The organism is Arcicella sp. GW458-12-2-14-TSB2 (assembly GCF_059423785.1).
The window spans coordinates 1-50,862 of record NZ_JBWKYN010000016.1 but is presented as its reverse complement, the minus strand read 5'-3'; the positions used below and the strand labels follow the sequence as shown (position 1 = coordinate 50,862).

The 50,862-nt window shown below is 34.3% G+C and carries 48 protein-coding genes, 3 tRNA genes and 1 pseudogene; 16 read left to right on the top strand and 36 right to left on the bottom strand.

The annotated features are described in order from the left end of the window. The 6 genes from trmB to AC07XN_RS04165 all read right to left on the bottom strand — a co-directional run. Positions 1-590 (bottom strand): tRNA (guanosine(46)-N7)-methyltransferase TrmB (trmB, locus tag AC07XN_RS04190; RefSeq protein WP_494742127.1); only part of this gene is annotated, 590 nt, incomplete at its 3' end. 48 nt (positions 591-638) lie between these two features. Then, positions 639-1,931 (bottom strand): bifunctional folylpolyglutamate synthase/dihydrofolate synthase, encoded by a 1,293-nt coding sequence (locus AC07XN_RS04185; protein ID WP_494742126.1) that lies wholly within the window; start codon positions 1,929-1,931, stop codon positions 639-641. 137 nt (positions 1,932-2,068) lie between these two features. Next, complete coding sequence (locus tag AC07XN_RS04180) at positions 2,069-3,043, bottom strand: energy transducer TonB (RefSeq protein ID WP_323247643.1); 975 nt, start codon at positions 3,041-3,043, stop codon at positions 2,069-2,071. 36 nt (positions 3,044-3,079) lie between these two features. After that, positions 3,080-4,147, bottom strand: a complete 1,068-nt coding sequence (locus AC07XN_RS04175) for an HU domain-containing protein (RefSeq protein ID WP_494742125.1) — start codon at positions 4,145-4,147, stop codon at positions 3,080-3,082. 48 nt (positions 4,148-4,195) lie between these two features. After that, on the bottom strand, positions 4,196-5,887 hold the full coding sequence (locus tag AC07XN_RS04170) for a TonB-dependent receptor (RefSeq protein WP_494742124.1): 1,692 nt from the start codon (positions 5,885-5,887) through the stop codon (positions 4,196-4,198). Positions 5,888-5,950: 63 nt separating this feature from the next. Beyond that, positions 5,951-8,974, bottom strand: a complete 3,024-nt coding sequence (locus tag AC07XN_RS04165) for a tetratricopeptide repeat protein (protein ID WP_494742123.1) — start codon at positions 8,972-8,974, stop codon at positions 5,951-5,953. Between the two features lie 224 nt (positions 8,975-9,198). Here AC07XN_RS04165 and AC07XN_RS04160 point away from each other — a divergent pair, with 224 nt between their 5' ends. Next, the gene (locus AC07XN_RS04160) at positions 9,199-11,010 is read left to right on the top strand and encodes a M61 family metallopeptidase (RefSeq protein WP_494742122.1); all 1,812 of its coding nucleotides are present in this window, start codon (positions 9,199-9,201) and stop codon (positions 11,008-11,010) included. An 83-nt stretch (positions 11,011-11,093) separates the two neighbouring features. On the opposite strand, the gene AC07XN_RS04155 is transcribed toward AC07XN_RS04160, so the two are convergent. The 4 genes from AC07XN_RS04155 to AC07XN_RS04140 all read right to left on the bottom strand — a co-directional run bounded on the left by AC07XN_RS04155 (position 11,094) and on the right by AC07XN_RS04140 (position 12,613). Continuing rightward, a complete protein-coding gene (locus AC07XN_RS04155; RefSeq protein WP_494742121.1) occupies positions 11,094-11,507 on the bottom strand; it encodes a type II toxin-antitoxin system VapC family toxin in 414 nt (137 codons plus the stop codon). Then, complete coding sequence (locus AC07XN_RS04150) at positions 11,489-11,734, bottom strand: hypothetical protein (protein ID WP_309916449.1); 246 nt, start codon at positions 11,732-11,734, stop codon at positions 11,489-11,491. The genes AC07XN_RS04155 and AC07XN_RS04150 overlap by 19 nt, the downstream gene beginning before the upstream one ends. 167 nt (positions 11,735-11,901) lie before the next feature. Beyond that, a complete protein-coding gene (locus AC07XN_RS04145; protein ID WP_309916451.1) occupies positions 11,902-12,144 on the bottom strand; it encodes a hypothetical protein in 243 nt (80 codons plus the stop codon). A 31-nt stretch (positions 12,145-12,175) separates the two neighbouring features. Beyond that, positions 12,176-12,613 carry a peptidylprolyl isomerase gene (locus tag AC07XN_RS04140; protein WP_309916454.1) on the bottom strand — a complete coding sequence of 146 codons (438 nt, stop codon included), beginning with the start codon at positions 12,611-12,613 and terminating at the stop codon, positions 12,176-12,178. A gap of 203 nt (positions 12,614-12,816) precedes the next feature. Between AC07XN_RS04140 and AC07XN_RS04135 the strand changes: the two genes are divergently transcribed. Beyond that, entirely contained in the window at positions 12,817-13,719 is a 903-nt protein-coding gene (locus AC07XN_RS04135; protein WP_494742120.1) for a tetratricopeptide repeat protein, read from the top strand. Positions 13,720-13,964: 245 nt separating this feature from the next. Here AC07XN_RS04135 and menD read toward each other — a convergent pair whose 3' ends face one another. Further along, positions 13,965-15,683, bottom strand: a complete 1,719-nt coding sequence (gene menD, locus AC07XN_RS04130) for a 2-succinyl-5-enolpyruvyl-6-hydroxy-3-cyclohexene-1-carboxylic-acid synthase (protein ID WP_494742119.1) — start codon at positions 15,681-15,683, stop codon at positions 13,965-13,967. Between the two features lie 87 nt (positions 15,684-15,770). Next, positions 15,771-15,844: transfer RNA gene (locus AC07XN_RS04125), tRNA-Met, on the bottom strand. 329 nt (positions 15,845-16,173) lie between these two features. Between AC07XN_RS04125 and AC07XN_RS04120 the strand changes: the two genes are divergently transcribed. The 5 genes from AC07XN_RS04120 (at position 16,174) to AC07XN_RS04100 (ending at position 21,882) form a co-directional block, all read left to right on the top strand. After that, on the top strand, positions 16,174-16,566 hold the full coding sequence (locus AC07XN_RS04120; protein ID WP_309916462.1) for an START-like domain-containing protein: 393 nt from the start codon (positions 16,174-16,176) through the stop codon (positions 16,564-16,566). 112 nt (positions 16,567-16,678) lie between these two features. After that, entirely contained in the window at positions 16,679-18,166 is a 1,488-nt protein-coding gene (locus AC07XN_RS04115; RefSeq protein WP_309916465.1) for an LptF/LptG family permease, read from the top strand. Between the two features lie 73 nt (positions 18,167-18,239). Further along, positions 18,240-18,515 carry a 30S ribosomal protein S15 gene (rpsO, locus tag AC07XN_RS04110; protein ID WP_184135770.1) on the top strand — a complete coding sequence of 92 codons (276 nt, stop codon included), beginning with the start codon at positions 18,240-18,242 and terminating at the stop codon, positions 18,513-18,515. Positions 18,516-18,738: 223 nt separating this feature from the next. After that, positions 18,739-20,868: a polyribonucleotide nucleotidyltransferase gene (pnp, locus tag AC07XN_RS04105; RefSeq protein WP_309916468.1), complete on the top strand. Its 2,130-nt coding sequence runs from the start codon at positions 18,739-18,741 to the stop codon at positions 20,866-20,868. Positions 20,869-21,018: 150 nt separating this feature from the next. Further along, positions 21,019-21,882 carry a sigma-70 family RNA polymerase sigma factor gene (locus AC07XN_RS04100; RefSeq protein WP_109744482.1) on the top strand — a complete coding sequence of 288 codons (864 nt, stop codon included), beginning with the start codon at positions 21,019-21,021 and terminating at the stop codon, positions 21,880-21,882. A gap of 151 nt (positions 21,883-22,033) precedes the next feature. Here AC07XN_RS04100 and AC07XN_RS04095 read toward each other — a convergent pair whose 3' ends face one another. Further along, the gene (locus AC07XN_RS04095) at positions 22,034-22,492 is read right to left on the bottom strand and encodes a deoxycytidylate deaminase (protein WP_309916470.1); all 459 of its coding nucleotides are present in this window, start codon (positions 22,490-22,492) and stop codon (positions 22,034-22,036) included. A 128-nt stretch (positions 22,493-22,620) separates the two neighbouring features. Then, a complete protein-coding gene (locus tag AC07XN_RS04090; RefSeq protein ID WP_309916473.1) occupies positions 22,621-23,133 on the bottom strand; it encodes an FKBP-type peptidyl-prolyl cis-trans isomerase in 513 nt (170 codons plus the stop codon). A gap of 108 nt (positions 23,134-23,241) precedes the next feature. Here AC07XN_RS04090 and AC07XN_RS04085 point away from each other — a divergent pair, with 108 nt between their 5' ends. The 3 genes from AC07XN_RS04085 to AC07XN_RS04075 all read left to right on the top strand — a co-directional run bounded on the left by AC07XN_RS04085 (position 23,242) and on the right by AC07XN_RS04075 (position 27,363). After that, positions 23,242-23,853, top strand: a complete 612-nt coding sequence (locus tag AC07XN_RS04085; RefSeq protein WP_494742118.1) for an acyl carrier protein phosphodiesterase — start codon at positions 23,242-23,244, stop codon at positions 23,851-23,853. Beyond that, complete coding sequence (gene holA / locus AC07XN_RS04080; protein WP_309916478.1) at positions 23,840-24,859, top strand: DNA polymerase III subunit delta; 1,020 nt, start codon at positions 23,840-23,842, stop codon at positions 24,857-24,859. The genes AC07XN_RS04085 and holA overlap by 14 nt, the downstream gene beginning before the upstream one ends. Before the next feature lie 152 nt (positions 24,860-25,011). Further along, positions 25,012-27,363: a M1 family metallopeptidase gene (locus AC07XN_RS04075; protein ID WP_494742117.1), complete on the top strand. Its 2,352-nt coding sequence runs from the start codon at positions 25,012-25,014 to the stop codon at positions 27,361-27,363. A gap of 102 nt (positions 27,364-27,465) precedes the next feature. Here AC07XN_RS04075 and AC07XN_RS04070 read toward each other — a convergent pair whose 3' ends face one another. After that, on the bottom strand, positions 27,466-27,822 hold the full coding sequence (locus AC07XN_RS04070) for a DoxX family protein (protein WP_494742116.1): 357 nt from the start codon (positions 27,820-27,822) through the stop codon (positions 27,466-27,468). Between the two features lie 130 nt (positions 27,823-27,952). Between AC07XN_RS04070 and AC07XN_RS04065 the strand changes: the two genes are divergently transcribed. Then, positions 27,953-28,333, top strand: coding sequence for a winged helix-turn-helix transcriptional regulator (locus AC07XN_RS04065; RefSeq protein WP_309916486.1), 381 nt, complete (start codon positions 27,953-27,955; stop codon positions 28,331-28,333). A gap of 43 nt (positions 28,334-28,376) precedes the next feature. Here the strand turns inward: AC07XN_RS04065 and AC07XN_RS04060 are convergent, their stop codons facing one another. Next, a complete protein-coding gene (locus AC07XN_RS04060) occupies positions 28,377-29,126 on the bottom strand; it encodes an SDR family oxidoreductase (protein ID WP_494742115.1) in 750 nt (249 codons plus the stop codon). Between the two features lie 77 nt (positions 29,127-29,203). Then, complete coding sequence (locus tag AC07XN_RS04055) at positions 29,204-29,806, bottom strand: TetR/AcrR family transcriptional regulator (protein ID WP_494742114.1); 603 nt, start codon at positions 29,804-29,806, stop codon at positions 29,204-29,206. 261 nt (positions 29,807-30,067) lie between these two features. Here AC07XN_RS04055 and AC07XN_RS04050 point away from each other — a divergent pair, with 261 nt between their 5' ends. After that, complete coding sequence (locus tag AC07XN_RS04050) at positions 30,068-30,367, top strand: thioredoxin family protein (RefSeq protein WP_309916497.1); 300 nt, start codon at positions 30,068-30,070, stop codon at positions 30,365-30,367. A 187-nt stretch (positions 30,368-30,554) separates the two neighbouring features. On the opposite strand, the gene AC07XN_RS04045 is transcribed toward AC07XN_RS04050, so the two are convergent. Further along, positions 30,555-31,553, bottom strand: a complete 999-nt coding sequence (locus AC07XN_RS04045) for a phosphotransferase enzyme family protein (protein WP_494742113.1) — start codon at positions 31,551-31,553, stop codon at positions 30,555-30,557. A gap of 171 nt (positions 31,554-31,724) precedes the next feature. On the opposite strand from AC07XN_RS04045, the gene AC07XN_RS04040 reads away from it, so the two are divergent. The 4 genes and pseudogenes from AC07XN_RS04040 (at position 31,725) to AC07XN_RS04025 (ending at position 34,450) form a co-directional block, all read left to right on the top strand. Continuing rightward, a complete protein-coding gene (locus tag AC07XN_RS04040) occupies positions 31,725-32,159 on the top strand; it encodes a MarR family winged helix-turn-helix transcriptional regulator (protein ID WP_309916504.1) in 435 nt (144 codons plus the stop codon). Positions 32,160-32,182: 23 nt separating this feature from the next. After that, the gene (locus AC07XN_RS04035) at positions 32,183-32,608 is read left to right on the top strand and encodes an organic hydroperoxide resistance protein (RefSeq protein WP_309916507.1); all 426 of its coding nucleotides are present in this window, start codon (positions 32,183-32,185) and stop codon (positions 32,606-32,608) included. 145 nt (positions 32,609-32,753) lie between these two features. Next, positions 32,754-33,081: pseudogene (locus AC07XN_RS04030) on the top strand (DMT family transporter). A 112-nt stretch (positions 33,082-33,193) separates the two neighbouring features. Continuing rightward, entirely contained in the window at positions 33,194-34,450 is a 1,257-nt protein-coding gene (locus AC07XN_RS04025; RefSeq protein WP_494742112.1) for a Na+/H+ antiporter, read from the top strand. Here the strand turns inward: AC07XN_RS04025 and AC07XN_RS04020 are convergent. From AC07XN_RS04020 to AC07XN_RS03935, 18 genes are all read right to left on the bottom strand, one after another. Continuing rightward, a complete protein-coding gene (locus AC07XN_RS04020) occupies positions 34,443-35,507 on the bottom strand; it encodes a serine hydrolase domain-containing protein (protein ID WP_494742111.1) in 1,065 nt (354 codons plus the stop codon). The two genes, AC07XN_RS04025 and AC07XN_RS04020, sit on opposite strands and share 8 nt — an antisense overlap. 18 nt (positions 35,508-35,525) lie before the next feature. Continuing rightward, positions 35,526-36,575 (bottom strand): alpha/beta hydrolase, encoded by a 1,050-nt coding sequence (locus tag AC07XN_RS04015; protein WP_494742110.1) that lies wholly within the window; start codon positions 36,573-36,575, stop codon positions 35,526-35,528. A gap of 45 nt (positions 36,576-36,620) precedes the next feature. Next, entirely contained in the window at positions 36,621-37,013 is a 393-nt protein-coding gene (locus AC07XN_RS04010; RefSeq protein ID WP_494742109.1) for a DUF4890 domain-containing protein, read from the bottom strand. A gap of 162 nt (positions 37,014-37,175) precedes the next feature. Then, complete coding sequence (locus tag AC07XN_RS04005) at positions 37,176-37,955, bottom strand: LytR/AlgR family response regulator transcription factor (RefSeq protein WP_494742108.1); 780 nt, start codon at positions 37,953-37,955, stop codon at positions 37,176-37,178. Continuing rightward, complete coding sequence (locus AC07XN_RS04000; RefSeq protein ID WP_494742107.1) at positions 37,952-38,974, bottom strand: sensor histidine kinase; 1,023 nt, start codon at positions 38,972-38,974, stop codon at positions 37,952-37,954. The genes AC07XN_RS04005 and AC07XN_RS04000 overlap by 4 nt, the downstream gene beginning before the upstream one ends. 253 nt (positions 38,975-39,227) lie before the next feature. After that, complete coding sequence (locus AC07XN_RS03995) at positions 39,228-39,821, bottom strand: short chain dehydrogenase (protein ID WP_494742106.1); 594 nt, start codon at positions 39,819-39,821, stop codon at positions 39,228-39,230. Between the two features lie 14 nt (positions 39,822-39,835). Next, positions 39,836-40,744, bottom strand: coding sequence for an NAD(P)/FAD-dependent oxidoreductase (locus AC07XN_RS03990; RefSeq protein ID WP_494742105.1), 909 nt, complete (start codon positions 40,742-40,744; stop codon positions 39,836-39,838). Between the two features lie 86 nt (positions 40,745-40,830). After that, positions 40,831-41,691, bottom strand: coding sequence for a helix-turn-helix domain-containing protein (locus AC07XN_RS03985; protein WP_494742104.1), 861 nt, complete (start codon positions 41,689-41,691; stop codon positions 40,831-40,833). 116 nt (positions 41,692-41,807) lie between these two features. Then, positions 41,808-42,950, bottom strand: coding sequence for an acyltransferase family protein (locus AC07XN_RS03980; protein ID WP_494742103.1), 1,143 nt, complete (start codon positions 42,948-42,950; stop codon positions 41,808-41,810). A gap of 122 nt (positions 42,951-43,072) precedes the next feature. Then, the gene (locus tag AC07XN_RS03975) at positions 43,073-43,750 is read right to left on the bottom strand and encodes a LytR/AlgR family response regulator transcription factor (RefSeq protein WP_494742102.1); all 678 of its coding nucleotides are present in this window, start codon (positions 43,748-43,750) and stop codon (positions 43,073-43,075) included. Between the two features lie 432 nt (positions 43,751-44,182). Next, positions 44,183-44,488, bottom strand: a complete 306-nt coding sequence (locus tag AC07XN_RS03970) for a putative quinol monooxygenase (RefSeq protein ID WP_494742101.1) — start codon at positions 44,486-44,488, stop codon at positions 44,183-44,185. Positions 44,489-44,881: 393 nt separating this feature from the next. After that, complete coding sequence (locus tag AC07XN_RS03965) at positions 44,882-45,277, bottom strand: response regulator (RefSeq protein WP_494742100.1); 396 nt, start codon at positions 45,275-45,277, stop codon at positions 44,882-44,884. A 48-nt stretch (positions 45,278-45,325) separates the two neighbouring features. Further along, on the bottom strand, positions 45,326-48,562 hold the full coding sequence (locus tag AC07XN_RS03960; RefSeq protein WP_494742099.1) for a PAS domain S-box protein: 3,237 nt from the start codon (positions 48,560-48,562) through the stop codon (positions 45,326-45,328). A 304-nt stretch (positions 48,563-48,866) separates the two neighbouring features. Next, the gene (locus AC07XN_RS03955; RefSeq protein WP_494742098.1) at positions 48,867-49,061 is read right to left on the bottom strand and encodes a DUF2188 domain-containing protein; all 195 of its coding nucleotides are present in this window, start codon (positions 49,059-49,061) and stop codon (positions 48,867-48,869) included. Positions 49,062-49,286: 225 nt separating this feature from the next. Continuing rightward, positions 49,287-49,748: a MarR family winged helix-turn-helix transcriptional regulator gene (locus tag AC07XN_RS03950; protein ID WP_494742097.1), complete on the bottom strand. Its 462-nt coding sequence runs from the start codon at positions 49,746-49,748 to the stop codon at positions 49,287-49,289. 159 nt (positions 49,749-49,907) lie between these two features. Then, positions 49,908-50,267, bottom strand: coding sequence for a VOC family protein (locus tag AC07XN_RS03945; RefSeq protein ID WP_494742096.1), 360 nt, complete (start codon positions 50,265-50,267; stop codon positions 49,908-49,910). A 377-nt stretch (positions 50,268-50,644) separates the two neighbouring features. After that, a tRNA-Lys gene (locus AC07XN_RS03940) sits at positions 50,645-50,717 on the bottom strand. A 69-nt stretch (positions 50,718-50,786) separates the two neighbouring features. Then, positions 50,787-50,859, bottom strand: a tRNA-Lys gene (locus AC07XN_RS03935). Positions 50,860-50,862 lie beyond the last annotated feature (3 nt).

Here is a 50,862-nt window from a genome sequence, read left to right as displayed (position 1 = left end):
GTCTTAATATTATAATGCCTTACATTCAAATCAGAATTATACAGGTCTGTAGTTTCAATTAAGCCCTTCGCTCCAAAATCATTTAAAGCAGTGATTGAGTATTTAAAAAATGATTCTGAATCTGTTTTTAAATGTAAATACCCTCCTGGGGATAAAATTTTAGCATAAATCTCTAAAAAACGTGGATTTGTAAGCCTTCTCCTTACGCCACTCTGTAATACTTGTGGGTCAGGAAAAGTTATCCAAATCTCAGACACTTCATTTTCTTCAAAAAAACTATCTAACCCATGTATTTTAGTTCTCAGAAAGGCAACATTCCTTAAATTACCTTCAATCGCTTTTTGACTCCCCACTGCTATCCTATCCCCTTTTATATCGATGCCTATAAAATTCTTATTAGGAAATAACTTGGCCAGCCCCACAGTATATTCACCCTTTCCACAGCCCAGTTCAAGTACGATGGGATTAGAATTATGAAAAACCTCTTTATTCCATGCCCCTTTTATATTTTCATACAATGGTTTTCCTTCTTGTATAACATTCTCTTGAATAATATTACTCTCAAATCTTTTAGCTTTTTGCCTTCCCATTAATCTACTACTTATTTTTTTCTTAATATTTGAATTACGCTCTTAAAATTACAACTCGTCAATATCTGCTACTACAAAAGTACTTCCACCAACATAAATTAAATCTTTAGCTGAAGCCTGATTTTTAACAAAAGCAATGGCTTTGTTAACATCTTCTATGACAAAACCTTGCAAATTAAAATGTTTTGCTTTTTCACTTAGCAGACTGGCTTCTAACGCCCTAGGAACATTTGCTTGACAAAAGATATAGGTGGCTTCTTTTGGTAACAGAGCTAAAATGCCTTCAATATCTTTATCAGAAACAAAGCCTAATATCATCCATAGCTTATTGTATTTTATCTTTGCCATGCTTGATAGTACTTCTGTAATGCCACTTAAATTATGGGCTGTATCACAAATCATTGTTGGGTTTTCTGATAATATTTGCCAACGACCTTTTAAGCCAGTGATAGAAACTACATTTTCAATTCCATATTTAAGAGCTTCATTGGTGATGTCAAATCCTTGTTGTTTCAATATTTCAACAGCTTGTAATACCCCTAAAATATTTTTTAACTGATAACTCCCTTTTAGTTGAGAAATATAGGTTTCAGATAAATTAGTTTTTTTATTTAAAATTTCTAATGCTAATGATAGTCCGCTGTTATCAAATGATTTTATTGAAAAACTATCTTCTGCAAAAAAGATATCGGCAGATCCTGCTAAGGCTTTCTGAATAAAGACGTCCTTGGTTTCATCTTGATACTCACTTATAACGACGGGCGTATTTCTTTTGATAATTCCAGCTTTTTCTCCAGCAATCTGAGCAAGGGTATCTCCTAAAATATCCGTATGATCAAAACTAATGTTAGTGATAACAGATAGTTCTGGATGAATAATATTAGTAGAATCTAATCGCCCTCCTAAACCTACTTCAATTACAGCAATATCAACCTGTTGACGGGCAAAATAGTCAAAGGCCATACCTACGCTCATTTCAAAAAAAGAAGGCTTTAAATCCTCTAAAAAAGTCTGATTCTCAGCTACGAACGAAACCACCGCTTCTTCCGCTATTGGCTCACCATTAATACGAATGCGTTCTGTATATGATTTTAAATGTGGTGAAGTATACAAGCCTGTTTTATAGCCAGCAGCTTGCAAAATAGCTGCTAAAAAATGTGAAGTACTTCCTTTTCCATTGGTTCCTGCAATATGAATTGTTTTAAATTTTTCATGCGGGTTTCCTAAATGCGCACAAATGGCATTGGTATTATCTAAGTTGGCCTTGAAAGCTTTCTTCCCTATTCTATGGAATACGGGTAATTGTTGGTATAAATAATGAATAGTTTCTTCGTAGGTCATTTTATTAAAATCGGATGCTGACAGAGCAATCCTGATGATTTATCCTGATTATCTAATGAACAAAGATAATTGATGGATGCTCTTAAAAGAAAAAAGTGTAAGCCTTTCGACTTACACTTTTCAATAATTATCTCAAATTATCTCGGACTTAATTTGAAAGTGACTGTTCCAGAGGAATATTCTGGTCTATCTCCATCACTTGTCGGTCTAAATTTCGTCTTCTGAACTGTTCTTTTGTATTTCTGCATGACTGTTGGACTAACTGTGCTTTCGACAAGACTAATATCAACTACATCACCATCAGAATCTACTTTAATTTTGAATCGAATAATACCTGTATCGTTTGAATCATCATCAACAACAGGTTTACTAAACCATGTCCAACCTGTTAAATTTAAGGAACTTCCACCGCTTCCGCTTCCTCCTGTTCCACCGTTACCATCTCCTGCTGGTCGTTTGGTGTAATCCCCTCCTTCTACTACTTTTCCTTCTGGCTGTCCTTGATTTCCCTTCCCTTTTGAATTTCCATCAGATGCTCCTCCTGGTCTTGATTCTGTTCCTGAAGTACCATTAGAAGAACTATTTCCTTTCTTGGTTGGTAACAGTGCTGAATTATCAATTTTCTTCTCAGGGACTTTAACAGGTGCAGGAGTTGGCTTTACTTCAGCTGGTTTTGTTGCAACCTTTTTCTCTACTTTAGTTATTACTTCCTCTTTCACTTTTACAGGGCTCGTAACTTTGCTACTGACTACTGGTGGTTCTTTAGGAGCTTTCTTAACAACTGTTTTTACTTTTTCAACTTCTGGAGGAATCACAGGCTTTGGAACTACTTTTTCTATTTTCTTAGTTTCAGTTGAAGCTTTAGATTCTATTTCTTCTTTTAAATCACTGGCTTTGTTTTTTGTATAAACTTTTCCACTTCCTGATTTATCTGTCCCAAAATTCATGACAAAACCTCCATCACCCACTAATTCTTCTTTTTTGTTCTCCTCACTAGTCCATACCGTAATATACCAAAATAAGTAAAACATTAAAGCATTAATGATAATTGTAATAATAAGCGCTCTCTGCCTATTTTTACTTTCTTCTTCTTCGAGTTGATAGGAGTTCATTGATATAATAGCTAATGATTGATAGAATAACCAAACTTACTTTTTAAATATCCAGGCATTTTGGTTGATAGATTTAGCAACTTTGATAGCTTCTTCTTCATCATTAAAACTACCTGCAGAAACTTTTATTAACTTTCCGCCATTTGATGGTTTTAAAATAGAAGCATGAGAGAAACCTTTACGTTTCAATGTTTCTAATTGATTCTCTGCATTCTCTTTTTGTCCAAAACTTCCTGTTATTACAAAAAAACGATTTTCATCTTCATTTAGTATCGATTTTTCAATTGATTTAACAGCAGGAATAATTTTCACAAATTTAGAAGAATCTACTTTTGGAACCACAGCCATAGGCGTAGCAGTATCTACAGGAACGGGGTCAGCGTAAGCTTCCATCTCTGCAGGTTGTTTCTGCGAAAATTGAAAAGGATTGAAAGAACTTAAACTGTTTTTCTCATTATCATATAAATAAAGAGCTGAGACAAACAATGAAGCAGCTACCATAGCTACTAAAAACTTTAATACAGGAGTTCTTTTTTTATCCTTAGTAGTCGATACTCTATTAGCCATAACTTTAAGCTCTATCGCTGATGTATCACGATCATTACTAGCAAAAACATGTTGGATAGTTTTCTGAGAAACAGTATTATTAACCAGCGTATCCACTTTAATAATTGGCTGAATAATATTACTTCTTTTGATAGATATTTTTTCTAATCCGAAACTTTCTCCTAAAAAATTACTTTGTTCTGAAGCATGAAATTGAATTTTACCTTCTTCATTTTGTGTAAACATACCAACCCCATCAATATGAAAGTGTTGCTCGACACGAATGCCTTTCTTTGCTTCGTCAACAAACAGTCTAATTTTTTGAGTAGCTTCTTCTCTGCTTATTCCTTCATGCTTGGCAATAAAGTTACTCAATAAACCATCATCATTTTTTAGTAAGCCATTGAAAGCCAACCATTTTTGTGCCGGCTGGATATATTGTTCTAATTTATCAACCTTGGCACAATCAAAATTGGTTACGAATCCTCCAAAATCAGGGATTACCACACAATCTTGTTCAAAGAGTAATTCTCTAATATGATTTTGTACTGTTGTCATAAATTTTAAAAGAATTCAAATAGTTGTTTTTAAGTTATATGGACGAATTTAGAAAGAATATGACAGACCACCAAGAAAATTTACCCCTTGTGTAGGATAATATAAGTATCGCTGATAACTTTTATTTAAAATATTGTTCACAGAAATGAATAAATCTAAATGTTCAGAAAGTAAATAGGTAGCTTTTAAGTTAAGGTCGATAATCGAATTAAGTTTTACTTCACGATTTGTCACATAGTTTTTCCCTTTTAGTCCAGTGATAAAGTAAAAATCAGATGCTAACAATAGTTTATCTTTAACAGTAAATGTGTTCGTCCAAGTAGCATTGAAAGCAGGACGATGCCAAGCGTTTTCTAGATTACCTAAGCCGCTATATACATTTACATCAAACTTGAAATTAGACCTCCAAACATCAGGAATTTGATAGCTGGCTTGTCCTGAAAAAGTCGTTACTTTTACGATAGTGGTATCATTTGAATACATCACATCAAAACGAGTACTATCTGTTGAATTGCTATTGAATACATAAAAATCTTTATAACGAGCATAGCTAATTTTAGCTTCTACCGACAGTCCGTTAGATAAGGTAGTTTTTGCTCCTGCAAAATAATCAGCTGTTTTACGTGTATTTCTTAATTGAGTGAATCTTCCTAACCATTGATTTTCGGTTAATAATGATGAAAGATTATTCGCATACACATCTCCTTCATATCCTGCAAATACTTTCACACCTTCAATAGGCTGCACATCAATTTTGACAATTGGAAATAAATAGCTGTTATTAAAAGTATTCTTTTCCCTGTCATTGATAATATTTAAACCCGCCGTGATTGAAAATAAATCATTTTTAAATTGAAAGGTTGGCTTTACTTTATACAGGTTACGGTATAAAGTAAGTGAATCTTGGCGCTGAGCGATAACGATACTTCCTTCAAGTAAGGCTGATAATTGTTCTGTCAGGGGATATACTCCTTTCAAATTCGCATTCCAAACTAATTCATTGGCCTTTAAGTGTGTAAATAAATACGATAAGTTTGAGTTAAGAACATAGTCAACTTTCGCATTTTTGTTATTATTACTTACTGTACCGGTGAAATTAAACTTGTTCCATGAATTGAAAATTTGCGATTCAGGGAAGTTAAAATTGCTTTGGTTATTATAAGCATAATAATCAAAACCTCTTCTTTCCCACCCTAATGCACCCGCTAGTTTTACGGCACTGAACGATGTTCGGCTATGAACCTTTATTAAATTCTGAGATTGTCCAGAATAATTTGCACCAATAGGGCCTAGTCTAAAGCTATTGTGTTTGATGTATACGCCATGATAATTATCCTCGCCAGTTGAAAACCCTCCATGCCCTTCTAAAAAGGTATGTCCATAATTACCAATTCCAGCTCTGATTATATTATTATATCTTTCCGCAAATTCGTTCTCTTTAGTACTTCCTTTATCAGGCATTGTCACAGTCGGACTAAACTCAGGGGTCTCTACTGGCAATCTTCTTTCAATAAATTCATATCGAATAGGTTTCTTGGTATTATCTATTTTAGCGGTAGAAATCTTTTCAAAAATTCTATTCGCTTGAGGCAAATTCACTTTTGCCTCTTTCCAAACCTCAATTTCATCGGTTTTTACTTCTCCTTCTTTCTTCTGGGCTTTCATTTGCAAAGAACAACCAAGCGCAATTAGTAATAAAGGGAGTCGGGTATATATGGTATTGAATGAGCTATTTTGCATTGTAAGAAAGGTTTAAATTACCTAAGTCTATTTTATTAAAAATTATGGTGATAACATGCTGTACTATCGTTTCTCGATAGCTTTTAATTTTACTTTGGCTTCCGCTACAATTGTTTGGTCGGGAAGGTTCTCTATAATAGAGTTTAAAGTAGCACGTGCTTGAACGATATTATCAAGACCTACAAAATCATCTGATAATAATAAATATGCTTTACCAACAATGTTATCGGCAGCATCAGCAAAGTCTGTTCTGAATTTACTAATAATCATTTCAGATGATTCCTTATATTTTCTTTGGGTATAAAGAATTTTAGCAATCAAATACTGCGCTTCTGCACCATAATTATCTTTGGCAATTTGAATCGTTTGATTGAAATATTCTGTTGCCTTTACAAAATCATTTCTGTCCATGTAAATTTTACCTGTATATAACCTTGCTTTGCTTTTTGCACCCAATATTAAATCGGGAGTATTAGCTACTTCATTGGCATAATATAGTGTAGAATCTGGTCTTGACATTTTATAATAAGATTCCATCAACCCTATTAAAGCTGCTTGTTGGTCTTTTTTATCTCCTACGAATCTTAAAATATTTCTGTAATTCGTAATAGCTCTACTGAAATTATTGCCGTTAAATTCTAATTCTGCCGCTTTTACATAAGCTTTGTTGACTGATTTGTATTTATTATCAGCTATTACTTGATAATAAAAATTCAACGCTTGGTATTTGTCATTCAATTTATAATAAGATTCAGCAATCAAGTATTTAGCTTCATACGATTCTACACTGGTTGGATTTTTACGAACGTATTCGCTCAAAGCGATGATAGCTTTATCAAATTTATCTGCATAAAATAGGCGTTTAGCCGTTTCATATTCTAAGCCAACTACAGAATTATCAGTAGGGTTAGTTCGTTGATAATCTGCTAAAATTGCCGAAAATTCTTCTGGACGACCCACTTCGTTTAATTCTTCTTGCACGCCCGTCAAAGCATCTTTGCTTTGTGAAAGTGTCGGGAAGTTTTTCAAAATACTCTTGTAATCCAAAATAGAAGCCTCATGATTGGCCGTGTTGGCAAAAGCAGCTGCACGTTTTAATAAAGCGTTTGGAATTAATCTACTCTGTGGTTTATTATTAATCAACTGAGTGAATCTAGTAATAGCAGGAATGTATCTTCCAGCGACAAACTCCAAATTGGCTTCTTGATACAAGGCATTGTCAAAATAAAGCGACTGTGGATAATCTGTTTGAACTTTTTGGAAAGCTGCCTTTGCTCCTGCTTCATTACCTTTCAAGGCTAATACTAACCCTTTTTGGAAAGTAGCATAGTCGCGGTCTGAACGACTGCCTGCAATGGCTTGATCATAATAATAAATCGCTTGGTCATACTTTTTAGATGCAAAATAAGTATCTCCCAAACGAATCAAGGCATCTTGATAAGATTGTGAATCGCCAGAAGATTTCATTTGGTCGGCATATTCTTTAAAAACTTTATTCGCTTTGTCGTATTCTTTATTATTATAATAGCAATAAGCCAATGAATATTTGCTCTTACTTTGAAGTTCAGCTAAACTACTCACAGAAGGGTCGGAAGTAGCAATCAACGACTGGTATAAAGGAATGGCTTCTGAATATCTTTTTTCTGCCGACAATGCCTCTGCTTTCCAAAAATTAGCAGCATATTTCGTTTCTAGGTTCTCGGGCGTTAATAATGATTTTTCAAAATAAGGAAGTGATTCGGCATAACGTTCGTCATTATAGAATTTTACCGCTTGATTGAATGAAATCCTTTGATAAGCAGCATTGGTTCTTGGCGTTCGTTTCTTCAATCCTTCTATATAGGCGAGTGCTGCCTGATAATTATTGGAATATAAATAGGCTTCACTAACTAATTCATTGGCTTCGTCTTCGTATTTAGAATTTGGATATTTTGCTAGAAAGCTTTCAAAGGCTTTGATAGACTCTGCTCCTCTTTGTAAATCAAGCAATACTTTTGCGTAGTTAAAATCAGCATCTTCCGTAACGGTTTTATTGAAGTTGGTCTTTCTCGCTTGGTCAAAGGCTCCTAATGCATAATTGGGATTATTGGCTTTTAAATAACAAATCCCTAAAATATAGGCGGCATATTGACCGAGGGTATCGCCTTTGGCAGCAACATTTTTTAATTGTTCACTCGCTGGTGCAAATTGGTCGGTTTTATAAAGGCTATAACCATAACGATAAGCAATCGTCAATGGCATTCCTTGCGACTTATAGTTCTTGTAAATAGTATAATAATTGGCAGCTTTAGCATACTCTGCTTGTTGAAAATATACTTCTGCACTTAACAACGCCACATCATCAAGTTTTTTTCCAGAATTTTTCTCTTTTAATAAAGGCTCTGTATAAGCCAACATTTCAGTAAATTTTCCTTGTCGGTAATAACTATGGGCTAACCAACTTGGAATTTCAGAGAAATAAGAAGTAGAAAGTTCGGCTTGTTTAAAATCAAAAATAGCTTCTTCATATTTTTTAGCCCTGAAATTAATAACGCCGGCATAATATGAAGCCGAAGGTGCGTATTGTCCCTGACCGCCTTTGATGCTATCAAAAATAACAAGGGCTTCATTGTAATTTTGAAGGGTAAAATGCGAAATTCCTAAACGAAATTGTGCTTCTTCATTTGATTTAGGGCTTTTAGACAAATAATCTATAGCACGAGTATAATCGCCTTGTTCATAAAAATAATTACCTATTTCAGTAAAAAGTGTTCCTGCAATAGGATGCTCAGGATAATTTCTTACAAATCGATTGGCTAATAATTCAGTATCCGAATAATTTAAATACAAACTACATTTTACTAAATAGTATTCTGCCCACACTTTGTTGGCATCTTCTTTTTCCAAAAAGGTTCTGTCTGCTTCGAGGTATTGGGTTAGTTCTGCTCTACATGCTTCATAATTCTTTGATTCAAAATGTTCTTGTCCATTTCTAAAATGAACAGAAATATCTGAATAACTTAATGTGCTTTGTGCCAAAACAGCGGTATTGAAAGCAAAGAATGAAAAAAGGAGTGTTGAGATTACTAACGAAGTTAATCTTTTCATTAGAGATGATTTTTAGGGTGTTTATTCTATCAAAAAAAGCAAATATGATTATTTTTAGATAGAAAATAATTTGTTAAACAAGCTATGGATTGTTACTTTTGACATTTGTGAAATTTTTCGAAGCTTGTAAGTTTAGTATAATCAAGTAAAATTATCAAGCTACAAAGGTTTTTTCATCGTAAAGTATTATTTAATTTTAAAACGTTCATAGCAAACATTAAATTATGAAAAAAAAATCAATATTAGCCGTATTCCTACTCATTTGCCAATTCCTGAGGGCGCAGACCCCTATAAGTCAGCCTAAAATTGAGTATGCCCTTTCGATGGAACAACCTTCTTCTCATTATTTTGATGTGAATATGAAAGTGTCTAATCTTGATTTAAAAACTAAAGCTCAAGGTTATATCGATTTTAAAATGGCCGTTTGGACACCAGGTTCTTACTTGATTCGTGAATATGCTAAAAATGTAGAAAGTGTTAAGGCTACTAGCAAAACGAGTCTTTTAAAAGCTGATAAAATCAATAAAAATACTTGGCGCGTACTGATTGATAAAAATACCAGTGAAGTAAGCATTTCTTATAAAGTATATGCCTATGAGTTATCGGTTAGAACATCTTTCTTAGACGATTCTCACGGGTATTTAAATCCTGCAAGTGTATTCTTATACGTTAATGCTTGGAAACAAGTTCCATCAACGCTGATAATTAAACCTTATGAGGGCTGGACGAGCGTTTCAACAGGTTTGAAAAATATTGGTACATTTACTTACCAAGCGGATAATCTTGACATTTTGATTGACTCACCTATTGAAATTGGAACGCAGAAAGTACTTTCGTTTGATGTAAGTGGAGTTCCGCACAAAATTGCTATGTATGGAGAAGCAAAATTTGATGATGCTAAAGTTACTGCTGATTTCAAAAAAGTTTGCGAAGCTGCTATGTCTGTTGTTGGTGAGCATCCTTGTAAAGACTATACTTTCTTGATTCATAATTTAGCTGCTGGCGGGGGTGGTTTAGAGCACCTTAATTCAACTACTTGCCAAACATCAAGAAACAGCTATTCAGATCCAAAACGTTATCAAGGTTTATTAAATTTGATAGCACATGAATATTTTCATTTATGGAATGTAAAACGTATTCGTCCAAAAGCACTTGGCCCATTTGACTATGAAAATGAAAACTATACGCATATGCTGTGGTTTTCAGAAGGTTGTACTAGTTTTTATGCTACTTACATTTTGCGTAAGGCTAATTTGAACACGCCAGAGGAATATATGAGTGCCTATGCTTCTGAAATCAATACCATCGAAAACCAGCCGGGTAATAAGGTTCAATCGGTCGCAGAATCAAGTTGGGATGCATGGATAAAATATTATCGCCAGAACGAAAACTCTCGCAACAGTACTATTTCTTATTATGACAAAGGAGCTGTATTAGGTGGTGTTTTGAATCTAGCTATTTTAGAATCTACCAAAGGTGCTAAAAATCTTGATGATGTAATGAAAGCCTTATACAATGAATATTACAAAAAACTAGGCAGAGGTTTTACAGATGAAGAATTTCAAAAAACGGTAGAAGCTGTTGCAGGTAAAAAAATGGATGATTTTTTCCAAAAATATATTTTTGGAACAGACGCTATCTCTTATAATACTTATTTGTCTGCCGTGGGCATGACGCTGGTTGATAAAAATGCTGAAAAAAATGAGCCATATCTAGGGGCTGAATTTAGAGCAGCTAGTGGTTTGAAAATCACTGGAGTGATAAAAGATTCACCTGCATATATCGACGGATTGAATGTTAATGATGAAGTTTTACAGATTGACGGACAGACTATTTCAAAATCTGAAGAGGTTTTAAAAGTTATCAGTAACAAGAAGATTGGTGATCTTATGGCTGTAAAAGTAAGAAGAGATGGTTTGGATAAAACTTATGCGATTAAGATTCAGAGAAACCCTACTAAAAATTTCGTAATCGAAGCACTTCCTACCCAAACAGAGGAACAAAAAGCACTTTATAAAAAATGGTTGTTTTTGTAAACAACAATCTTTAAACTCATTTAATAAAATAGGCTTCTTAAAAAGAAGCCTATTTTATTTTTAAATAATTCTTAATTATGCGCTTAATCTTTATTATCGATTTTAAATAATTTAAGGCCTTTTATAAACTTATAATCTTTTATATTATAGCTAAATAGCTCTAAATCAGTAATAATTGCTGTTGATGCAATCAACCCATCGGGCATTACTAACCCATGACTTAAATAATATTTTTCAATTAATTCAAAAGCCATTATTGAGATATTATCATTTATTAAAGCAATATGAAAACGTTGAAGTTTTTTATTGATTGTTCTTAAATCTATTTTATTGGTAGCACCAACCATCATTTCCATTTTAGTGACAGCTGATATTACGACATTGTCAATACCAATAACTTCTTCAATAATATTTTTTGTAACTAGATGCCGTTTTTTGTTTTCGTCAAAAAAATCAATCATTACATCAGTATCACAAATTATTTTCTTCGTTTCCATGCTTTCTGGCGTAAATCTTTAGCATCTATATCTTTACCTGTGAAAATTTGAGAAATATCAGAAACATCAATCATCTTATCACCTGATATAAGCGAAACGCCATTTAAAGACGTTTTTTGAGGTTTCGATTTGTCAATCTTTTGTATTGAAAAATCAAAGTATTTCGAGAAATCCTTTAAAGCTTCAAGCGTTTTAGGATTTTTATAGTTAATGATAATCTGTGGCATGACTCATCAGTTTAAAACAACATTATTCAAACTATATAATATTTTGAAGTATATAAAATATACGTACAAAATTAAACTTTCTTGTGTAAACTAAACTGTAACGAACAATAATAATAAGGGCGATAAACTATTTTGTTAAAGTTTATCGCCCTATTTAAATTTCAATGTTAATAATCTCCCATTAATTCTCCTAAATCTTGATACATCTCTTTAAAACGGGCGATAATTTTTTCGATAAATGCTTCATTGACCATTGCTCGAACTTCATCTTCAGAAACGTCCATCTCTGATATTTTGTAAACTTGTTCTAAATCTGGTGTTTCGAACTTTACAAAAAACTTTGAATTCCATTTATATAATGAAATTTTCAAATCAGGACTAGAACCTTTTAACTCGCCAATAAAATACATATCAGATTAATTTAAATTGTGTGAGACTGACCTATTCTTCTATAATAGTAATTTTCTGGATGACATCTCCTTGACGAATAGCATCTATTACTTCTAAACCTTCTACTACTTTACCGAAACAAGTATGGTTACGGTCTAGGTGAGCAGTATTTTTACGGCTATGACAAATAAAGAACTGTGAACCTCCAGTATTTCTACCACGGTGAGCCATTGATAAAACACCACGGTCGTGATATTGGTTATTTCCTGTCAATTCGCAAGGAATAGTATAGCCAGGACCACCACCACCTGTTCCAGTTGGGTCTCCACCTTGAATCACAAAATCAGGTAAAACTCTATGAAATGTTACGCCATCGTAAAATCCACTTTTTGATAAATCAACAAAGTTTTTAACATGAATGGGAGCATCTTGCTCATAAAATTCTATCACCATCAAACCTTTGTCGGTTAGCATTTCAGCTTTAATCATTGCAATATTTTTTAAAAGTTTAAATCAAGACAGCGAACTGCCCTTACAAAATTAGAAACAAAAGTCTTAAAGTCATAGTTCAGCATAAGACTCTTGTCCGATTTCCAAGTTCATTTCAACTATTTCTAGTAATTTTACGAGGGACTTCATCACACAAAACTGAACCTGCAAAGACAATTATTTACATAAAACATTTAAAATCAGTGAAAAACAAAGCATTATTATTGATACTCTCGGGCATTTTACTTTTTTCTTGTGGTGCAGATAAAAAAGAAGAGGCTATCAAATTCTTCAAAAGAGGGAATTATAAATTAAAAGATAAGGAATATCAAGAGGCTATTCATTGGTTTGACGAAGCCATTATTAAAAATCCAGATTTTGCTGATGCTTATAATAACAGGGCCTTGGCCTATCAAAAGCTTGATCAACTCGATGAAGCCTTAACGGATTTAGATAAAGCCATTGATATAGACAAAAAATATTGGGAAGCTTATTACAATCGTTCTGAAGTATATTTCCAAAAAGGAGATTTTCAGAATAGCTTAGTAGATTTAGAAAAAATTGCAGTGCCTTTTAAAGATTCATCTTTTTATTTTGTGAGCTTAGGGAATGTAAAAGTACAACTTAATAATAGTGCAGGAGCAACAGCCGATTATGAAAAAGCGATTAGGATTAACCCTAATAATGCAGAGGCCTATTCAAACCACGGTTTTATTTATTTTGAAAACAAACAATATGATTTAGCTAAAAAGGATTTTCAAAAAGCGATTTCGATTAATCCTAAACAAGATTTCGCTTTAAACAACTTGGCATTTATCCTGTCGGAAGAACAAAAATTTCAAGAAGCAAAAGTATTCTCAGAACAAGCCATTGCTTTAAAACCGACTGATGCGATTTATTTAAACAACTATGGCTATATTTTACTGCAAATTGGTAAGCTAGACCAAGCCAAAGAAACGCTGGAGCGTTCGTTAAGAATTAATCCGCAAAATGCCTATACGCTCAGAAATTTAGGTTATTACTTTCAAAAAATTGGTAACCAGAACGAAGCTCAAATGAAATTTCAAGAGGCAAAGAAATTGGATAATAGTATTGATATTAAATAACATGCTTATCCCCAATTTCTAATAAAATAATACGTTTCAGAAGATTTCAAAGACTTTTGAATTTATTCTCGACCTTACTTTTTGCCTTGATGCAAAAAGTAACAAAAAAATCAAGAATTCCTAAACTCGCTTCGCTCAAACAGTAGGAATTCGTTGTTCATCAATCACAAAAAAGCAGTCGAAAAACTAACTTCAACCGCTATTTTATGATTTTAAAATTCGGGATGACTCATGCTTAGTTTAACTTAAAGCGCAAAGCCTGCTTTAAATTTCTTGAATATCTCAGTATTGTATTTACTATCTGTTTCTATTTCGAAGATTTTTGATTTTCCATTTGGTTGAAGAAAAGCTATTGACAATTGATGAAACTCTTCGACGGTCTTTGCATTAAAATACTCTAAATTCGCTTCAGAGGCTGTTTTTTCAGCGGTGTATGATTGAACTGTTTCAAAATAATCATCTAACTCAGCCTGTTTACTTGGGCCGTCAATTATTCTGAAAATTCCACCACCATGATTGTTCATCAAAATAATATTAAGGTTATCAGGCATATAACGATTCCATAGGGCATTTCTATCGTAGAAAAAAGCTAAATCCCCTATTAATAGATACACCCGTTTGGTAGTACTCAGGGCAGCACCAACAGCAGTACTTACACAACCATCAATCCCGCTTGTTCCTCTATTGGCAAATATTTCTATTTTCTTAGTTGGGTCAGTTCCTATATAATTGGCATATCTTACTGACATGGAATTAGCCAAATGTAGTTGACTATCAGCAGGTAAGGCATCTAATAGTTTCTTGATGGCATAAAATTCATTTAACTGATGTTGATGGAAGTTTTCTAAGAAAAAATGCTCAAGATAATTGTTTGCCTTGAAGCTATTTCTTTTCCATGCGTCCAAATAATCACTACTTCTTTCTTCATCATCTCCGTTTTTGAATTGAGAGAAATCTATTTCTTCTAATAGTTTGGAAAAGAAATACAGCGGTTGAACAGGAAGTATTTTGGTCAACGATTGAAAGGTATCAATCAGGTGATTATCTAAACTTAAGTGCCAATGTTCGATAGCCTTATTTTTTCTCAAAAAGGTTTTAAAACTTTTTGAAATAAAGGATTTTCCAAATGTAATTAATAATTCTGGTGCTAAGTTTTCAGCATCTTGTTGCAGAAAAACATCCTGATTAGAAATCACGTTGAATTTCAAATTTGAGATGGAGTCTCCAACTACAGGGAAATTAAATTCGTCTTGTAACTTCTCTAATATATTTGTTAAATCAGGGTCAAATTCATTTTGCCCGCCTGCTATCAATACCTTATCATATTGCTCAATACTTGCTAAAAGATTAGCCCATACCTCGTTTGAGAGAACATTAGATGTTTCAACCCTTTCTATTACTCTCACACTACCATCAGAGACAACTACTTCATTTTCAAGTGGATAAAAAGGCTCTCTGAGGGGAATATTAATATGAACTGGTCCTTTAGGAAAAGTATTGGCGAGATTTACGGCATGATTAACTGTTCGTTCGATATGCCAGATAGCATCTGGATGGCTGTAATCAGCCCCTATTTCAAAGCTTTGCTTTACGTGCTTCCCAAAAATATCTGTTTGATAGATTGTTTGCCCGTCATGTTGATGAATCCACTCTTTGGGTCTATCTGCTGTCAGAATAATCAAAGGAACTTCTTGAAAAAAAGCCTCGGCCACTGCGGGCGCGTAATTATAAGCTGCTGAGCCTGAAGTGCAACAAATAGCCATGGGTTTGCTAAGGTTTTGAGCCATCCCCAACGCAATAAAAGCAGCGGAACGTTCATCAGAAATCGACCATGTTTCAATAGCAGGATGACGCACCAAAGCAATTGTTAATGGAGCATTCCGTGAACCGGGTGAAATAATGGCATGATGAACACCTTTTCTTGAAAGAATTTCTACAAGATTTACAATCGGTTGTAAAAGCATAGATACTTACAGATTAGTAAACACTAAATATTGATAAAAAGAAAAAGCGTAACCAATTGAATTTCAATTAATTACGCTTTTAATAAGTAGCGGGAAGCAGGATCGAACTGCCGACCTTAGGGTTATGAATCCTACGCTCTAACCATCTGAGCTATCCCGCTGTCGTATTGTGGTGCAAAATTAGTGCTTTTGCATTCAAATGCAAAGGTATTTTAGAAATACTTTCATTTTTTATTCAAATTATTTTTTTAACTTCATCATTAATTCCTCAAAATGTCGTATAAATAATTGAGAATCAACAAGGAACCGTAATACATTTTTTATAGGAGAAAAAGTAAATTTTTTGAAATTAAAAAAAAAGCTTGCGTATTTCTCTAACATTTATACCTTTGCCAAAACAGAGTTTCGGTAGTCAATTACTCGACATCTATCTGGATAAATTGTTTCTTCGAGTAATTTAGTGATTTAATTACCTTTAAATGTTAGGATTATGAGCAAACATAAATTTATTGTAGAATTTGAATTGAGAGCCTCTCCTAAGGTACTTTTTCCTTACATTAGCTCAGCGTCTGGCTTACAACAGTGGTTTGCAGAGAAAGTCACCTTGAAAGACAGTTCAACATTTGATTTTTCTTGGGATGGCGATAGTCATATTGCAAAGCTTTCACAATTGAGGTTAAATAAATCGGCCAAATTTGATTTTTTACCCAGTAGCCCTGAAGACAGAGACCATAATTATATTGAGTTCAAAATGGAAGTAAGTGACTTAACAGGCTCTACTTATTTAAAAATTGTTGATTATTCTGATAATACAGATGAAAGCGAATTAAATGAACTGTGGGAAGATTTAATTTATAAGCTCAAAGAAATTGTTGGCAATTAAGCTTATTTAACAAGCGTATCAACTCAAAAATATTTAATTTTGCGTTTCCTTAACAGAGCGCACTCAACGCTCGTGTTTCTTTAATGAAATACGAGCGTTTTAATTATATTATATGATTAAGAAACTTGATAAACTTATCATTAAGTCCTTTTGGCAACCATTTGTATTAACACTAGCCGTAGTAATTTTCATTTTCTTGATGAGACTTATCCTAGTATACTTCGCTGACCTTTTTGGTAAAGATTTAGGGGTTGAAGTATATTTCGAACTTTTCTTTTATTTCAGCTTAATTACCATTCCGATAGCCTTGCCTTTAGCAATGCTTCTTTCTACATTAATGACTTATGGAAAATTAGGCGAGTTTTTTGAATTAACAGCTATCAAAAGTGCAGGGATTTCAATTACTCGAGCCATGCAACCAATGTTTATTGTCACGGTATTAATTACCCTGTTTGCTTTTTGGTTCAATAATGTTGCCTTGCCTTGGGCAAACCTAAAAGGGTATCGTTTACTATATGATATTAAAACAACGAAAACCACTTTAAATATCAAAGAAGGTATTTTCTATAATGATTTGCCTGGCTACAGCATAAAAGTCTCAAAAAAATACCCAGATAACAAGACTTTAAAGAATATTGTCATATTCGACCATACCAAAAACGATGGGAACAAACACCTAACATTGGCCGATTCTGCATTGATGTACACCATCATGGATAAACAATATTTGATTTTTGAGCTTTTTAATGGTAACGATTATGTAGAAGATGCTGACAAAACAAGCAATACAAATCAGACTGATATGGTTACGCATGCTTTTCGGAAAAGTAAGGTAGTGATGAGCTTAGCGGCTTTTGATATGCACAAAACCGAAGAAGAACAGTTTAAGCATTATCAAATGATGAGAAGTTATGAAGAATTAGCCAAAGATGCTGATTCGCTCAAAAGGGACTTTAATCGAATAAGAGGCAATTTTTATGACAATGCACGGTCGTATTATTTGTTTGAGATGAACAAATTTCCACCATTATTAAACGAAGACCAGAAGAAACTCAAAAAAATGAAGATGAGTTCGATAGACTCTCTCATTAAAAAGCGAGATGTCCATACAGCTAACCCTTATCAAAGTCTTGATTTCGCCATTTCGCAGGTTAACAATGCCCTTAGTTTTGCTGAAAGCAATGTTTCGGTATTAACTTCTAAGGACGAGGACTTAAGGAAAACGAATCTTGAATGGCATCATAAATTCACGAATGCTATTGCAGTGTTTGTCATGTTTTTGATTGGTGCGCCCTTGGGTGGTATTATTAAAAAAGGTGGCTTTGGTTTGCCAGTAGTTATTGCTATCGTATTTTTCATATTGATGTATGTAATGACGCAGCAGGGCGACAAAGCAGCCAAAGAAAGTAGGGTAATCGTACAAATAGGTGCATGGATTTCAAACACAGTATTGTTCCTAATTGGGTTGTATTTTTTAAACAAAGCCAAAAACGATTCTCGCCTATTTGAAAGTGATGCTTATATTGTTTACTTTAATCAACTGAAGGAAAAGCTTAAAAAAGCAAAGTTTTCGAAGAGATTTTTCAATAATTACAGTTAAGATTTGTTAATAGCAAGAAAAAACGTTATTTTTGCACGTTTTCATATTTTATAACAATTTAAACTGGTTGAAGATGTATTTAACTTCAGAAGTAAAGCAGGGGATTTTCGAATCTCGTGGACATGAGAAGTCAAAAATTGATACTGGTTCTGCAGAGTCGCAAATCGCTTTGTTTACTTTCAGAATCTCTCATTTGACAGAACACTTAAAGAAAAACAAAAAGGATCACTCTACTCGTATGGGTCTTTTAAAGTTGGTTGGAAAGCGTAGAAGTTTGTTAGATTACTTAATCAAGACAGACATTACTCGTTACCGTGCTATCATTGCTGAACTCGGCATTAGAAAGTAATTTTCTTTCAAAGCAGGGAGTCTTGAAAAAGATTCCCTGCTTACATTTCCTCTCTTTGGGTACTCGTCAATTTTTTGGTGGTTCGTCAGTAAAGTAGTTTCTCTAAACAATTTTAAGGATAAATTAAACATTGACGAACAGAAGAATTTGCGAATCAACATCCAACAAAAACCTTGTTTGGTACGTTAAACTATTAATCAATCAAGGTAATTAATCAAAAAATATGTCTTTTAACGTAATTACGAAGAAAATAATAATGCCCGATGGTAAAGAAGTTACCATCGAAACAGGTAAACTCGCAAAACAGGCAGATGGGTCTGTGGTCGTGAGAAGCGGAAACATGATGCTTTTGGCAACTGTAGTATCTAGCCAAACAGCGAAAGAAGGTACAGATTTTTTACCCCTATCAGTTGATTATCAAGAAAAATTTGCTTCGGCTGGTAAAATCCCTGGAGGATTTTTACGCAGAGAATCAAGACTTTCAGACTATGAAATTCTGGTAAGTCGTTTAGTAGATAGAGCTTTACGCCCTACTTTCCCATCTGACTACCATGCTGATACACAAGTAATGATTACGATGATTTCTGCAGATGCTGAAGTCACACCAGACGCTTTTGCAGGTTTAGCCGCTGCCGCAGCCCTTGCAGTGTCTGATATTCCATTCAACGGACCAATCTCTGAGGTTCGTATTGCCAAAATCAACGGCGAATTTGTTGTCAACCCTCTTACTTCTCAAATTGCTAATGCTGAACTAGAATTACTAGTTGCTGCAAACGTGAACGATATTTTGATGGTTGAAGGTGAAGGAAATGAAATTTCTGAAACTGACATGCTTGCTGCCTTGAAAATTGCACATGATGCTATCAGAATCCAATGTGCTGCCTTGATTGAATTAACAGCTGAAACAGGTAAAACTGCTAAGCGCGAATACAATCACGAAACACATGACGAAGAATTGAGAAAATTCCTTTGGGATACTTATTTTACGAAGTTTTATGACGCCGTAAAATTAGCTAATCCAAGTAAAAGTGGTCGCAAAGATTCTTTCAAAGCTATTGAAGAGGAATACTTTACATCATTACCAGAAGATACTACTGTTAATAAAACGTTAGCAAAATGGTATTTCCATGATATTGAAAAAGAAGCGGCTCGTCAATTAGTATTAAACGAACGCTATCGTTTGGATGGACGTAAATTAGATGAAATTCGTCAAATTACTTGCGAAGTTGATTATTTACCTTCTCCACACGGTTCGGCTGTATTTACTCGTGGTGAAACACAGTCGCTTACTACTGTAACATTAGGAACTAAACTAGATGAACAAATCGTTGACCAAGCAATGACATCTGGTTACAACCGTTTTATGTTGCACTATAACTTCCCTGGTTTCTCTACAGGTGAAGTAAAACCAAACAGAGGTCCAGGTCGTCGTGAAATTGGTCATGGTAACTTAGCGATGCGTGCTATCAAAAAAGTATTACCTGCTGATGCCGACAATCCTTATACTATCCGTGTAGTTTCTGATATTTTAGAATCAAATGGTTCTTCATCAATGGCTACTGTTTGTGCTGGTACTTTAGCATTAATGGATGCTGGTGTAAAAATCAAAGCTCCTGTTTCTGGTATTGCTATGGGCTTGATTTCTGATCCTAAAACTGGTAAATATGCCGTTCTTTCTGATATTTTAGGTGATGAAGATCACTTAGGAGATATGGACTTCAAAGTAACAGGTACAGAAAATGGTATCACTGCTTGTCAGATGGATATCAAAGTAGATGGCCTTTCTTATGAAGTATTAGCGGAAGCTTTGGATCAAGCAAAACGTGGACGTTTACACATTTTGGGTAAAATGAAGGAAGCTATCCAAGCAACTAGGCCTGAAATGAAGCCTCATACGCCAAGAGCGATGGTTATCAAAATTTTGAAAGACCAAATTGGAGCAGTAATCGGACCAGGTGGTAAAATTGTTCAAGATATTCAAAAACAATCTGGCGCAACGGTTACGATTGAAGAAAAACCAGATGGTGGTTATGTTTCTATATTCTCTTCAAACAAAGAGTCGATGGACAAAGCCGTTTCTATGGTTAAAGGAATTGTGATGATTCCTGAAGAAGGCGAAGTTTACGATGGTATTGTAAAGTCAATTATGCCATTTGGTGCATTTGTTGAGTTTTTACCTGGCAAAGATGGTTTATTACATATCTCTGAAATCAAATGGGAACGTTTAGAAACAGTGGAAGGTGTACTACAAATCGGAGAACAAGTAAAAGTAAAATTGATTGAAGTTGATAAGAAAACTGGCAAGTTCCGCTTATCACGTAAAGCTCTTTTACCAAAACCAGAAAAGAATTAGAACAAATCCGCATTTTATTACGTTCTTTTGATAACGAACTAAAAAATATATCTTACCAAACGATTATATTCTGAACATTTTGTCTTTATATAATTGTTTGGTTTTTAACATTTGGATTTGTTAACCATTTAAAAATATAACAAGGATAATATGAGACAGCTAAAAATTAGTAAGCAAATTACTAACAGAGAGAGTCAGTCACTTGATAAATATTTACAAGAGATTGGCAAGGTGGATTTATTGACACCAGAGGAGGAGGTTATTTTAGCTCAGAAAATTCGTGACGGGGATCAACTTTCATTAGAAAGACTAACGAAGGCAAACCTTCGTTTTGTGGTATCCGTAGCAAAACAATATCAAAATCAAGGGCTTAGCTTAGGTGACTTAATTAACGAAGGAAACCTAGGTTTGATTAAGGCTGCTCAACGTTTTGATGAAACTCGTGGTTTTAAATTTATCTCTTATGCTGTTTGGTGGATTCGTCAGTCAATTTTGCAAGCTTTAGCTGAGCAATCTCGTATTGTACGTTTACCGCTTAACCGTGTTGGTTCTCTTAATAAAATTTCTAAAACTTTTTCTGAATTAGAACAGAAGTTTGAGCGCGAGCCTACTCCTGAAGAATTAGCAGAAGTATTAGAAATCTCAACAGGTGAAGTTGTTGATACTTTAAAAATTTCGGGTCGTCACGTTTCGATGGATGCACCATTCGTACAAGGTGAAGAAAATTCACTGTTGGATGTTTTGGAAAATGACGGTGAAGATAAACCAGATTCAGGATTAATTAATGATTCACTTCGTCGCGAAGTTCAAAGAGCTTTGTCTACTTTAACACAACGTGAGGCAGATGTAGTTACTTTATATTTCGGCTTGAATGGCGAACACGCTATGACGTTAGAAGAAATCGGAGAGAAATTCAATTTAACACGTGAACGTGTTAGACAAATCAAAGAAAAAGCTATTCGTAGATTAAGACATACTTCTAGAAGTAAAGCATTAAAAACTTATCTTGGGTAGACTTTTGGATTTAAGACTGGAGGACTTAATGACTTTAAGATTTTATTCTTTGAGTCATTAAGTCCTTCAATCTTTTATAGTCTTTAAATCCTGTAGTCTTTTAAATCCTTCAGTCTTTTCTAATCCTTAAGTCCTTTAGTCTTAAAGTCATCTAGTCTTTTCTATACCGCACCACTTCAACACCAAATTTCTTTAAAAACTCCACTCCTTCATCTTTAGGGATTCCTTTGTATTCGGCATAAGAATTTAGGTAAATTACTCTAGCGACCTTCATCGTAAAAATTATTCTTGCACAGGCAATGCACGGAGACAAGGTCACATAAATTGTTGAACCTTCAATGCTTGAGCCATTTTTTACTGCATACAAAATAGCATTTTGTTCCGCATGCAAGGCTAATGAACAACTTCCTTTTGAATCTCGCTCACAACCGTCTATCGGAAATTCTATATCACAGTTATGTGTTCCAGCAGGAGGACCATTATAGCCTATCGAAATAATACGAGTATCTTTAGTGAGCACCGCTCCTACTTGTGCTTTTACACAATGAGAACGTTTGGCTAAGTTAACTGCCAAATCCATAAAAATATCATCAAAAGCAGGTTTCTGCATACGTTTTAGAAGTTTATGAGTGGTAAGGTATTAAGTTTATGAGTGTAAAGTAAATGAGTCTAAAGTACAAAATTTCATAAAAGCGAAATTCACCAGTATGAACGCTAATACTTTAAACTCATAAACTCTTAATGATGTACTCCGCCATCTCCATGTACATGCCCATGGTCTAGTTCCGACTGAGTAGCTTCTCTTACTGCAACGATAGTTCCTTTAAAAAACATTTCTTTATCAACCAACGGGTGATTAAAATCCATTCTTACTAAAGTATCTTCAACAGCAATAATTTTTCCATTCAAACGATTACCAGCATCATCAGTCATTGGTAAGAAATTACCAACTTCTAACATTTCTTCTACATATTCGCCATCAACTTTGAAAATCTCTTTTGGTAACTCTACAACGGCCGAAGGGTCGTATTCACCATACCCGTCTTCAGCAGGAATTGAAAACTCAAAGCTATCACCCGCAGAAAGTCCCTGAATTTTTTCTTCAAAAGCTTCAGGTAAACCGCTTAAACCTTGAATAAAAACCATTGGGTCTTCTTGCTCTACAGTCTCTATTAAATCTTTTACGCCATCAGCATCTGTAACTGTTAGCTCGTATGTTAAGGTAACAACCTTTTCATTTGAAATTTGCATTGTACTAAGTTTTTTGATAGTGTTTTCGTTGAGGGACCCGTATTTGCCACAAACGTAAGGGTTTTTCCTTAACTTTATGGTCTCAGAACAATAAAAAAAACATAAAAGTTGAATTTTTTAGCACATACTTTTCTATCTGGCGATGATGATGATATAAAAATCGGGAATCTCATGGGCGATTTTATCAAAGGAAACCTTGATAATGAGCACAATTCTTTCATCAATGAAGGGATTAAAAATGGTATTATTTTGCATAGAGCAATAGATTCTTTTACCGATGCACACCCTATTGTTAGAAAAAGTATTCAGAGACTTCAGCCTAAATACCATAAATGTGCTGGAATAGTGGTAGATGTATTTTACGACCACCTTTTAGCGAAAACATTTCAACATTATTCGCCTTTATCCTTACTAGAGTATAGTAAAGCATTTTATGCGTTGATTACTGCTCGAAAAAAAGATATGCCTGCCAAGATGGACAGAATGATTAATTCAATGGTAACGACAGACTGGTTCAGTGGATATGCTACTTATGAAGGTATTGAATGGTCGTTGAAAGGGATTTCCAGAAGGCTACACTTTGAATCAGGCATTGAAAATGCTACTGAAGATTTAAAAAGAGATTATGATTTATATTTAGACGAATTTCAAGTTTTCTTCCCCGAACTCATCGTATATTGTCAAAATATTTTAGCAAAACAAAAGAATGCCAAAATCTAGTACTGAAGTATTAAAAGAATTAAAGAAAAAGACCTACGCACCGTTGTATTTATTGCATGGTGATGAGCCCTATTATATAGATAAAGTTGCTGATTATTTAGAAGAACATGCTTTAGGAAATGGTGATAAAAGTTTTAACCAATTTGTATTATTTGGAAAAGACTTGAATGTACCTTCCTTATTATCGTATGCCAAGCGTTTTCCCATGATGTCTGACAAACAATTGATTCTGGTGAAGGAAGCACAGGGCATTCAAGGATTAGAACAAAAGGACATGCAAGTAGCCTTGGAAGCTTATGCCCAAAAACCGCTTGACTCTACTATCCTTATTTTGATGTTCAAAGATTCAGTAGATGAAAGGAAAGCATGGATAAAGGCCTTTGATAAAAATGGCGTGGTGATGCCTTCTAAAAAGCTGTATGATAATAAAATTCCAGACTGGATATTAGAGTATTGCCATGAACAGGGATTGAAAATCAGCAGGAAAGCGATTGAGATGTTAATTGAAAACGTTGGCAATGATTTAAAACGTTTGGCATCCGAAATCAACAAAATTGTGCTGAACCTTCGTGTAGATGAAGAAATCAATGCGCATGTCGTTGAGAAATTTGTAGGCATTAGCAAAGAATATAACTATTTTGAATTTCAAAAAGCCTTGATTACTCGTGATGTACTAAAAGCCAACCAAATTGTCAACTTTTTTGCTGCCAATCCTAAAGACAATCCGCTAGCTCCTATTGTCATGATGCTTTTTAATTTCTTTTCAAAAGTATTGCTTACCCACGTTACACCTGATAAGTCTGAAAAAGGTTTAGCAAGCGTATTAGGCGTAAATCCATTTTTCACAAAAGATTACTCTTTGGCGATTAGAAATTATAATCTGTCAAAGGTAGTCTATATTATTAGTGAGATTAAGAAATTGGATTTAAAATCAAAAGGAATTGACAGTGGCTCAATGACCGATGGAGAAGCATTGCGAGAAATAACGTTTAAGATTTTACATTAAAATTGAGAATACAAGTATTCTCAATCAGCTCAAAAGTAAGCTGTTTTTTCAAGTTAAAGACGTATTAGCCTATCAAACGTCTAAAAAAATAAGATTCAATTTTCTTTTTCATTAAATTCGTTCAAATTATTCATTCACTCAAACTATCAATCATGACTAAAAGATTCCTATCTCCCTGTTTGATGCTGATTGCTTGTAGCATACAAGCTTTGGCACAGCAAGCAGGTCAGTACAATGGCAATAATCGTTTCGAGCAACTCGGGAATATACTGCCAACTCCCAATTCATACAGAGCAGCCTCTGGTGCTCCGGGTAAAAGTTATTGGCAAAACCGTGCTGATTATGACATCAAAGCCGAATTGAATGACCAGAATCAATCAATGACTGCCTCTGAAGTAATTACCTACAAAAACTTTTCTCCAGACGAACTTGGGTATTTGTGGGTTCAATTGGATCAAAACAATTTCAAAAAAGGTGGTATTGCCCAACTTTCGCAAACATCAACCTTGACTGATAAGGGTACTTCTTTTGCAAGATTAAATAGTGTTGCTGGAGTAGCTCCGAGAGAATATGGTTATAAAATTACCGCGGTAAAAGACAAAGCGGGTAATGCTTTAAAATATACCATCAATGAAACAATGATGAGAATCGACTTGCCAGTACCATTAAAGTCGGGTGCTGCTTTTTCTTTCTCAATTGATTGGAATTTCAACATTACAGATGCCATCGCTACTCGTGCAAGAAGTGGTTATGAATATTTTCCAAAAGATGGAAATTATTTATACGAATTGGCTCAGTGGTTTCCAAGAATGTGCGTTTATGATGATATAAACGGTTGGCAACATAAACAATTCTTAGGACAAGGCGAATTTACTGTTCCTTTTGGAGATTATAAAGTAAGTATCACCGCTCCTAACGATTTCGTTATTTTGGGAACAGGTGAATTACAAAATGCTGCACAAGTAATTAGTGCTACTCAAACCAAAAGATTAGAACAAGCAAAAACTGCTACTCGTCCTGTTTTGATTGTCACACAAGATGAGGCTGTTGCTGCTGAAAAAGGTAAGCCTACAGGAAATAAAACTTGGGTTTTCGCTGCACAAAATGTAAGAGATTTTGCTTTTGCAGGTTCAAGAAAATTCATTTGGGATGCTATGCAGGTAAACATTGAAGGAAAGAAAGTTTGGGCAATGTCGGCTTATCCTAAAGAAGCTAATCCACTTTGGGGACAGTATTCAACGATGTTGGTTGCTCATACGCTTCGTTCTTATTCTAAGAGAACGATTGCTTATCCTTATCCAGTAGCGCAGTCAGTACATGGCCCAGTAGGCGGTATGGAATATCCGATGATTTCTTTCAACGGTGCCAGACCAGAAGCTGACGGGACTTATTCACAAGGAACAAAAGATTTCTTAATTGGCGTAGTAATTCATGAAGTAGGTCATAACTTCTTCCCGATGATTGTGAACTCTGACGAAAGACAATGGTCATGGATGGATGAAGGCTTGAATACTTTCTGTGAACAATTGGCTGAAAAAGAATGGGATAGAAATTTTGATGCATCTGGTGAGCCTCAGGACATTGTAGGTTATATGCGTACCGACAAAAGTCAACAAGTGCCAATTATGTCGAGTTCTGATAATATCATGGGCTTCGGGCCAAACGCTTATACCAAGCCCGCAACGGCATTAAACATCTTGCGTGAGACCGTAATGGGCAGAGAGTTATTCGATGCTGCTTTCAAAGAATATGCACGTCGTTGGGCATTTAAACACCCTACTCCTCAAGATTTCTTCCGTACGATGGAAGATGCTTCGGGTGTGGACTTAGATTGGTTCTGGAAAGGTTGGTTCTATGGTGTTGAGCCAGTAGATTTATCGCTTGAGAATGTAGAATGGTTTGGGATAGATAATGTTTCGCCAGAAAAGAAAGCAGAAAAAGCTAAAGCTGACGACCAAGCTAAACGCCAGACAATGAGCAATATCCGTAACAAAACAGATATTCCTAAAACAGTTGTAGAAGAAAATCCAGACATGAGAGATTTCTACAATAGTTATGACAAATACACGACAACTGAAGCTGAGAAAAAGAGATTTGAACAAGCTACAGCAGGCTTGAGCGATGAAGAGAAAGGTTTGGTACAGGGTAATAAAAACTTTTATGTATTAAATGTTAAAAACGTTGGAGGTTTGCCAATGCCAGTAATCGTAAAAGCAAATTACGAAGATGGCACTAGCGAAGTATTTAGATACCCAGCCGAAATTTGGCGTTTGAATGATAAGGAAATTAAAAAAGTGATTCCTACTGATAAAAAAGTAACAAAATGGACACTTGATCCTTTCTTTGAAATTGCTGATATTGATACAAAAAGCAATGTTTTTCCAAGAGAACCAGAAGAACCAACTCGTTTTCAAGTATTTAAACAAAGCCGTCAAGCTCAGTCAAATCCTATGCAATTGCAAAAACAAGCACAAAGTGGAGCTATTCAAGGGGCTAAAAACTAATAAAATATAGCTTTCAAATGCTTCATAAAAAAATCCCGAGTTGTTAACAACTCGGGATTTTTTATTAAGTAAGTAGCATAGCTCATCACTCAAAGCTCACAACTATACTTTTTCAGTTTTTGTATTAAAAAAGTAAGAAACACCTAATATAGCTAATAGTACCAATGCAGGCATAAACGGTGTACTAGTTGCAATGTGCGACCAAATAGCGCCGATAAAAGTAAAGGCAAAGCCTGCATAAGCCCATTCTCTTAGCTTCGGAAACCAAGGATTCAGCAAACTGATAGCGCCCAACAATTTGGCAGTTCCTAACATTGGGATAAAGTATGCTGGATATCCCAACAATTTAAAATTTGCAAGCAATTCAGGATTTTTACTTAAATACATAAAACTGCTCATAAGCATGGCTGCTGAAATTAAACCTGTGCTTATCCAATAAATTATTTTTTCTTTTTTCATCTATTTAATATTTTGTTTTGACAAAATTCAAATATTTTTTTGCGTTATTTACTATTAGTTTCCTAAAGGAAAGTAGTTTCTTTGAGGAAACTAACATTCATTATGAAATCATAAGCCATAACTTTGTATTATGAAACTAAAGAGCCAAGAAGAAATAAAAGAAGCTATCGAAAAAAGCTGTGCTCAAGACCATACACAGGGTATTTTAGCTGCCCGTGATGTAATGGAATTGCTAGCAGGTAAATGGAAAATTCAAATTATTGCTACACTTAGTTTTGATGGCAAAAAAAGATTTATGGATTTATTAAGGCATGTGGATGGTATTGGGTCTAAAATGCTATCCAAGGAACTTCAAAATCTGGAAAGTCATCAGTTAATTACCCGAACAGTTTGTAACACAAAACCTATCACAGTGATGTATGAAATAACTGAATACGGACAAAGCCTTAATGGCTTAATTATTGAAATGATAAATTGGGGAATTGACCATCGTAAAAAAATAATGTCCTAGCAATCGGTGTTTGGTCAATACAGCGATTGCTAGGATATTACTTTTAAGCATTTTGCGAGTTTAATGCTTCTAAGGCTTTTTCAGGTGATGATAGATACAATTGGTAAAAATCTGCTGTGAAGCCTACATGAATTTCGTATTCATCATTTTTCAAACCTTCAAACAATCTTTCTGCTACTACATTAGGTTTGATACCATTACTTCCACCAATCTCAGTTGAAAAATCAGTGTCAACCAAAGGAGGCATCAATTCAAATACTTTAACATTGGTAGATTTAGCCAGCGTATAACGTAAGATTTTGCTATATGAATGCAAAGCTGCTTTAGAAACAGAATAACTAGGGATAGAAAAAGCAGGTGCAAAGGCTACGATAGAAGATACATTGACGATTGCTGAATCTCCATTTTGTGTTAAGAGTGGCAATAACTTTTCATTTAATCTGACAATCGATAAATAATTGGTAATTATTTCTTCTTGTGATTTTTCAAACACATTGACGCTGGTATCAATTAGATTATAGACATGTGCAAAGCCAGCATTGTTAATAACAATATTCAGGCTAGGGAAATCTTTTTTCAGTATTGCTACCAATTGCTCAGTATCTTCTGCATTCGTAACATCAGACACAAAAGAAGTAACATTTTCTAATTGTGCAGTTGCTTTGTTTAAACGTTCAGCATTTCTACCTGTAATTATCACTTTATTTCCATGTTGAGAAAATAATTTAGCCATTTCAAAGCCAATACCAGCACTACCGCCAGTAATTAAAATTGTGTTGTTTTGAGTTTTCATTATTGTATTTAATTATTTGTTATTTTTAAAATCATCATATACCAATTGGTATATTTATTGTCAAAAAAAATACCTCCCTACAAGGTTATTTTTTGAATCATTTCTCTAATTGTTTCTAATGATTGATTTAATAATACTGGATTTTTAGTGGTTTTTGTCAAAAAAACACCCCCTTGTATTAAAGCAATGATGGATGTAGCAGTTTTACTGATTTCAGTATTAGCGCTAAACTCTTGGGCTTCGATACCAGCCGTAATAATATTTTCTAATGATTGCTTCCAACGCGTTACACCTTCAGCTACTTTGATTCTGAAAAGTTCATTTGCATCGTCAGCTTCTACACCCGTATTTAACAAAGGACATCCACCATCTTCCAGAAAACAACTCATCTCTGCACTACTATAGATAATAGGGAATGCCATCAACTTATCATAATTACTGTTTGACGCTTCTAATTGTCGAGCAATGAGTTGATTTCTTTGTGATAAATTATATTCAAAGGCTGCTAAAGCTACTTCTTCCTTGTTTTCGAAATTACCATAAATACTTCCCTTGGTGAGTTTTGTCGCCTCTGTTAAATCAGACATTGAAGTTCCCGCATACCCTTTTTTATTAAAAATACCTGCGGTAGTTTCAATAATAAAAGCCCTAGTTTTTTCAGATCTTGGAATAAAAGCCATCTCTATATACTGTTTGGTATTTCATTTTAGAAAAAAATATTCGATTGTTAAATCGACGACACAAATATACCAATCGGTATATTAAAAACAAAATTTTACTGATAAATTTTATAAATTATTTTTCTTGAACTAGTTCAATGACAACAATGCTGAGAATACACTAATTTTGTAAAACAGTTTCTCTTGATAAATTAAACAGATAATGAACTCTATGTATAGATAAAGCTGTTTATTAATTTCAGTATAAAATATTAAAATAAAATGACAGGTACATTCGAAGAACTAATAGCCTCCTCAACGCCAGTTATTATTGACTTTTCAGCAGAATGGTGTGTTCCATGTAAAAAAATAACACCCATTTTAAGTCAGTTAGTAGATGAACTAGATGAGGAAGTTTCAATTATAAAAATTGATATTGATAAAAATCCAGTTTTAAGGAAGAAGTATAATATAACAGCAGTGCCTACGCTGATTGCCTTTAAAAATGGCAAACAAAAGTGGCGTCACACTGGAATGATTACTTTGGCGAAAGCTAAACAAGCTGTTAGAAGTATTTGGTAAATCAGTATTACCTTTCATTAGGGTACTACTTAAGTACTAACGATTACTCACAATTATATAAATAATGGATAATCTGTTTATTTATCACTAACGAGAGACTTAAGTCCCTCGTTAGTGATAAGGATGGAAATATCACAGATGTAATCGCACTCCAATAAAATAAAGATTTGTACAATCATTATTTTATTTAAAATTTACAAAAAGTGTCTACCCATTTCTTGATAAGTCCTACCCTTTCCTTGATGAATTTATGGGTAAAAAAGAAATTTGACCAATCTTCAAAGTGTTCGAAATGATATTTGAAAAAATACATCCAGAACATATAGCCTAAATACGGAATCATCGCTATCTCCTCCTCTGATAATACTCTGTTTTCTCGGTATCCTTTAATAAAAATCTTGAAATCAGCATCTGCCTGTTCCTGAGTAATGGCTTTATAATGTACATGGAAGAAAAAATGCACAAAAAAAGTCATAACATCATTTACTAGAAAACCTTTTGCGAAAAAGTCAAAATCAAAAAAAGTGATGTTATCCTTTTCGTCAAAATGAAAGTTTTTCGGTAAATAATCGTAATGACAATAGCCATAACCGAAATCTTTGGTATCAAACTGATTTAGTTTATCAATTACTTTAAGGCTCGTTTCTCTTAGGTATTCATATTCTTCTGGCAAATCTTTAAAAGCTGGTTTAATCACCTCTAAAGGAGTAAGTAGTGTAGCATTAATGTCTAAAGTCTCTCGTTCATAATTTAATGTTACTTTCGAGCTAATATTATGGTTCACCGCCATTTCTCTGCCAATAGTAAGCAATTGCTCCGTACTTAAATCAAATATAGGTTTTCCTGGTGCAAAGTAGAACAACACACCATACCTTATTCCCTCCGCTACATTAAATGCTTGAATATCTTTCCCTTCCTGATCTGGGATTGGATAGGCTACTTTTGCCCCATTGTTTTTTAAATGGTGAAGCAACTCTACTTCTGCTTTAATTTCTTCCAAACTCCTATGTGTATTTCGATAAATCTTGAAGATATACTTCTTCGTATCATCTTCTAACAGATAGGTATCGCTGACATTCCTAATCAATAAGCGACAAAACATATTAAAGCCATATTTTTCATTAAGGAATGCATTCAAGGCTTTTGTTGAAACTGCTGAGTACTGGGTTGGGAAAAGAGCGTTCATAGTAAGTTTTTTTGAAGGGGTGCAAAGGTAAGCAAAACATGATATTTTATGTATAAAAACATCAAATACCTCCTTAAAATTAAAAACTTTTCATTTGTTGTAAAAATATTTGCAAAATCACTTGTTATTTAATTGTGTACAATTTAATTTTACACAATAATCAATACAGCGATGGATATTTTAAAGCTCGAAAATCAAGTATGCTTTCCAGTGTATGCTTTATCAAGGCATATTACCTCTCTTTATCGTCCACATCTTGAAAAAATGGGGTTGACTTACCCACAGTACTTAGTGATGCTAGTTTTGTGGGAACACCATCAAGTAACGGTAAAAGAATTAGGGAAAAAACTATGGCTAGATAGTGGCACACTAACACCTTTGCTTAAACGATTGATTGAAAATGGCTTAGTCACTAAAAACCGCTCTGAGGTAGATGAAAGATTAGTTGACATTACCATCACTGAAAAAGGAAAAGCCCTTAAAGAACAAGCATTATCATTACCCTACACATTAATAAAGGAATTGGAGACTGATGAAGAACAATTTTTAATGTTGAAAGCCCAAATCGATAAGCTATTAGAAGTAAAAGAATCAAAGAATATTTAATATAAATCAACAAAACGATAACAATGGAAAAATTGTATACAGCCGTAGCTACTGCTACTGGCGGAAGAAATGGCAACGTAAAAAGTTCTGACGGAATTTTGGATTTAGAAGTTCGTATGCCTAAAGCATTAGGAGGTGCTAATGATAACTATACTAACCCTGAACAGCTTTTTGCGGCTGGATACTCAGCATGTTTTGATAGTGCCCTTAAATTGGTTATTAAGATGTCTAAAGCCGTTACTGGAGAAACATCAGTTAAAGCTGCTGTAAGTATTGGCAAAATTGAAAATGGAGGTTTTGGCTTATCAGTAGAGCTTTTTGTAAATGTGCCAGGTGTGGAACAAGCACAGGCTGAGGAATTGGTTAAACAAGCTCATCAGGTATGTCCATATTCGAATGCTACGAGAGGAAATATCGAAGTGACATTAACTGTAACGACAGAAGGGTAATTGCCCTCTTCAATTACATCTAAATATAGCCTGCTAAATTGATATTTGGCAGGCTATATTGTTTTTAAAAGAATATAAACAATCAGCTACTAATTGACCAAAGGTATCTTATTATTTATGAATTTTGTAAAAAAAAACAAAAATCATGAACTGGATTATTTTAATTATTGCGGGGTTGTTTGAAGTAGCATTTGCTTTTTGCTTAGGAAAAGCTAAATTGGTAACAGGTAATGAGGTTTATTTATGGTATGCTGGATTTTTAGTAGCGTTAACCTCTAGTATGTTATTATTAATCAAAGCAACACAAACATTACCAATCGGAACGGCCTATGGCTGTATGGACAGGCATTGGTGCAGTAGGTACTGTATTAATAGGAATATTAGTTTTCAAAGAACCAATCAATTTTTGGAGAGTTTTCTTTATTATCACCCTTATTGGTTCAATAGTTGGTTTAAAATCAATATCTCATTAAATTATCATCAAATTGGTAATGAATCGCAATATTAAAGTCCTATAATCATTACCTTTTATAAACCCTCTTTATACAAAGTGGTTTATCCTTACTTCAATAAGCAAACCTAACCATGGAGAATTATAGCATCGTTATTTTTATATTAGCCCTCATGATTGTCTTTACTGCCATCGCAGAGAAGATAAAATTGCCAAACCCTATCGTACTTATTACTGTGGGCATGGCCATAGGATTCATTCCTTCTATTCCTAATATAGAGATTAACCCTGAAATTATTATGCTAATATTTCTTCCTCCACTCCTATACGATGCTGCTTTCAACATTTCTTTCAAAGAATTCAAAACGCATGCACAAACAATCAGTGCTTTAGCCATAGGATTGGTATTTCTTACAACTTTGGGCATTGCTGTTATCGGACGTTACTGCATTCCAGGCATGAGTTGGTCGGTAGCTTTTGTATTAGGTGCTATTCTTTCGGCTACTGATGCAGTAGCTGCTATAGGCATTACAAAGGGATTGGGACTTTCACACAAAACGACGACTATCTTAGAAGGAGAAAGCTTGGTGAATGATGCATCAGCACTAGTAGCTTATCGTTTTGCGGTAGCATCGGTTACAGGTGTTGCTTTTGTCTGGTGGAAAGCTACCTTAGAGTTTATCATATTGCTATTAGGCGGCCTAGCCATAGGCTTAGTGATGGGTGTAATCTTAGCTTATACACTCCGTTGGTTTCGACAAAATCACTTAGCCATTATCAGTCTTATGGTGTTGATGCCTTTTGTTACTTACCTTTTAGCAGAAGAAATTCATGTTTCTGGTGTAATTGCAGTCGTAATTTTAGGTTTAAGCATGGCGAGACTGAGCAGAGCAAAATTCCCTAAAGAATTAAAACAACAATCATTAAACTTTTGGGAGATAAATATCTTCTTATTGAATGGATTAATATTTATCCTGATAGGCATACAGTTTCCTATTGTTTTAACGAGTATCGATAAAACACAGATTCTTCCTAATATTGGTTATGCATTTTTGATTACAATAGTAGCCTTATTAATCAGAATGGCACGTGTATTCTTACAGAAGATTAACTTACAACGAGGTTTCCGAGACAAACGTGGCAAAGTCACTTTTGATGCACTACTAGATTTGAATAATAGTATCATTATCAGTTGGTCTGGCATGCGTGGTATCGTATCCCTTGCAATTGCCTTAGCATTACCCGTAACCCTTGAAAATGGTCAACCTTTTCCGATGCGGAATACCATTATTTTCATTTCCGTCGCCATGGTTTTATTCACCATTCTTGGTCAGGGGCTTACTTTGCCGTGGATTGTAAAACGCTTAAATAAAAAGGAGGAGGTTAGTTAAGCTCCTCCTCCACTACTTTTTTCAGTGTTGCATATTTCTTTTGTCTGCCGTCTGGTTTAAGGTAAAAAGCCATTAAAAATGCACAATATTTTTTATCATTATTCACCCATGGAAAACTTCCAAATAACCCTGGGCTACTAACAATGTTATTTCCCATCAGCCATTCGCCATAACCGTAACTTAATGTTCCCGCTTCTGCTGGTGAATAAGCAACTTTAACTGCCTCAGTCACTCTGTTCACTTGCATTTCAGCAATACTATTCTCAGAAAGGATTCTTTTGCCATTAAACGTACCTTTATTCAATATCATGATTAAGAAATTCATATAATCATTAGGTGTGCTACTTGCCCCACCAGCAGGTAAAGCTACTTTACCTTTACCAAAATCTGTATTCTTCATCTCCAAAGGTTTGGCAATTCTTTCTGCAAACAACGTTTCAAAACTCTTACCACTAATTTTTTCAATGACCGCCCCTGCTATTTGTAAACCAGTATTACTGTAACGAAAAACCTTACCATGAGTACCCTCCATAGGATATTGTGCTATTTGAGCTATCGCTTCATCCATGCTATTAATCTGTCTCATTTCTCTTAGATTCTTTCTCAAATCAGGGGATTGAATAGCTGTCATGTGTGATAGGCATTCGCTAATGGTAATATTACCCTTCCCATTTCTTGAAAGAACAGGCAAGAATCTACCTACAGTATCCGTCAGTTTTAATTTACCTTCATCTACAAACGTCATCACTAATGCGGCACTTAACCATTTACTACAACTAGCAATTTGTAGTTTAGACGTTTCTGTGAAATCATCAAAATCTACCGTTTTACCTTGTCGTTTAGCAATAAACCTCCCTACCATCCGCTGTTTATTATTCATTTGATTTACAGAATGGCTATAAACAGTCTTTCCATCTTTGTAAACAACTAACATCAGTCGCCCACCCATGCTTGCCACATTATCATCAAGCCATTTATCTACCTTTTCAAAAGACTGTTGTGCATAGCTGTTTACAAACACTATTAATAACGACAGTATTAATCCTATTTTTTTCATTATTCCAAAATTATTTACTCAATCACAATTTAAAACTCTAGGGTTATCAAGGCTTCTACACTGAAACTCATATTTACTTTGAGCATATTTGGGTGTCGGATTATCAGATACCTCCAATGGTGTCATCATTTCTGACTTATAGCTAGGCATTGTTATCTGTTCTATAGAACCATTGCCTAATGCTACATTTTTACCTGACAGACTATTATTAAAACTATAATCAATCATGGCATCTAATATGCGATATACTCCATAATAATCATAGGCGTCATAAGCAGAACGGCTATTTGGGAGGTTATGTCCTGTTGAGTAGTAATAACCTGCTACAGTTGAAGATTTGAGATAATAAAAATCTTTTTCTGCATTAGTAATATTATTGTTCTTAAAAATATCAATCGCCATTCTATGATCGTTAAAGATGTCTTCATCATATACCTGCGTTATCATTTTAGTATTAGTTGGGAAATTTTTCAACTGTTCTGAAGTAATTTGAAAGCTGTACCACGGTGCCATTGTAAAGAGGAATCTTCCGTTTTCACCCCATCCTTTTTCTACAAAAGCCTTATATCCCAATCCAATAGATGCTCCTCCACCAAATGAATGTCCCATAAAACCAACCTTTTTAGTATCAATAATATTTGGATAATCTGTTACTGCTTTTAAAAAGCCCAACCATAAAGTATTGTAACGATAATCGATTCCCACACCAGATGCTGTAGAATACGGTACAAATACAACAACATATCCCTTTTTGGCGATAAACTCAAATAAACCTCTATTGTATTCTTTGTTTTCACCTCCATAAGGATGTGAATAAAATATTGTTGGTCTAGGTGAAGTAATACCCTCAGGATAAAATATTGTTACTTTTGTTCCTGCATATTGCGGATTAGGAAAGTCTATTTCAGCTACTTTATTCGTACCATCTGCTCCATAGCCTGAAACTGGTCTAGGAATAGGTCCTTGAAGGTTATCAACAACAGGTTCTACCATATCTGTACCATCATGTTGTGAACAAGCAACTGCAAGAATCAATAAGATACTTATTTTTAAAAAAATATTTCCCATTTTTTTAGAGCTTTTTAATTTTATTGCAAAATTGTTTTATCAAGCTTATCGCTGTTTTATCCTTTCTTTAATTTTACGCTTCATTTCAGCTTCAAAAGCCTGATATTGATTAAACTGCTCGGTAGTAAATACTTTTTTTAGTTCTTCATCTTTTTCTTTCTGTAGTTTTTTTATTTGCTTGAATTTTGAAAACTTACCCGCATTGCTTTTTAAGATTGGCTCATTTTTAAGTGTATATTTCTGATTTATGGCTTGTACTTTAATACTCTGTACTGAATCAAGACCAAGTTTGCTTTTCATCAAGTCTGTAAGAAGCTCTGCTCTTTCTTCTGGACTCGTATTTTTTATAACAGACGTATTTTGTGCTGTAGTCAGCTGGCTAAAGAATAACAGGGTTAATACGGTGACTAGCCCAGTAGTAATTTTCCTAATTTTCATGAAATTTCTATTTTTTGATATTATTTATTATCACAATAATGCTACATAACATAGGTATTATAAAGACCGTATGCACTCACGATTACGTTACAAATTTGATAAAGAAAAATAAAGGATGGGCTAAAAATAAGGTAAGACTGGAAAATTAGCAGGTGAAATATTTTATCGATTCATCCAACTTTTGAACTCTGGTACACGTGCTTTGCTAATTAGCACCCGTTCTAGTGGTGCTGGATTTATTTTAACAGAGAAGCGTCCATTAAAATAAAAATCTATTTCTTTGATAGCTGTACGATTAATAATAAACTGTCTATTTGCTCTAAAGAATAATGCAGGGTCTACTTGCTCTTCAAGTTGCTCCAACGTAAACTCCATAATATATTGCTGACCGTCGGCAGTATGTCCATAAACAATCTCATTTGCTGTATAAAACCAAGCAATCTTGGTCGTCTCTAAAGGAACTAATTTATCCCGATAGTTTACCAAGAACGACCTTTTGTAAGACTTAATACCCACCTTAAATTCCTCTAGCAATTTTGTAAACTTGATGGTTTCGGACTCCTCACTATACGTTCTAACAAGGTTATTATATTTATCTAATGCACGCTTTATTTCTTGTTCATCAAAAGGTTTGAGAATATAATCTATCCCATTATTTTTAAATGCCTCAATAGCATAATCATGATAAGCTGTCACAAATACAACTGACTTATTAATGGTTACTTTTTTAAAAATATCGAACGATAACCCATCAGCAAGCCTAATATCCATCAAAACAAGGTCATAATTAGTTTGATTTAACGTAAACCAAGCTATTGATTCATTTACCCCTTTAAGCATATCCACGATATTAATATTAGTATCTATGCTTAGCAATATATGTGCTAAGTTACGGGCTGTAACAGGTTCATCTTCTACGATAACTATACGTAACGGATTCATGGTATTAACGGTAATTTAACTAAAAATGTGTCTTTTGTTTTTTTTATGTCAATCTCTTTAAGCTTAAGCAAACGAAAGCGTTCGTTAAGATTAACCAGACCAATCCCAGTACTATTCTCAGGCGAGATTATTTCTTGTAAATTATTACTAACTACTAGCCATTCATCCTCCACATAAATTGTTATGACCAAAGGTCTTTCTAAACTGACAGCATTATGTTTGATAGCATTTTCTAATAAAGGTTGAAGAGATAAGTGTGGCAAAGTAAAATTAAGATAATGTTCATCAATCATAATCACTAAGCGAAATGCTTTCTCATAACGCATTTTTAAAAGCTCTTCATAAGATTTAAGTACCCTTAATTCTTCTGCTAGTGAAACCAACATTGTACCTGACTTTTCTAAGGCATTCCTAAATACTTTAGAAAGATGGATGATATAAAACTGCGCTAATTTAGGGTCTTCTCGTACAATTCCCGACAAGCTACTCAGGGAATTAAATAGTAAATGAGGATTCAATTGTTCTTTTAATAATTGTAATTGTGCTTCCAGATAAAAACGCTTTAATTGTTCATTTTCTTTCTCTTTAAGTTTACTTTCTCGTAGTAATAGTAGTATTCTAATAATAATACCTATTAGCACAGCACTAAACAATAAACGCGCAAAATAACCTCTGACCACCACTCCCGGTAAATGATTTTCGAAAAATAGATTAGATTGGATAAAACTTCCAATGATTATAAAGAGTAGAATAACAATGATGTTAGCCAAGAAGTAAAGGTTGTATCTTTTCTTTAACAAGTACAAGGCTAAACTTTTGTCTTTTGAAAGGTTTATATAAAATAATATTAAACAAAATAATAGATTATACAAAAATTGAAAGCTGTACTCGACCAAATCAAATTGCCAGTAACGTGCTATAATACCGTTCTCTCTCAAAGCCAATAGTCTTGGTGAATTTACAACCAATACTATCAATAATGAACTATATATACAAATACGTCTTTCATGCTTATCCATATTCTAAATTATGAAATATTTCATTAGAAGAATAGACAAGATGGTATAAAGCTGATAATTTAGGCAGTGAAGTATACGAAGGAAGGGGGTGAATTTTAATATCAAACTATTCATTTACAAAGGATAATAGACTAGTATTCCAAATCCAGAATATTAGTCTATTAATAGGATATTTATCTTAATAAGCCACTACAAATTGCGTATGAGATGACTTAAACTCAATTTTATGCAAAACAATACTTAGCAAAAATCATTAAGGCTTTATTATCTGCCCAGTATTAGCACCAAACACACTTTTACGAAAGCCATATTCAAGTTGTTTCATCGTTACGGGAATCTCTCCGGGGAAAAATGGGAAATATTGAGGTGAAGCTTCAATAACCGTTGGGCTAACCGCATTTATCCTAACGCCATTTTCTAATTCAATGGCGGCGGCTCTTACAAAAGCTTCAACTGCACCATTGGCGGCTGATGCATTGGCAAAATTCAATTGTGGTTCATGCGTTAAAGCCCCTGAGATTAAAGTGAATGAACCTTTGGGGTTTATAAAGTGCTGTCCTATTAGTACTAAATTGATTTGTCCCATCAATTTTCCTTCTAATCCTTTACGGAACTCCTTATCAGTCATCTTTTTCCAAGGCCCAACATACGTTGGTCCTGCTGTTGAAATCAAGGCATCGAAAGAGCCAACTTGTTTGAACATATTTTCGATTGATTCCGTAGAAGTTATGTCTGTGATAATATCTCCACCGTGCGCACCCACTTTTATTATTTCATGTTCCTTCTCTAATACACTTACCAAGTGTTTTCCCATGGTGCCTGTAGCACCTACTATAATAATTTTCATCTGCTTTAAATTCTCTAAAAATTTTCAAAAATAATTTCTCTATTAACCATTCCTCCGGTAGTAGTTCCCATTGCGACAGCATTCGCTACTGTACGCATTCTAGTTACATTATCACCACACGCAAAAACACCTTCAATGGTAGTTTTATGAAAAGCATCTATTTTAATGTATCCGTCCTCTGTTAAATCACATCCCAACATGGTGGGAATCTGACAGTGTTGTTCAAAGGCAGTGCGCGTATAGAGTGCTTTAATAGCAGTTTTGGTTCCGTCTTTGAAGTGGAGGTTTTGCAGGTATCCATTAGTATGTTCTAATTTTTCAATAGGTGTTTCTACAATTTCAATGTGGTGTTTTTTCAATTTTTCAGTTTGCTCGCTTGTCAACGTTGAGGTTCCGTTAGTAAATAATGTTAAGTCCTTTGTCCAATTTGAAATAAGGGCAGAAAACTCAAATCCATATTCACCATTTCCTAAAATCCCTGTTTTTTCGCCTTTCACCTCATATCCATGACAGTACGGACAGTGAATCACTGATATTCCCCAACATGCTGATAAACCATCAATAGCTGGCATTGTATCTCTGATACCAGTTGCAAAAATCAATTTACGTCCATGAAATATTTCTCCTGAGGCTACTTGAATATCAAAACCATTCTTGGTTTTGAATCCTTGTGTTGCCAAACCATTAAAGAATGTAACAGTGTCATAGCGTTCTACCTGTTTTTTAGCCAGTACACTAATTTCTTGAGGTGTTTTACCATCTTGGGTTAGAAAATTATATGAGTGTGGCGTTTGTCTGTTGCAAGGTAATCCGCTATCAATTATCAATACCTGCTTTAATGCTCTGCCCAAAGCCATACCTGCTGCTAGCCCCGCATAACTTCCTCCAACAATTATTACGTCAAAATTTTTATTATCTATCATTGCCTTAAAGAATCTAATTTTGTTCTTTGCAAAGGTAGTTTCAGTCCAGATGTAAAAGATAGGACAAAAATGTAGTTCTATGGGATTTATTTAAAGTTGTGTCTAAAAGCATCAGGAGTATATCCAGTATGCTTTTTGAAGAATCTGATAAAGTATGAAACATCTTCATAGCCTAAATAATAAGCTATTTGAGTGATTTGATTAGAAGTGGCAAGAAGATATCTTTTAGATTCCAATATAATGTATTCATTTATCACTTCTGAACACGTCTTCCCTAAAGATGTCTTAGTGATAGCATTCAACTGGAAAGTAGACAGATTTAGTAAAGCCGCATATTCAGACACCTGTTTGTGGCTGAAAACATGCGTCTCTAAATGGCTTAAAAACGCTTCAAGTTGTGCTTCTATATAAAGGTTCGCTTTCTCTTGTATTGGATTACTACCATGTTTTCGAATAAGCTCAATAAAGAAAATATCCATATTGGCTTTAATTACTTCCAGATACTTTTCTTGTTTGTCGGTATATTCTTGAAAGATATTAGATAATATGGCACTCAACTTCTGAAATTTATTCGAATCAAATTGATAATGATTAATATTACTCGTCTTGCGTAATAGTTGGCTTACTGATTTGTCGTGAGGTGAATAAAAATCGTTTCTAAATTGTATTAAATAACCCGTACTTCCTGCTTCCAAAACTAGTTGGTGTACCTGTCCTGGTCGCATAAGGAAAACAGAATAATCAGAAACGTTGTAAGATGTGAAGTCAATATTATGATTACCAGTGCCTTCTTTTACAATCAATAGATAAAAAAAATCATGTCTATGAAGTTCTTGCACCATATTGGTCTCAGCAAGTAAACTATCAATATCCCGAATGGTAAACGCTTCTGATAAATCTGGTTCTTTTTTACTTACTTTGATATGTCTTATGGGTATTTTTTCCATCCGCCGTAGAAGATATTTTATTAGACGAGACCTTAAAGGTAAGTAAAATCAATTGATTGATATGTTAATAGTTTAGAAAACCACCTTGATTCATATTATAAATGCTAGCCTACGCCTTAAATCACTTTTTTAACACCAGGAATCAATAAAATAAGAGACCCTAAAGCAAAACTACCTAATAAGGCTATGGGTGCTATAATCAAACATTTTATGGATGGGTCAATTGTCCAATTTCTTACGGCTAATGATAAACCGATAATAACGAGCGGATGAAAAATATATACCGCAAAACTGCTCCGTGATAATTTACTCAGTAATACTGACGTTGTATTCCAACGCTTTTTTCCATAAATGAGTAATACCGTCAGGATAGAAATACCAATCAATTGTTCCCATACCGCATATAATAGCGACTGCCAGTGAAATCCTCCAGAGTACCAAGAAATAGGCATATCCAACTTTACGCGTATCAGATAAAACATAGGGAAAAATAATAAGCACCATCTTATGGATAAAGCAAGTTGCTTGCTAGTTTTTTCTGAAAGCTGGTCGAACCAATTGTTCCTAGCCGCCAATAATCCAATCATAAAAAATACAACATATTGCGGAAAATGCCCTAATTGAAAACCTAGTGGTTTAAGAACCCAGCCAACTGGAAAAATGATTCTGACTACAAAACTAATAATCCCGACTGCCGTTGCAAGCAAGAGTATCGTATATGCAGTCGGCGTTGGTAAAGGGTTTTTAATATTAACGTTGAAAAGGCTTTTTATGAATGCATACACCAAAGAGAACAACAGTAATGCTACTACAAACCACAGGACACCAAAATCTATCCAGTTGTCGTAACCTTGAAGGTATTGCCAATAAGTAATGTGTTGTTCTTTCCCAAAATAATAAACCAAATAGCAGAGGAAGGGAGAAAAAACAAATGAGTAAAATAATAAAGGAATCCCTAGTCTAAACAGGCGGTCAGCTATAAACCTAGCAGCACCTTTTCGGGCATAAGACGTACCAGTAAAATAGGCCGCAAGCATGAAGAAAAAGCCCATGAAATAAGATTGATTTATACTAACAAACATCGTTAGGGGTATAAGAGCACCCAAATGAGTAGTTTTTTCAATATAATACCATCCGCCCGGAGCACCATACGTAACGCAAGTATGATGGAGCACTACCAATATGGTCAGTAGTAGTTTGATATTGTCTATGTATAATAGTTTGTTTGATGGCTTAGCAGTTGAAATTTGAGAAGACATAATTGATTGGTTTATAATTGTTTCGTATCCGACTATCGGCTACTTGCAACAAACCTACCATACTAAAACCAGTTCTCAGTGCAATCTGTTATCAGTAACTAGCTTTGTGATGAACAACAAGTTTAAGCTACATTTTGCTGCTTTAGTTGTTCGTAACAGCGATTAAAACTATCTAGCTGTTTCCTAGACACAGGAATCTTTTCGCTGGTTTCATGAAAGGATAATAAATACCCTTGAGAATTTCCTGAAACTTTTTCTACCTTGAACATATTTACCAAATAAGCTCTGTGACACCTGAAAAAATGTGGATAGCCTGAAAGTTGAGTTTCAAATTGTGTCAGAGAAATTCTTTTTAATTCTATCACCATCTGTTTATCAATTTCTCTGGTCAATTCTATATAGTTTCCATCAGCTTTTACAAATAGTAAATCATCTATGTTCAAGCTAAAATCATCTTGCTTAACTTGTGTATTGATGAAAAGTGTAGGTTCAGTGTCTTTTTTAGGCGTTTCTACACAGAGAGGGACAAACTGAAGTACAAATGGCGAGCCTTTCTTTGATTGAAGATAGAAGCTAACTAATCTCAGAAAAAAATAGAAGAACGTTCCTGCAATAAAGCAGTTTCTAATTTCTTCCCAAAGGTAATTGAAAGACCAGTTATCAGGGTTGTTATAGATTAAATCTCGTATTAAAAAACTGCTAATGCCTGTCAAAATTAGGACTATACCTATCTGAGAATATTCCTGTAACAAAGTCCAACTTTGAAGAATATTTTTTCTTTCCTTGAAATAGTTGAGCATAGAGAAATAAACGAAAATAATTAATGCAGGACACAATGCGTGAAGACTACAAATAAAAAAATAGTTTATTTTGTATTCAGGGGCATACATGCCAAAGGGTTTGAACAATAAAAGAAACACAAGGAGGCTAACAAAGATAATTGCAGAACTTTTGAACAGGTTTTCGGACTTGAATCTTGCTGGATATTCAATCTCCTTAAATAAATGTTCCCGATTTACATACAATTCCATGAATAACAAGTATTTTATTAAGCATTAAAATTACAAAAAACTCATTCCTAAAAGTATATTTTAAGGGAATATGTCTAAGAAATTTATACTGCGTTAAAAATCAAGTTGTTTGAAAATGTTATTGAAAATCATATTTATTTGTAGCCTCCTCATAATTCAGATATTACAATACTACCCATATAACCTCCTTATTACTTTCTATTAAGCTTCAACAGGTGTTGCTAAAACAATATCTCTACTTTTTAATAAAGGTATGATTTGTCCTATAATTAAATCTTGATAATGTGCTGACTTACGGTGTTCTGCAATAGCATTTTCATCAATGTAGCCTTCAAACAATATAATTGTGTTAGCATCCGTATTGCTCTGATGAACTTGATAGAATAAATTCCCACTTTCTTTTACAGTTTCCTTACCTATCGTTTTCAATAAATTCAAGACTGTTTCTATATGTCCTTCTTTAACAGTCCATGTAGCGAATACATGAATGGGTTGTTGATTTTTCATGATTTGAGTATTTAAGGTTGATTATTAAATAATTACTGTGTTTTAATTTCTGATTCAAAATTAGGATACAGTCGCTGTCTGAGGAAGGAGGCAAATCACAAAAAAAGTGTGATTATAATCACACTTAAGCGGTATTGGTGCTTTAATGCTTTTCTCTTAGTGAAAAACGTTTTGATATATTCAAACTCTTCATCGTTAATGGATGTAATTTCGTGTGGGTTTTGAAGGGTTAATTGGATACTTCTTCTACCCCAACAACGGCCGCCGATATAATGTTACTAAGAGAACTATAATCTGTATCCGTAAATCAAAAAAGCGACCGAAAACGAATTTCGACCGCTTTTTTATGATTTTAAAATTCGGGATGACTAATGTTTGACTTTATTGAGAGATTTATACTTGAAGAAAACTTTTTATAACGTGCTTTATTTCAGCGCGCAACACTTCTAAAGAATAGGGTTTTGTCATAAACATAGATGCCTGATTTTCTATGGCAAACTGCCTATCAATCTCGTTTGAAGAAGTCGAATAGATAATGACAGGTATATTGTTATACTTGTCATGACCTTTAACTTCTTTCAAAAATTTTCTACCATCCATTATTGGCATATTAAGGTCGAGAAAAATAATATCTGGTTTCTTAAAATTAGGAAGGTCTAATTTTTCCAATGCTTCAGCACCATTCTTGGCTTCCACATAGTTAACCTCTAAGTTAAGTGCCTGTAAAGACTCCTGAAATATTTCACGTTCATCTAAATCATCATCAATTAAAAAGACAGTCTTCATCATTTGTTATCTAATATAAAATAGGAATGTATGGGTCGAAAATTACTTATATTATTCTTCAGGTATTACAACGACAAATGTTGTTCCTTTTCCTTCCTCCGAAAATGCCTTAATATCTCCATTATGATTTTGTACAATTTTTCGACACATTGCCAGCCCAATACCAGTGCCTGCGAATTCATTTTTGCCATGTAATCGTTGAAAAATATTAAAAATCTGCTCAGCATATTTTTGATTAAAACCTATTCCATTATCGATAATCTCAATTTTATAATAATCTAATGAATTATCGATGGAAAATAGTTTTTTATCGTTGTCATTAAGCTTGCTACTGATAACTTTAATGACAGGCTTAACATCCTGACGAGAATATTTCAAAGCATTTGATATTAAATTGCCAAACAACTGCCCCATTTGTAATGGAATAGCTCTTAATTTTGGCAAATTTTGGTAGATGATAGTAGCTTCTTTTTGTTCAATTGTCAAGTCAAAATCACTCAAGATATTCTCTATTACCTCCTCCAAATCTACATTTTCAAATACTTTAGTACTATTAGCTAATTCAGAAAAACCAAGCACATCTTTAATCAATGTAGTCATTCGTTTTGCTGAATTATTTATTTTTTCAATATATATTTTTGCCTTTTCTGGGTCAGATGTAATATAATTTTCAAGCATCTGAATGAAGACGGATATTTTCCGAACAGGTTCTTGCAAATCATGCGAGGCAATGTAAGCAAACTGTTGCAATTCCTTATTATTTATCTCTAATTCTGTATTTGCGTGGCGTAATTCTGCCGTACTTTTTCTGATTTTAAATGTTAGTTCTTCTTGTAATTTCCTTTCTTTTGTTACGTCTTGGGCGGTGCCACTTAAATACGCTGGCATACCATCACTATTATAAAATACCCTTGCCGTTGCATGAATAATCCTTACCTGCCCCGTAACTCTGTTGATAATTGGATGCTCATTATCATAAATTCCCGAAGAACCTGGCAGTATAGCCACTTGGATTGCATCACTGACTAATTTTCTGTAATCATTAGGCAGTGGATTATAAGCTTCATCCATCGTTTTGGTATCTTCAGTGAAGCCTAGCCAATCCATAAACCTTTTTGAATAAGAAAATGTTTTATTTTTAATATCAAGTTGCCATGTTGCTAGTTCGGCCAATTCAATAGCACCCGCTAAGGCAATACGTGTATCATCTAATTTTTGTGAGGCTAATACCCGTTCAGTTACATCAACGGCAATATCCATAATACCATAAATATTTCCATGAATATCCCTAATTGGCTTATAGGTAAAATCAAAATAAAATGTGCTTAATTTCCCATCTACTTCGAGGCGTGCTGGGGTAGAAACAGCTTCATAAGGCACACCTGTTAAGTAAACTTCCTGCAATAATGAGAGAAATGGTTGACCAACTAATTCGGGGATGGCTACTTCAAGCGGTTTTCCCATGACAGATTTATCTTTTCCCCAATATCCAATCATGATATCATTCGCAATCTCAATTTTCATGTCCAATCCTGTAAAAAGGCATATTCCTACAGGAGCTTGCTTAATCATGAGGCTAAAACGTTCTTCGCTTTCCGTAAGGGCTTTCCTACTTGCAATGATTTCGTCCATGTCCATACAGAATCCTGCATAGCCAGCATATTTGCCACTCTCATCAAAAAATGGGTCTCCTGCTGCACGACACCATACTATTTTACCAGTAGCTTTTTTAATCCTAAAAAGCACATCATAGTGGGATAACGAATTCACAGCTTCCTCAAAGACTTCCGCTGCCATTTGTCTATCTTCTTCAATGATGGCGTTTGTCCAGCCTATCCCCAACAATTCTGAATAAGGTATGCCTGTCCACTCTACCAAAGTATTATTCAAATAGGTTAGCATACCTTGTTTATCAGCTAACCAAAGTCCAGTAGGTGAACTATCAGTCACCTTCCTGAACATAGCATTTGCTTCTCGCTTAGTTTGTTCCAGTCTATGCTCTGCTTGCTGTAATGCAGCTCTACTTCTTTCTCGTTCTGTAATATCTATACCAGTTCCTGAGAATGTCTTGGGGTTACCTTTCGAGTCCACAATCCTAGCTCCAGAAATGGCAATATGATGAATACTACCATCGTCCCAAATTACACGTGGGGTATAATAAAATTTACCCGTTGTTAATCCTTGCTCAATAGCTTCAAGACGCAACCCTAAATCATCAGGGTGGATATATTTAACAAAATCCATCCGTGATAAATCCTTAATTTTTGAACCAGATATAAGAGCCGCAAATTCAGCAGAATATTCAATGTTATTAGTCGCAAAGTCGACATTAAAAACACCCATACCCATAGTCTGCATGGTAAGGTCAGTCAATTGTCTTGACTTCACTATTTCATCATTAGCCTTCTTATGTTCTGTGATGTCCTGCAAAATTCCGTTAAAACGATAGGCTTCTTTATTTTCATTAAACCAAGCACGTCCTTTGGCACGCACTATTTTTTCTTCTTTCGTTACAGGATGAATAATTGTATATTCTATTTCATACTTCCCTCCTAATTCAAACTTTAATGCATCCTCTATCGCTTTTATTACATTATCACGATCAGCTTCTGCTATTACGTCTGTAGCTACATGTAGGGCAATCTCATCATCGGGCTGTAATCCGAACCAACTTTTAAGGCGGTTATTTGCTGAAAATCTATTTGTAATTGGATTAAGGTCAAAGGTGCCGAGCTCTGCTGCTTCAATAGCGAATAAGAGTTCATCCTTACTATTTTGAAGCTGTTTGTTATGGTTGACAGTATTGGTTGTTTCATTACAAACTACTAATACACCCTCAATCTGACGGTCGTCTCCTCTGACTGGACTGTAACTGAATGTCCAGTACACATCTTCAAGTTTACCATTTCGATGTATAGGCAATAACATATTTTCATACCAGACACTTTCGCCAGTAGCTAATATATTAGTAATATGCGGAGCAAGAAAATCCCATATTTCAGGCCAGCAATCTTTCGCTTTTTGTCCCATTGCTTTAGGATGTTTTCCCTGCTCTCCAAAGCTTGGTCTATAGGCATCATTATAAAACTGGATTAGGTCATTGCCCCACCAAAGAAACATAGGGAATTTGGATGGCAATAATGTCGCTAAGGTATTCTTCAAATTTTCAGGCCATATTTCAGGTCGTCCTAGACTATTTGAAGACCAGTCTAAATTCCTAATGATTTCGGCAGCTTCGCCACCGTTTTCAAGGAAGAAATAGTCGTCGGTAGTATTTATAATTTCCAAGAATTAAGGTTGAATTAAGAGGATATGACGAATGTCTTGCCCTTTACAATAATGAATGAAAGTAAATTTAGCTAAAAATATAACAATTTCGACATCAAATACCTTCGTTTTGAATGTCATGTTTAGCAATATCTCATGAAATTATACCTTTGTCACCTAAATAAAAGGCTTTTTTATCAAACATGACCAAATCCAAGACCTTGCTATTTATTCATTAGCAAGGTCTTAGATTTAGCCTTTAATTATTTGATAGTTTAGTTTTTAATATCTTTTTCCAGTAACGTGAAAAACCCAAATAACATTCTTATTTTTTTTGTTGTTCATGCGAATCTTCTTTTTTTGCTAACACTTCACGGGCTTTTTTCAATCCCGTAGCAATAGCAAGCCCTTCTTCGGCACCGTCTTTTAATATTTCATTGGCTATCTCAACGGCTTTATCCCTAACTTTCTTAGGTTGGTTTTTGTATGATGGCGGATAATCGCTCTTAGTCCATGGCATATTATTTACATTTTTAGTTAAACAATCAACCCTATCTTTTATACGAAAACACAAAAGACATCCTCTTTATAATATCAGAAGATAGACCTTTCAATGGTGTTTTGATTAAAAAAACTAAAATAAAACCATTAAAAAATCATACCAGCTAGAATACTACTACACAAAAAAGCGATGAATCTATAATATTATAGAATCATCGCTTTTTTGTGTGTATGGTAGCACATTTTATTCGACCTTATTTCTGTTAATAAGTTTTACCATATTATCATTGAACAATGAAAGTTTTTCTTCTAATGTAGAGAAAAAATCAAGGTCAGCATTTTCTATTTCAATGATTGCTTTTTGCAAAACTAATTCTCCGATATTCGTTAGTCGAATAGTTTTTGCTCTTGTGTCAGTTTCATGTTCTTGCCGTGTTATAAAACCTTTTTCTTCCAATGTTCGCAGTACTTTTGATACCATCATTCTATCAGCATTGCTTTGGTTGGCAATATCAACTTGTGTTACAACCTCGTTTTTTTTTGAAAGCCAACCTAAAGCTGCTAATAATACGAATTGTGTTTGCGTTAAATCTAATGGGTCTAAAACTTTTTTTTGTTTACGCTGCCAAAGCATTGTGAGTTGCCCGAGCAAATAACCGGGGCTATCGTTAGGACTTTTAAAATGAAAATCGATTTCTTTAGCCATAATTATGTTGAAGCATTTGTGCCTATATTAAATTATTAAATCAAAATCCTGTTTATTAATTTCAAATAAACCAAATCGAAATGGATAATCCTCTACTTTCTTATTTTTAAATACAATCGGTTTGATGCTTTGAAAGTATGATTAGCAACTAATTTACTTTTATTTTGCCTCTAAAAAAGTAAGTTTATAACCGTCAAGGTCTTTCACATGGAATGCTCTGCCAAAAGGTGTTTCTATTATCGGCCCAGCGGTGGTTACTCCATTCCCAATGAATTTCTCTTTCAATTCGTCAACATTTTCGTCAACAGCAAACCAAATAGCCACGCCAACGCCCAACTCTTTTCCTTCAATTGGCTCGAGAGGTGTACGAATAGCGAAACTTGCTTCTCCTTGATTGTACTTGAAAATACAGGCTTGTGGGTTTGTGCTGTCAATTTCAAATCCTATTTTTTTTTCATAGAACTCTTTTGATGCTTCCAAATTTTTCACTTGTAGTGATGCAAATGTTAATTGTCTCATTTTAGCTTTGTTTAATTGTTGTTACAAATATAATATACACGACTACAATTACCTAATTTTTTATTTGTTGAGATAATAATTGATATATTGGTTTGTAAGGAGCGTTCATAGTATTGGCAATACTATTATAGTGGTTTGATTACAATATTTTATTTAAACAAATCATCAGGAAGGTATATATATTTTGCACTCTTTCTTGAGAAGCAGATATATGACGTAAAATAAACAATTGAAATAAGATGGCTTTCAAACAGCTTGGGACTTGACCCTAAAAGTAGTAATTCTAGGATTTAGCAGGTAGACATTTAAATAAATTCGGATATTGAATGGAAAAAGCCTTCAAAATCTAATGACTTTGAAGGCTTTTATCTTTCTAGTGATCCCGCTGGGACTCGAACCCAGGACCCATACATTAAAAGTGTATTGCTCTACCAACTGAGCTACGGAATCTTCAAACCGAAGTTTGTATATATAAAATGTGCGCTCTGGCACGAAGGAAAATTACCACTGGTAATCTTGTGATCCCGCTGGGACTCGAACCCAGGACCCATACATTAAAAGTGTATTGCTCTACCAACTGAGCTACGGAATCTTC

Coding starts and splice junctions, on each gene's coding strand:
- AC07XN_RS04185 (WP_494742126.1), bottom strand. CDS start 1,931: ATGACCTACGAAGAAACTATTCATTATTTATACCAACAATTACCCGTA.
- AC07XN_RS04180 (WP_323247643.1), bottom strand. CDS start 3,043: ATGAACTCCTATCAACTCGAAGAAGAAGAAAGTAAAAATAGGCAGAGA.
- AC07XN_RS04175 (WP_494742125.1), bottom strand. CDS start 4,147: ATGACAACAGTACAAAATCATATTAGAGAATTACTCTTTGAACAAGAT.
- AC07XN_RS04170 (WP_494742124.1), bottom strand. CDS start 5,887: ATGCAAAATAGCTCATTCAATACCATATATACCCGACTCCCTTTATTA.
- AC07XN_RS04165 (WP_494742123.1), bottom strand. CDS start 8,974: ATGAAAAGATTAACTTCGTTAGTAATCTCAACACTCCTTTTTTCATTC.
- AC07XN_RS04160 (WP_494742122.1), top strand. CDS start 9,199: ATGAAAAAAAAATCAATATTAGCCGTATTCCTACTCATTTGCCAATTC.
- AC07XN_RS04155 (WP_494742121.1), bottom strand. CDS start 11,507: ATGGAAACGAAGAAAATAATTTGTGATACTGATGTAATGATTGATTTT.
- AC07XN_RS04150 (WP_309916449.1), bottom strand. CDS start 11,734: ATGCCACAGATTATCATTAACTATAAAAATCCTAAAACGCTTGAAGCT.
- AC07XN_RS04145 (WP_309916451.1), bottom strand. CDS start 12,144: ATGTATTTTATTGGCGAGTTAAAAGGTTCTAGTCCTGATTTGAAAATT.
- AC07XN_RS04140 (WP_309916454.1), bottom strand. CDS start 12,613: ATGATTAAAGCTGAAATGCTAACCGACAAAGGTTTGATGGTGATAGAA.
- menD (WP_494742119.1), bottom strand. CDS start 15,683: ATGCTTTTACAACCGATTGTAAATCTTGTAGAAATTCTTTCAAGAAAA.
- AC07XN_RS04120 (WP_309916462.1), top strand. CDS start 16,174: ATGAGCAAACATAAATTTATTGTAGAATTTGAATTGAGAGCCTCTCCT.
- AC07XN_RS04115 (WP_309916465.1), top strand. CDS start 16,679: ATGATTAAGAAACTTGATAAACTTATCATTAAGTCCTTTTGGCAACCA.
- rpsO (WP_184135770.1), top strand. CDS start 18,240: ATGTATTTAACTTCAGAAGTAAAGCAGGGGATTTTCGAATCTCGTGGA.
- pnp (WP_309916468.1), top strand. CDS start 18,739: ATGTCTTTTAACGTAATTACGAAGAAAATAATAATGCCCGATGGTAAA.
- AC07XN_RS04100 (WP_109744482.1), top strand. CDS start 21,019: ATGAGACAGCTAAAAATTAGTAAGCAAATTACTAACAGAGAGAGTCAG.
- AC07XN_RS04095 (WP_309916470.1), bottom strand. CDS start 22,492: ATGCAGAAACCTGCTTTTGATGATATTTTTATGGATTTGGCAGTTAAC.
- AC07XN_RS04090 (WP_309916473.1), bottom strand. CDS start 23,133: ATGCAAATTTCAAATGAAAAGGTTGTTACCTTAACATACGAGCTAACA.
- holA (WP_309916478.1), top strand. CDS start 23,840: ATGCCAAAATCTAGTACTGAAGTATTAAAAGAATTAAAGAAAAAGACC.
- AC07XN_RS04075 (WP_494742117.1), top strand. CDS start 25,012: ATGACTAAAAGATTCCTATCTCCCTGTTTGATGCTGATTGCTTGTAGC.
- AC07XN_RS04070 (WP_494742116.1), bottom strand. CDS start 27,822: ATGAAAAAAGAAAAAATAATTTATTGGATAAGCACAGGTTTAATTTCA.
- AC07XN_RS04065 (WP_309916486.1), top strand. CDS start 27,953: ATGAAACTAAAGAGCCAAGAAGAAATAAAAGAAGCTATCGAAAAAAGC.
- AC07XN_RS04060 (WP_494742115.1), bottom strand. CDS start 29,126: ATGAAAACTCAAAACAACACAATTTTAATTACTGGCGGTAGTGCTGGT.
- AC07XN_RS04055 (WP_494742114.1), bottom strand. CDS start 29,806: ATGGCTTTTATTCCAAGATCTGAAAAAACTAGGGCTTTTATTATTGAA.
- AC07XN_RS04050 (WP_309916497.1), top strand. CDS start 30,068: ATGACAGGTACATTCGAAGAACTAATAGCCTCCTCAACGCCAGTTATT.
- AC07XN_RS04045 (WP_494742113.1), bottom strand. CDS start 31,553: ATGAACGCTCTTTTCCCAACCCAGTACTCAGCAGTTTCAACAAAAGCC.
- AC07XN_RS04040 (WP_309916504.1), top strand. CDS start 31,725: ATGGATATTTTAAAGCTCGAAAATCAAGTATGCTTTCCAGTGTATGCT.
- AC07XN_RS04035 (WP_309916507.1), top strand. CDS start 32,183: ATGGAAAAATTGTATACAGCCGTAGCTACTGCTACTGGCGGAAGAAAT.
- AC07XN_RS04025 (WP_494742112.1), top strand. CDS start 33,194: ATGGAGAATTATAGCATCGTTATTTTTATATTAGCCCTCATGATTGTC.
- AC07XN_RS04020 (WP_494742111.1), bottom strand. CDS start 35,507: ATGAAAAAAATAGGATTAATACTGTCGTTATTAATAGTGTTTGTAAAC.
- AC07XN_RS04015 (WP_494742110.1), bottom strand. CDS start 36,575: ATGGGAAATATTTTTTTAAAAATAAGTATCTTATTGATTCTTGCAGTT.
- AC07XN_RS04010 (WP_494742109.1), bottom strand. CDS start 37,013: ATGAAAATTAGGAAAATTACTACTGGGCTAGTCACCGTATTAACCCTG.
- AC07XN_RS04005 (WP_494742108.1), bottom strand. CDS start 37,955: ATGAATCCGTTACGTATAGTTATCGTAGAAGATGAACCTGTTACAGCC.
- AC07XN_RS04000 (WP_494742107.1), bottom strand. CDS start 38,974: ATGGATAAGCATGAAAGACGTATTTGTATATATAGTTCATTATTGATA.
- AC07XN_RS03995 (WP_494742106.1), bottom strand. CDS start 39,821: ATGAAAATTATTATAGTAGGTGCTACAGGCACCATGGGAAAACACTTG.
- AC07XN_RS03990 (WP_494742105.1), bottom strand. CDS start 40,744: ATGATAGATAATAAAAATTTTGACGTAATAATTGTTGGAGGAAGTTAT.
- AC07XN_RS03985 (WP_494742104.1), bottom strand. CDS start 41,691: ATGGAAAAAATACCCATAAGACATATCAAAGTAAGTAAAAAAGAACCA.
- AC07XN_RS03980 (WP_494742103.1), bottom strand. CDS start 42,950: ATGTCTTCTCAAATTTCAACTGCTAAGCCATCAAACAAACTATTATAC.
- AC07XN_RS03975 (WP_494742102.1), bottom strand. CDS start 43,750: ATGCTCAACTATTTCAAGGAAAGAAAAAATATTCTTCAAAGTTGGACT.
- AC07XN_RS03970 (WP_494742101.1), bottom strand. CDS start 44,488: ATGAAAAATCAACAACCCATTCATGTATTCGCTACATGGACTGTTAAA.
- AC07XN_RS03965 (WP_494742100.1), bottom strand. CDS start 45,277: ATGATGAAGACTGTCTTTTTAATTGATGATGATTTAGATGAACGTGAA.
- AC07XN_RS03955 (WP_494742098.1), bottom strand. CDS start 49,061: ATGCCATGGACTAAGAGCGATTATCCGCCATCATACAAAAACCAACCT.
- AC07XN_RS03950 (WP_494742097.1), bottom strand. CDS start 49,748: ATGGCTAAAGAAATCGATTTTCATTTTAAAAGTCCTAACGATAGCCCC.
- AC07XN_RS03945 (WP_494742096.1), bottom strand. CDS start 50,267: ATGAGACAATTAACATTTGCATCACTACAAGTGAAAAATTTGGAAGCA.